Genomic DNA, 56906 nt, shown 5'->3' with positions numbered 1-56906 from the left:
TGCCGTACCGGCGCGATCCTCGGCCGGTGCCGGGGATGGGCGGCGCAACTCCTCTCCGCCGCCGCGAAGTAGGCGTCGCTCTCCTCCTGCGCCCGGCGCGCCTTCTCCCGCTCCACCTCGTCCACTCTGGGACACAGCGACCTCAGCGCCGCCGCCAGCGAGCGGCCGTGTACCTCACCGATCGCCTCCGTCACGGCGGGCGCGTCGACGTCGCCTGCTCCTACGCGTACCACCAGGTCGCACAGCCTGCGGCCGTACCCGAGAAGATCACGGTCGGGCATGTCCGCCAGCTCCGGCACGCCCCAGTTGTAGTCGTCCCTGACCCGGCACAGGAACTCTTTCTCGCTCTCGTCCAGCCCCGAGACGGTGCCGTCGCCGAATCCGGCGCAGTCGAGCGCCGACACGCTGCTCACCTTTCCTCGCGCGGCGTCGGCGCCCACCCCGAGAAGCACCACGATCACGAGCGGCGCCGCGATCGCCGTACGGGCGAGGCCGCCCCTCGGAGGCGGTCCCGGGGTACGGACCGCGAGGAGCACGAGGAGCGCGGGCAGCAGATACCAGAGATCTGCCGTGATGGCCCCGTTCATCATTTCCGGTGGACCCCAGCCCTCCGCGCATCCGGAACCCGCCGACATGTCGAACATGAACAGCAGCGGGGACGGGAGGTGGCGAACGATCATCACTGTGGCGGCGGAGCGACCCAGGATCCGGCCGAGCCGGGGACGTCCGCCCCTCTGACTCAGGATTCCGCCTCCCCATGCGAGAGCGATCAACGGCACGGATCCGAGCCACAGGAGCGGAAAGTCCCACAGCGGGCCGAGCAGCATGCGCAGCTCGAACTCGGCCTCGCGCCCCGCGCAGCGCCCCCATGTCACCCAGGTACCACCGCCGCCGCCCTCCGTACCGGACAGCATCACGGTGATCCAGAAATAAATGTCAGGGGTCGCAGCGGTAAGGATCGCCGCCGCCCAGAGAACCGATGATCGTTTAGGCACGAAACGGAAGACTATATGGCGTTAAAGAGCGACGCTCATTGTTAAATCCCGGTCAGCGCACCGCATGCCTCCCCTGAGGCTGCACTTTCCATATGCGATCGAAGGCGATCATCCGGCGGAGAAGCCGAATTCGCCGTCCTTGACGCCGCCGATGAACGCCTCCCACTCGGCTCGGGTATAGACGATCACCTCATCACCGGGACGGCGACTGTGCAGGACGGCGACCCGCCCACGGCTGTCGGCAAGCGGACCGGCCTCGACACACCGGCCGTTGCCATCAGCGCTTCCAGTGCTGATACGCCAGGCAACACCTGCCAGTTCCCCGGGATTGATCATCATGTGCTCCTGCCTCTCGACCGTTTGACACGACCGATCGCGGCCCGGATGACGGTCACAGAACCATCCGGAGTGAGAGCGATGCTTTGCAGGGAAACGCACGCTCGCGCGAAGAAATCGACAGGCGCCTCTCGGACCACCCGTGTCAGCGACGAAGGACGGGACTACTCCAGGTCATAGTCAGCCGAAAGTTCGCACTCGGGAGCGAGGAAATCCACGGCGTACTCGGTCACGTCACCGTACTGGTCCCAATAGAAGTTGGTCATGGTGAGCACCGGCAGGCCGTTCTCCACGCCGAACACCGAGGCGATGTCCTCTGGGACCGGCTTGATGGCGACGACGTCACGGCGCCGGACGGCCCTTCGGCCGGTTCGGTCCTCGACCAGCCCGAAGGTCATCTGAGGGAGCGGCTCCGCGACCAGCAGTTCGGATGCCGCCTCGCCCAGCTCACCGGGAAGCCACGAGGTGGACACCACGACGGCACCCCTGTCGTCGTGGTACGCACGGCGCCGCCGAACGACGGAGGTCCCTGTCTCGACTCCCAGCGCATCCGCGATCTCCTCGGATGCCGGGACGATTCCGGCGCTCAGGATCTCGGCCCGCTCACCTGAGCGATATCCGTTCCCGGTCGCCCTCAGCATTCGCAGGCGATCGGAACCTGCCGTGACCTTCTTCGGCAGGCAGGCCAGGGTTCCGACTCCCGGCACCGACTCCGCGTAGCCCTCCGCCCTCAGCACGGCCGCGACCCGGGTGGCGGTCGCGGTGGACACTCCCTCGTCGCGCATGATCTCCCGCACCGACGGGATGCGATCGCCCGGCCGGATCTCCCCGCTCTCGATCCTGGCCCTGATCTGAGCGGCGATCCGCTTGTACGGAGCCATTGCCTGCGGCTTGTCAGCCATCGGGAGCCTCCTGTTCTAGTGCACTCTAAATCAGTCGTTGACTTCATTGGTGCTCTAGAACACTATAGAGCTGAAGCGGACCGGAGAACAGAAGGAGCAGCTCACCTCTGACACAGAGAGGCTCCCCAGCGAACCGACACAAAACCGGCCGAAATCGCCCCATCAAACCACCTTCAGCGGCACCAGCAGGAAGAGAGCACCTGTCATGGAACATCGCTCTGACCTCGGTCGACCATCCGCCTGCCATGATCCGGGCTTCGGCGAACGCCTCACCGGCAACGCGGATCTGGCACATGTCCGCGAAGAGACGTACGCCCTGACCGGCGGGTCACCGCGCCTGTTCGCGCTGATCCAGGAGTTCGGAGAGGAGGGCGAAGAGGTCGACGCGGTGGTGGTGGCCTACGGAATGGCGCTGCCGGGCGGCACGGTGACGACCGTCGGCGCGAACGGCCGCGGGTTCGGCCTGTGGACGAGCGCCCGCAGCGCCGCCCGGCGACTCCACTCTGACCTGGTCTGGTTCGGCGACGGCGGCATGCGGGAATCCACCCCGTAGATCTCACGGAAGTGCGCACAGGCATCGGCTCCCGGCACGAGACACCGTGCCGGGAGCCGTCTTAAAGGGCTGGGGCGGATCACGGTGTCCAGGCCGGGTCCCGGCCGATGACGCCGAGCAGGCGGTCGAACCGCGGGGCGTCGTCCGGCACTGCCACCGGCGGCCCGAAGGCACCGCGCTGCCTGCCCGTCTCCGCCATCTGGTCGGCGAAGTGCAGCGCCCGCGAGACGGCCTCGGGGTCCGGCTCGTACTCCTGACCGGTGGCCCTGGCCAGGTCCCAGCCGTGCACGACCATGTCGACGAGGTACATGTGGGCCAGCATGGTCATCGGCAGGCCCATGGCGGGGCTGGCCCCCTCCCATGCCTCGGGCCGCGACCAGGCGGCCAGCATGCGCTCCGCCCGCTCGGGGAAGTCACCCGCGTAAGGTCCCTGCTCGACGTTCGGCCCCTTGCGCCCCAGCGACTCGAACATCTCCGCCACCCACTCGAGGTGGTTGATCAGGTCCTTGACGTCGAACTTCGCGCATGGCGTCGGGGACCCGAGCTGCTCCTGCCGTACCGCGCGCACCAATCCCGCGGTCCGTTCGGTGGCGTGCGTCATCAGCGGCATCATGTCGTCCATGGCAGCCATGGTGCCCCGCCTACCTGAGGCGCGGCTTGTAGAAACGCGACAGCGCGGCTGGGTCGACCCGTACGCAGGGCTCAGCACCTTCGATTTCGCCCGTCAGGCGCCATCGCCCGAAATCTCGGCGTATGTGGATTACTTCTGGGTCGTCACCTGGACCGACCTCGCCGAGCCGTACGAACAGCGCATCGTCTCGCACCCCACCGTGAACATGACGATCACCGCGGACTTCCACCGGATCGCGGGAGTGATCAAGGGCGGGTTCTCCTACACGATGCGGGGCAGCGGCCGCGTGCTCGGCACGCGCTTCCGGCCCGGCGGCTTCCGGCCGTTCCTCGGCGGCCCGGTGTCCCAGCTGACCGGCCGCTTCGTGGAGATCGACGAGATGTACGGCGCAGCGGGCGCGACCCTGGTCGAGCAGGTCCTGGCCGAGCCCGACACCCGGGCCGCCATCGCGCTCACCGAGACGTTCCTGCTGAGTCTGAGGCCGGAACAGGATCCGCTGACGGAAGAGGTCGCGGCGCTGGTGACGATGGTGGCGAACGACGTGTCCGTGACCAGGGTCGACGAGCTGGCCGCCAGATCGGGGCGGTCGGTGCGCTCGCTGCAGCGGCTGTTCCGGGACCATGTCGGCATCGGCCCCAAGTGGGTGATCCGCCGCTTCCGGCTGCACGAGGCCGCGGAGCGGGTCTACCAGGGCCTCGACCTCGCCACGCTGGCCGCCGAGCTTGGCTACACCGACCAGGCCCACCTGACCCGCGACTTCACCGCCGCGGTCGGCATGCCACCCGCCGCCTACGCCCGGCTCAGCGGCCAGGCCTGATCCTGAGGTCCGTCTCCCCTTTGGCGAGGCGACGGTGACAGATGAGAGCGGCGGCCAGCTCGACCGTCAGGGGCCAGCCGTCCATGAACGTTTCCGCGTCTCACTCAGCGGGCGCACCGGTCGACTCGGTGCCGTCATCAGCGAGTTCGGCGGTCAGGCCGGCCGATGCCGTGGCCGGACTACAACTAAAACCCAACTGATTCCCAAGTAGAGACATTGATCATGGAAACCTTTCGCAAAGAAGAAAGGGAACCTGATGAAGAGGACAGCGTTGCTCCTGAGCACGGTGGTGCTCGGCGGGCTGCTGGCCGCCACCCCCTCGTACGCCGCCCCATCGTCCGCCCCGGCGCTCAAGACCGCCGTGGCCCAGGTGAAGGCGAGTCCCGCCAAGCGGTCGGGCGCGTGTCCGACCACGGTGGGATTCTCCGCGGTGGTGGTGGCCAAGGGCAAGGGCATCGTCCGTTATAGGTGGGTACGCGGCGACGGCGGCAAGAGCGTCGTCAAGAGCTTCCGTGTCAACGGCTCGCGCAAGGTGGTCGTGCGAGACCGGCAGACCTTCGACCGCGACACCACCGGCTGGCAGGCCATCGAGATCGTGGGCAAGAAGGGGCTGTCGGGCAAGGCGCGGTTCAGCGTCGCCTGTGACGGTCCCGCACAGGTGTGGGACGTCTCCCACCCGCTGCCCGCCCAGTCCGGACGGCCGCTGGAGTCGGCGGCGGATGTGGACGTCAGCCCGCGCAGCTACAACGGCGTCTGCCCGGCGACGGTACGGTTCACCGCGACCATCCAGGTCTCGCGTACCCCGGCCACCGTCGACTACCGGTGGATCGACAGCATCACCGGGGAAGGGCGGCCGGAGTCGCTGTACTTCGCCGCCGGCGGGTCGCGCATCCGCCAGGTCACGCTGCCGATGAGCGTGGGCAGCTCCGCCGGCGGATGGAAGGCCGTCCACATCCTCACCCCCGGCGGACACGACTCCGGCCGCGCCGACTACGCGGTGACCTGCAAGAGCGGCCCGGCGCCCACCCCGACCTCCACGCCGACGTCCACGCCGACGTCCACGCCGACGTCCACTCCGACGTCCACTCCGACGTCCACGCCCACGCAGCCTCCGGTGACGCCGGGACGGCAGATCGTGGAGCTCACCCCGGGCGACTACGCGGGCACCTGCGCGGAGCCGGTCGCGTACCGGGCCGCCGGGCGGGTCACGCTCCCTGCCGGAGCCGCGCAGCAGGTCACGTACTGGTGGCTCGTGGACGGCGCCGCCTGGCAGAAGCAGGTGCTGGACTTCCCCGCCTCCGCCCAGGCCCGCTCCCAGGACGTCTCCGCCTCCTGGACCCTCGGCACCGCCGGGAACGGCCCGCACAAGGTCGGCCTCATGGTCGAGGGCGGCCCCTCGCAGCCTGACGAGCGCTCGTACACCTTCACCTGCGTCGAAGAGCCCAATGACGCCAATGTGGCCTTCCGCTACGTGCTCGTGCCGCGCTACGCGGGCGACTGCGACCGTTCCTTCGGCCTGCGCGTGGACGGGTTGTTCACGACGGACCGCGAGGCCGAGGTCAAGTACCGTCTGGTGGCCGACGGCAAGCCGGGGCCGGTCAGGAGCGAGGTGCTCAAGCCCGGCGTCACCAACACGATCGGCGATTTCTGGAACAAGTCCGCACAGGGCAGTGGAAGCGGCACCGTACGGCTTGAGGTGCTCAACCACAACAAGCCGTTCACCCAGCAGACCTACTCCTGGACGTGTGTGCCGAAGGACCCGGCGCCGGGCACGGTCCGCATCAGCGGGCTGACCTCGGTGGCCTACTACGGCGACTGCGACGCCGCGCCGTACCCGACCGCGTGGGCGACCTTGCAGGCGGCTCCGGACACGGAGATCAGCTACCGGTGGGTCATCGACGGTAAGCCGGATGACACCCGCACGTACAAGGTCGGGTCCAGCGGATTCCTCAATCTCCAGGCCGCCCACTGGAACCGGAATTCGAAGACCGGCGGAACGGTCGCCATCGAGGTACTGAACCACAACAAGCCGACCAAGCAGGTCGAATATCCGGTGAACTGCACCTGATCAGCATCATCCCGCCCGTGGTTCCTCTGCCCCGGCAGGTGAACCACGGGCTTTCACGTTCTCCAGCGTGCTTTGTCACCCGGCTTGAACCTGCCTCCACATCCGGTTCGATCCTCCCCGGAAGCCGGGCCCTACCGCCGTCCGCAGGCGAAGAGCGCCATGCCCCTGACACCGAGGCGGCGTCAGGGGCGTGGCCAGGAGTATCGATCAGAGCCCTGCCCGGGCGTCTTGAAGGAGGACGACCAGTTGCCGTCCTCATCCGTCCAACCGGCGGCGACCTTCTCCTCCCTGGAGAGAGGGCGGCCCAGCTCGGTGCCGATGAGGCCGGGATGGACCGAGAACGCCCCCCACACCGACCGGGCGACCGTCACCCGCCGAAGATGCTGTCCCCGTCCGCCGGCACGAACCTGGCCTGGAAGAATCGCAGGTGGGAGGGCTCGTGGACGAAACGGAGGCCGCGTTTGATCCGGTCGCGCTCCTCATGGACCCGGATGACGCAGTCCGCCACCATGTCCAGGTGTGCCCGGGTGTAGACACGGCGGGGAATAGCCAGCCGGACCAGTTCCATCGGCGGGTAGCGGTTCTCCCCCGTCACCGGGTCGCGCCCGGCGGACAGGCCGCCGCGCTCGACACCGCGGATGCCCCCCTCCACGTAGAGCGCGGCCGCCAGGGTCTGTCCGGGAAACTCCTCCCTGGGCAGGAGCGGCAGCACCGCCAGCGCGTCGATACAGACGCAGTGCCCGCCGATCGGCCGAACCACCGGCACACCGGCGGCGAGAAGCCGATGCCCGAGATACTCGACCTGGCCGACCCTGGCCCGGATGCTGCTCTCCTCCACCGACTCCTCGATGCCACGGGCCACGGCCTCCATGTCCCGCCCGGCCATGCCGCCGTAGGTGTGCAACCCCTCGTAGAGCAGGGCGAGGCTGCGCGCCCGCTCGGCCAGCTCGCCGTCGCGCAGGCCGATCCAGCCGCCGATGTTGGCGAAGCTGTCCTTCTTCGAAGACATCACCGCGCCGTCGGTGAACGAGCACATGGCAAGCAGAATCTCAGCGATCGACCTGTCACCCCAGCCTGCCTCCCGCTGCTTGACGAACCAGGCGTTCTCCACCGCCCGTGCCGCGTCGAACATGATGGGAATTCCATGCCGCCCGGTCAGCTCACGGACCGCGGCGAGGTTGGCCATGCTGATCGGCTGGCCTCCGGCCATGTTGACAGTCGCGGCCAGGGAGACGTAAGGGATCGCGTCGCCGTACTCACCGATCACCGCCGCCAGCTTGGCAAGGTCGACGTCGCCCTTGAACGGGTGGTCAGAGGACGGGTCGTGCGCCTCGTCGATCACCACGTCGTGGAAGGTCGCGCCGTTGAGCTCCTGGTGAGCGCGGGTGCTGGGGAAGAACATGTTGCCGGGGATGTGACTGCCCGGTCTGATCAGGCACCGGCTCACGATGTTCTCCCCTCCCCGGCCCTGGTGGACGGGGATGACGTGTTCGTAGCCGTAGTAGGTGCGGACGGCCCGCTCCAGCACGTAGAAGCTGCGCGCGCCCGCGTACGCCTCGTCGCCGGTCATGAGCGCGGCCCACTGCCGGTCGGACATCGCGTTCGTCCCCGAGTCGGTGAACAGGTCGATGTAGACGTCCTCGGAGCGGAGCAGGCACGGATTCCAGCCCGCCTGCCTGATCGCCTGCTCCCGGTAGGGCCGACTGGTCTGCCTGATCGGCTCTACCGACTTGATCTTCCACGGCTCCGCCGGGTACTCGATCGCATGGTCGTTCATCTCTCTCCTTCTCAACCCGTCGTCACTCAGACCGCGAGGCCCGGTTCCCTCCAGCGCCTGCCGTCACCGGACGGAACCAGTCCACCGGGGAACATGGGCGGCTCGTCACCCATCGCCTCGCCGAGCATTCCGCGCAACTGGAGCTGTGCGCTCTCGGCCATGACCTCGGAGATGACGCCCACCTCGTGCATCCCGGTGACGTCGCCGATGTCATCGGTCCGGGTGGATGCCTCCGCCATCGCCCTGGCCATGCCGGAGAAGTCACCGGAGACCACGCCGCCGACCAGGTCGACGAACGCCTCCGCGGCCGCTCCCCGGTGCTCGGCCACCTTCCTTGCCTGCCAGAAGTACGACTCCTCATCGGTGTGCGTCTGGTAGAACGCCACCAGGAAGTCGCGGAACAGTGCGAACTCGTGCCGGTAGCGGTCCTCGAACTCGCGGAAGCAACGCTCCTCGTCCAGGGTCCCGGCGAGCACGCTGTTGACGGACCGGGCCGCCAGCATCGCGCTGTACGTCGACAGGTGCACGCCCGAGGAGAAGACGGGGTCGATGAAGCAGGCGGCGTCGCCGACCAGTACCAGCCCCGGCGACCACAACGCGGTCCGGTCGTAGGAGTAGTCCTTACGCACCCGCAGCTCGTCGTACGGCTTCGAGGACGACCGCTTGGCTCCGCTCAGATAGCTCTTGATCAACGGGCATTCGTCGATCAGCGCGGCCAGCGCCGCCTCCGGATCGCCCTGTACCCTGTCCGCCGCCTCTCGCCTCACCACCGCGCCGACGCTGGTCAGCGTTTCGCTGAGCGGGATGTACCAGAACCAGCCGCTGTCGAACGCGACGCAGAGGATGTTGCCGGAGTTGGGCGGTGGCATCCTGCGGCCGTTCTCGAAGTAGCCGAACAGCGCGAGGTTACGGAAGAACGGGGAGTACTCCCGCTTCCCGCCCACCTCGTCGTGAAGCCTGCTACCGGAGCCGGAGGCGTCGACGACGAACCCGGCGGTGGCCTCGCGGGCGGTGCCCTCGGGGTCCACGTAACGGACGCCGCAGACCCTGCCGTCGCCGTCGCGCAGCACGCCGGTCACGCGGTGTTCCTGCCGCACGTCCACGCCGAGCCGTACCGCGTTCTGGAGCAGGATCGTGTCGAACCTCGTCCGCTCGACCTGAAGGGCGTAGGAGGTCGGGCCCGCCATCCGCCGGGACAGCGCGAACGAGAACGTCCAGGGCTCCGGGTTGGCCCCCCACTTGAAGGTGCCGCCGCGTTTTGGTGTGAAACCCGCCCGCAGGATCTCGTCTCGCACGCCCAGCATCGCGCAGATGCCGTGAACCGTGGAGGGCAGCAGGGACTCACCGATCTGGTAGCGGGGGAAAGTCTCCTTCTCCAGAAGCAGGACTCGGTGCCCATCGAGCGCGATCAACGACGCGGCCGTGGATCCACCGGGTCCACCCCCCACGACGATGACGTCAAAGTCGTCGGTCATGAAGCCTCTTCCGGGACGTTGGGCCGGATGCCGGATGTGATGTGGGCAAGGGTGGCGAGCTGGGGGATCGTGGGGAACCGCAGCACGTCGCGGATCGTGCAGTGGATTCCGGCCGCCCGCAGCCGGGCGGCGAGTTCGGCCGCCAGGAGGCTGTCGCCTCCGGCGTCGAAGAAGTTGTCGCGGATGTCGGCCCGCTCCACTGGGAGCACCTCGCACCAGACCGCCGCGATCAGCTCCTCGACCGGCGTGCGCGGCGGTACCGAGGACGTGGTCTCCACTCGCCGGAGGACGGAGCGGTCGACCTTGCCGTTCGCGTTCAACGGCAAGGCGTCCAGCACGGTGATCGTGGCGGGCACCAGGTAGTCGGGCAGCTCCGCCCGCAGCGTCTCGGCCATGGTCCCCCGCGCGTCCGTGTCCGTGAGAACGACGTAGGCGGCGAGGCGGAGGGCGCCTTCGGGCCCCTCGGGGACGACGGCCGCCTGCCGCACTCCCGGCTGGGCCAGCAGGAACCGCTCGACCTCGCCCGGCTCGACCCGGTGTCCACGGATCTTGACCTGATCGTCCAGGCGGCCGAGGAACTCCAGAAGACCACCGGGGAGCAGCCGGCAGAGGTCTCCGGTCCGGTACCACCGTTCGCGGCCCTCCTCTGGGAACCGCTCCGCGGTGAGCCCTGCCTGGTTCAGGTAGCCGGTCGCCACGCAGGCCCCGCTGATCTGGAGCTCGCCCGGCTCTCCCTCCGGGACGGACTCGCCGTCCTCGCCGACGAGGCGGGCCCGGATGTTCGCGATCGGCCGCCCGATGACCGGGGAGTCGTGCTCGTCCAACCGGCAGGCGGTGGCGAACACCGTGCACTCGGTGGGACCGTACAGGTTGACGGCCGTCATCCCGTCCACCCGGGACAGCCGGGACCACAGCGTTCCGCTGATCGCCTCCCCGCCCATCAGCAGCAGCTCCGGCCGTGTCCCGGGGACGAGCAGCCCCGCCTTCACCATGGCCTCGACGAGCGTGGGAACGGCCTCCACCACGGTCAGTCTCCGCTCCCGGATGAACCGGACATAGCCCTCTGGGTCCTTGCGCACGTCGTCCGGGACCAGATGCAGCTCGTGCCCGCCCGCCATCCACAGCAGCGGGTTCCACGACGCGTCGAACACGAGCGGCAGGCCGTACGCGACCCGGTGGCGGTCGCCGCGCCCAAAGTAGCGGGCCTCCAGCTCGTAGTAGAGATTGACCAGGCTGTGGTCGGCGACGACGACGCCCTTCGGCCGTCCCGTGGAGCCGGAGGTGTAGATGACATAGGCGGCCGAGCTCGCGGGCGACGGCGCGGGCGGCGCGGGGTCATGGACACACAGGTCGGCCTGCCACCGGTCCCGGGGCAGGTCCACCCGACGGGTCCCGGGCGGCAGCGAGATCGTGAGCTCCGGCGCGTCAGTCAGGAGCAGCCCCGGGCGAGCGTCCTCCAGGATCGCCCCAAGCCGGGTCGCGGGCGCGTCGACAGCGACCGGGACGTACACGCATCCGGCCTTCGACACAGCCAGCGGCACGATGACGGCGAGCACCGATCTGGTCATCGCGCACGCGACCGCGGTACCGGGCGCGACGCCGAAACCTGGACCGGCACCGGAAGCCGAGGCCGGGCCGGAACCCGTGGCGCCGGGGCCGGGCGCCCGGAGCAGGTGGGCCAGCCGGTTGGCCCAAGTGTCGAGCTCCTGGAAGGTCCAGGAGCGGCCGTCCGCGACCAACGCGGTCAGATCCGGCGTGCGCCGAGCGCACCGCTGGAAGACGTCCGCCCAGGTGATGTCCGGCAGCGGGCGGGTGTCGCCGATCAGATCGCGCCTACTCATGAAGCCGACTCGTACGCACTCGCGAGACCTCGCGTGCGGCCATCTCCGCCGATCTCGACGTGGCGGTCCCCGGCGATGGGTTCCTTGCCCGCCTGGCGCTCCGCTGAGGAACAGCCCGGTCGCCGGTCCTTCATCGCCGGTTCATTCGCTGCTGGGGGGCTATGGGGATCATCCTTGTGAAAGCCGCCCGAACCGGCGTCGACCCCTGACATACCGACATCTACCTGTCTCCCCTTGTACGTTTGCCCGGCAAGTGGTCAGACGAACGTAGGCCCGCGCCCTGCGGGCGGGCGTCACCCAAGAGGTTGATGCTCTGTCAGCTAGGAAGAGGACAAACGGTCCCTCGCGAATCCACCAAACGGCATGGCCGATTTATCTTGATTGCTTACTTCCGCCCGCCTGACAGTCGTCCCTGGAACGAACGATCCAAGATCCGCGGCCTTTCCCGACGGGGCCAGGCTCATGGCCGTCCAGACGCGCCCGGACGCGGCCCGCTCCGTGAGGAAGTGGCCACGACCTGGCGCGCCTTCGCCCCGCCACCAGCGGAAGGCGCCCCGGCCCTTGAAGGCCGGGGCGCCTTAGCATAGACGATCTAGCGCTGGGCCTCGATCATCCAGTGGTGCTTCTCCAGGTCCTGAGTGATCTCGATCAGGAGGTCCTGGGTCACCAGGTCGGGCTTCTCGGTGGTGGCGATCCGCTCGCGCATCCGGCGGATGATGGACCCGAGAATGTCCGTCATGGCGGCGACGACCTTGCCGTCGTTGATGTAACCCGCCTCCAGCTGCGGCACCTCGGTGTGGTTCGCGACCGTGGTGGACCGGCCGTCGGGGTTGCATCCGACGGCCACCGCGCGCTCGGCGACGGTGTCCGCGTGCTTCCTGGCAGACGAGACGATCTTGTCGAGTTGCAGGTGCAGTGTGCGGAAGTTATGGCCGATCACGTTCCAGTGGGCCTGCTTGGTCAGGAGCGACAGGTCGAGCAGGTCGATGAGCGCGCCCTGGAGCGCCTGGCCGACGACCTTCTTGTCTTCTGGCTTGAGTGGACTGGTGATCGAGGACATGGAATTTTCCCCCTGTTTCGAGCTCGGTTTCCCGTTTGCTACGGAATGTCCGTACCCATCTATCCGCATCCCTATCCAGCCTCTTACATTGACAGTGTCATGATGACAGTGTCACTATCGACATATGGAATGGACCATCGGTGAACTGGCTGAGCGGGCGTCCGCGGCGCTGGCCCCCACCGCCCAGCTCAACGGGCGGGTCAGGGACGTGCCCAACGAGCGGCTCATCCGGTGGTACGCCACGATCGGCCTACTCGATCCCCCCCTGGCCCGACGCGGCCGGGTGGCCCTGTACGGCAGGCGCCACCTGCTCCAGCTCATCGCGGTCAAGCGGCGCCAGGCCGACGGCCGGACCATCGCCGAGATCCAGGCCGAGCTGACCGGAGCCACCGACCAGACCCTGGAGTCGATCGCCCGCATCCCCGAGCGGTCGCCGGAGCACGCCATCGAGACGATCTCCCCCAGGACGGCACGCCCGCGCTTCTGGGCCGAGCCGTCCTCGGTCCCGGCGGAGACCGGCCTCACACCACCGCAGAAACCCGCGCCACCACCGAAACCTGCCCCCTCCAGCACCCCGCCCCTTCCGGCCTCGTCCGGCGGGGCCACGCTTCCACCCGGCCAGGCCGCGTCCCACCCGGCACCCTCCGGCCAAGCCTCACCCGATCAGGCCGCGCACGGCTCGGCCCCGTCCCACCGGCCCACGCCCCGGGCGGGCGTACCCGCAGTGGCCCCCCATCCGGCCGTGGAAACCCGGCCACCCGCCGTGATCGTGCACGGCGTACGCCTGACGGACGGCGTGACGCTGCTGCTCGACGGCGGCGGCGGACGCACCCCCTCACCCGACGACCTCGCCGAGATCGCCGCCGCGTCGCGGGAGCTCCTGTCGCTCCTGCGCGAACGCGGCCTCACACCTCCGGAAGGAACGCAACCATGATTACCTCGATCGCAACACTGTCGCCGGAGGAGTGCTCGCCCGTCCCGGACGCCGGGCTGGGGACGCTCACCACCGAGCGCGGCAACCTGCCGCTGGAGAGCGTGGACGTGACCGCCGCCGTGACCGGCCTGCTGGCCGACATCGAGGTGGTCCAGGGCTTCCACAACCCGCACGACGTGGCACTGGAGGCGACGTACGTCTTCCCGCTGCCCGACCGCGCCGCCGTGACCGCCTTCAGGATGGAGGCCGACGGGCGGGTCATCGAGGGCGTGCTCAAGGAGCGCGGCCAGGCCAGGGCCGACTACGACCAGGCGATCGCCCAGGGCAAGCGGGCCGCGATCGCCGAGGAGGACCGCCCCGACGTCTTCACCATCAGGGTCGGCAACATCGTGCCCGGCGAGCGGGTCACCGTCCATCTCACGCTGAACCAGCCGCTCCCGTACGAGGACGGCGCGGCCACCTTCCGCTTCCCGCTGGTCGTCGCCCCCCGCTACATCCCCGGCACCCCGCTGGACGGCGAGCGGGCGGGCGACGGGTGGACCCCGGACACCGACGCGGTCCCCGACGCCTCCCGGATCACCCCGCCGGTGCTGCTGCCCGGCTTCCCCAACCCGGTACGGCTCTCGCTGGCCGTCTCCGTCGACCCGGCGGGGCTGGAGTTGCGCGAGATCCGCTCCAGCCTGCACGTGGTTCTCCAGGAGGGCGGCACGATCCGCCTCCAGCCGGGCGAGCGGCTGGACCGCGACTTCATCCTGCGTCTGGCCACAGGCGCCTCCACCTCCCTGGCGCTGGCCCCCGACGACGAGAACGGCGAGGGCACGTTCACGCTGACCGTCGTCCCCGAGGCGGCACCCGCCGGAGCGAGGGCCAAGGACGTGGTGCTGGTGCTCGACCGCTCGGGCAGCATGACCGGCTGGAAGATGGTGGCCGCCCGGCGCGCCGCCGCCCGCATCGTCGACACGCTCACCTCGCGCGACCGGTTCGCGGTGCTCTCCTTCGACACCGTCGTGGAGCAGCCGGACGGGCTCGGCGAGGGGCTCTGTACGGCGTCCGACCGCAACCGCTACCGGGCCGTGGAGCATCTGGCCAGGCTGGAGGCGCGCGGCGGCACCGAGATGCTGGCCCCGCTTGAGCAGGCCGCCGCGCTGCTCGCCGACTCCGCCAGGGACCGGGTGCTGGTGCTGGTCACCGACGGGCAGGTGGGCAACGAGGACCAGATCCTGAAGCGGACCGGATCCCGGCTGGCCGGTGTGCGGGTGCACACGGTCGGCATCGACAGGGCGGTCAACGCCGGGTTCCTGGGCAGGCTCGCCGGGCTGGGCGGGGGCCGGTGCGAGCTGGTCGAGTCCGAGGACCGGCTTGACGAGGCGATGGAGCACATCCACCGCAGGATCGGCGCCCCGCTGGTCACCGACCTGGCCCTACACTCCGACGGGCTCGACCTGATCACCGAGACGGTCGGCCACGTCGGCTCGATCTACCCCGGCGTCCCGCTCACCGTCCTCGGCCGCTACCGGGGCGCCGCCACCGGGGCGCTGACCGTACGGGGCCTGGACGCCGCGGGCCTGCCGTGGGAGCGGCGGGTCGCCTCGACGACGGTGGACACCCCGGCGCTACGGGCGATCTGGGCGCGGGGGCGGCTGCGGACCCTGGAGGACCGCTACGCGATCGGCGACCGGTCGCTGGAGGCCGAGATCGTGGAGACCTCGCTCAGGTACGGGGTGCTCTGCCGGTTCACCGCCTTCGTCGCGGTCGACACGCAGGTGGTCGCCGAGGGCGGTCCCGGGCACCGGGTGATCCAGCCGGTGGAGCTGCCCAGCGGCTGGGAGAGCCCCGTCGTCGCGGCGGCGCCGATGATGCTGACCTCGATGGCCGCCGACGCGAGCGCGGCCCCGAGCCCGCCCATGGGACCGCCCGGGATAGCCGCTCCCGGCGCCATGCCGAAGTTCGCGGCGAGCGCGATCGGCGGCGGCCTGCCGCAGGAGGCGGCGGCCGGCGGCTTCGACGACCGCGCCCGGATGCTGCCCCGCCCGGCACCGGCCCCCGAGCCGCAGGGCAGCCCGCAGCAGCCGCCGAGGGAGCTGCTCGCCGAGGAGCTGAAGCGGCTGCGCGCCGCGGCGTCCCTGCCCGCCGCCGAACGGCTGCGCGTGCTGGAGGACCTGGGAAGCCGCCTCGCGGCCCTGGTGGTCTACCTCGGCGGCCACCCGGAGCTGGCGGCCCTGGCCGAGGAGCTGCGGGCCGGTGGGGACGTGGACGCCCTGTGGCAGCGGGCCGTGGAGGTGCTGGAGGCCCTGGTGGGCACCGGCGGGCGCCGCCCGTTCTGGAAGCGATGATCTCCTCCGGGCCCGGACGGACCACCGGACGACCGGGCCCGGAGAAGGTGTCCGCCGAGTTCCGTCGCCCGTGGCGTTCTCCGGCGCGGGACACCCGGGTCCGCGACTCCCGGCATTGCGGGCATGGCCCGGCGGGGCCGGTACGGGACAGCGGGCTCCCCGGCCTCGCGGCTCCACATAAAGTAGCGGAATGGTGATTCTGGACGGCGGCCTGGCCACCCATTTGGAGGAGCTGGGCGCGGACCTGCGAGACGACCTCTGGTCGGCGAAGCTCCTGCTGGAGAACCCCTCCGTGATCCGGCAGGCGCATCTCGACTACTTCACCGCCGGTGCCGAGGTGGCGATAACGGCGAGTTATCAGGCGAGCATACCGGCGTTCCTGCGGCGGGGACTGAGCGCCGCCGAGGCCGAGGATCTGATCCTGCTCTCCGTGCACCTCGCCGCCCAGGCCAGGGACACCCACGGCTCCGGCACCGTGGCCGCCAGCGTCGGGCCGTACGGCGCCTACCTGGCCAACGGCGCCGAGTACACCGGAAAGTACGACCTCGACGAGGACGGCCTGACCGACTGGCACCGCGACCGCTGGCACATCCTGGCCGACAGCGAGGCCGACCTGCTGGCCTGCGAGACCATCCCCTCCTACCCCGAGGCGAGGGCACTCCGGCGGCTGCTGGCCGAGACGCCGGGGATGCGGGCGTGGGTGAGCTTCTCCTGCCGCGACGGCGAGCACATCAACGACGGCACCCCGCTGCGGACCGCGGCCCGCCTGTTCGCCGGCAACCCCCAGGTGATCGCGATCGGCGTCAACTGCACGGCACCGCGCCACGTGCTCAACCTGATCTCCCAGATCAAGGGCAAGCCCACCATGGTCTACCCCAACTCCGGCGAGGTCTGGGACTCGGCGAACCACCGCTGGCTCGGGCTGGCCGACCCGGTGGAGTTCGGCGAGGCGGCGGCCGGGTGGAACGCGGCGGGTTCCGCCTTCGTCGGCGGCTGCTGCCGCACCACGCCGGAGCACATCCGCCAGATCCGCGCCCACCTGACCTGACCGGGTGAGGTCCCGCCGTCACCTCGCCGGCGGGACCTCGGCGGCCGGGCCAGGGCCGTAGCGCTCCAGATGCCGGTTCCGCCGGTTCGCGAAGCAGGCTGCTTAAAACGTTTTAGTAGCGATGAGAGGCTGAGTGGCAGGTGCGAGCAGCATCAACGCCACGTCAACGCCACTGGGCGGATCATCGAATTGGTACGTTTTCACCAGCTGGAACCGCGTACTACCTCCGGGCACCGCGACGGCCTACGGTAGTGATCGGCCGGCGCCCAGGGCGTCGGAGCGCGTTCCGCCCCCGGGAGGTCTCTTGTTCGTCGACATGCCCCTCGACCAGCTCAGGCAGTACCGGCCCGAGCGCCGGGAACCCGGCGGGTTCGACGCCTTCTGGGCGAGGACGCTTGCCGAGACCCGCGAGCACGACCTGAACGCCGTCTTCACCGAGGTGGAGACGGACCTGGCCCTGGTCCGCTGCTTCGACGTCGGCTACGCGGGCTTCGGCGGTCAGGAGATCAAGGGCTGGCTGCTGCTGCCCGCCTCGGCCGAGGAGCCGCTGCCGTGTGTGGTGCAGTACATCGGCTACAACGGCGGCCGGGGTCTGCCGCACGACTGGCTCACCTGGCCCGCGGCCGGATGGGCGGTCCTCGTCATGGACTCCCGCGGGCAGGGCGGCGGCTGGCGGCCCGGCGACACACCCGACCCGGTGGGAGGCACCGGGGCGCAGAGCAGCGGCAAGCTCACCCAGGGCGTGTCCGACCCCGACGACTACTACTTCCGGCGCCTCTACACCGACGGGGTCAGGGCGGTCGAGGCCGCCCGCGCGCACCCGCTGGTGGACGCCTCGCGCATCGTCGTCTCCGGCGGCAGCCAGGGCGGCGGCCTCGCGATGGCGGTGAGCGCGCTGGTACCCGGCCTGTTGTTCGCCTTCATCGACGTGCCGTTCATGTCGCACATCCGCCGGGCCGCCGAGATCACCGACGAGGACCCCTACGCCGAACTCGGCCGGTTCCTCAAGTCCAACCGCCACCGGGTCGACCAGGTCTTCGCCACCCTCGACCACTTCGACGGCATGAACTTCGCCGCCCGCAACACCACGCCCGCGCTCTTCTCCGTCGGCCTGCGCGACGGCATCACCCCCGCCTCCACGGTCTTCGCCGCCTACAACCACTACGCTGGCGACAAGGGCATCCGGGTGTGGGCCTTCAACGGCCACGAGGGGGGCGAGTCCGACCAGATCGCCGAGCAGCTCAGGATCGCCAGAAAACTGCTGACCGGCTGACCGCCCGATATGGAGCAAAACGTTTTACTTAAAAGCCGGAGGTAAGCCGTAGATGGTGACTTCACTGGCACTTGCCTGGTTATTACGTTTTAATCAGTGCACATGAGTTCGGTGAGCATCAAGGAAGTGGCCGCGCGGGCCGGAGTCTCCCCGGGAACGGTCTCCAACGTGCTCAACCGCCCGGAGAAGGTCGCCGAGTCCACCCGCTCCCGGGTCGAGGAGGCCATTCGTGAGCTGGGATTCGTCCGGCACGGCTCCGCCTCCAGCCTGCGGGCCGGGCACAGCCGCACCGTCGGCCTCTCGGTCATCGACATCGGCAACCCCTTCTTCACGGATGTGGCCGCCGGGGTCGAGGAGGCGGCCAGCGAGCGCGGGTACGCGGTGATCCTGGGCAACTCCTCGGGCGACAGGCTCAAGGAGGAGCGCAACCTGCTGGTCTTCGCCGAGCAGCGGGTCCGCGGGGTGCTCATCACCCCCGCCGGGGGGAGCCTGGCCAAGCTCGACCAACTCAGGGAGCGCGGCATCAACGTGGTCCTGGTCGATCACCCCGCCGAGCGCGCCGACCAGTGCTCGGTGGCGGTCAACGACATCACCGGCGGCTTCCTCGCGGTCTCCCACCTGCTGGCCGCCGGGGCCGACCGGATCGCCTACGTCACCGGCCCCCTCACCATCCGCCAGTGCTCCGACCGCCTGACCGGCGCCGAGCGGGCGCTGGCCGCGGCGGGCCGCGACCCCGGGCAGACGCTGGAGGAGGTCGCGATGAACGCGATGAACGCCAGGTCCGGGCAGCAGGCCGCGGAGAAGCTCGTCGCCGAGGGGCGGCTGCCGGACGCCGTGTTCTGCGCGAACGATCTGCTGGCCCTCGGCATGCTGCGGGGGCTGCTCCACGCGGGCGTGCGGGTCCCCCGGGACGTCCTGCTCATCGGTTACGACGACATCGACTTCGCCTCGGCGTCGGCGGTCTCGCTCAGCTCGATCCGGCAGCCGACCCACCGGCTCGGCAGGGTGGCCACCGAACTGCTGCTCGACGAGTGCGACAACCCGGAGTCCCACGCCCACCAGCAGGTCATGTTCCAGCCCGAGCTGATCGTCCGCGAGTCGACCCGCTGATCTCCGCCTGGCCGGCCGCCCGGGACGTTCAGGTGCGCTCGCGCGCCTGAACGATGGCCTCCTTGGCGGCGCGGGCGGCCTCGGCCTTGGCGCTCGCGGCGTACCTGTCGACGTACTCCTGGCCGGAGAGCTCCATCAGCGCGTACATGATCTCGTCGGTGACGGCGCGCAGCACGAGGCGGTCCTCCTCCATTCCGTAGTAGCGGGTGAAGTCCAGCGGCTTGCCGAACTTCACACCGGGACGGATGCCCAGCTTGGGCAGGATGCGGCCGGGAGGCATCACCTCGAAGGTGTTGACCATCGCCCACGGGATGACCGGCACGCGCGACTCCAGCGCCAGGCGGGCCACCCCGGTCTTGCCCTTGTAGAGACGGCCGTCGTGGGAGCGGGTGCCCTCGGGATAGATGGCGAGCACATGGCCCTCGTCAAGGATGCGCCTGCCGGTGCGGAGCGCCGCCTCGCTGGCCTTGCCCCCTGAGCGGTCGATCGGGACGGTGCCGACACCACTGAAGAAGGCTCTGCTCAGCATGCCCTTGAGGCCGCGGCCGGTGAAGTAGTCGGACTTGCCGAGAGAGATCACCTTGCGCCGCAGGAAGAGCACACCGAAGAAATGGTCGGCGAACGACAGGTGGTTTCCGGCCAGGATCACCGGCCCCTGCCTCGGCACATTGTCCACGCCCTCCACCCACGGGCGGAAAATCACGCGGAGTAGGGGTCCGAGGATCACCTTCACCACCCAGTAGAACACTCCATGCTCCTTCAGTTGACAGGCGAGGACCTGGAGTTATCCTCCCACTTCCGGCCTCAGTCACCTACACCACCGAACCACCCAAATCGACCTCTCGCAAAACACGCCCCAGTCGTGCGACGATCGGGCGAACCTTACAAGGAGCCGCGATGCCAGTCATGCCCGGTGCGGAGGCGTACCACCATGCGGGAGGACAGATCGGCGTCCTGCTCTGTCATGGATTCACCGGATCGCCGCAGTCCCTGCGTCCGTGGGGCGAGTACCTGGCGGCGGCGGGCATCACCGTGTCGCTGCCACGACTACCCGGCCACGGCACCACCTGGCAGGAGATGAGCCACACCCGCTGGGAGGACTGGTACGCCGAGCTGGACAAGTCCCTGGCGGACCTGCGCGGCAACTGCGCCGAGGTCTTCGTCATGGGCCTGTCGCTCGGCGGCTGCATGGCGCTGCGGCTGGCCGAGGTGCACGGCGACTGGATCAGGGGGCTGGTGATCGTCAACCCGTCGGTGGCCAACGACGTGCCGCTGCTCAGGATGGCCCCCCTGCTCAGGTTCGTGATCGCGTCGGTGCCCGGTGTGGCGGGAGACATCAAGAAGGAGGGGGCGACCGAGCTCGGCTACCCGCGCACACCGGTCAAGGCCGCGGCCACCCTCCCCCGGCTCTGGTCACTGACGCAGTCGGAGCTAAGCAAGATCACCCAGCCTGTACTGGTTTTCCATAGTCCACAGGATCATGTTGTGAAACCGGCGAGTGTGCGTATTCTGCGTGAGAGGCTGACCGGGGGGAATCTGAATGTGGTGGAGCTCGCCAACAGCTACCACGTCGCGACTCTTGACAACGATGCGGATCAGATCTTTGCGGGGAGCCTGGAGTTCATCAAGACGAACGCGTCTGTACCCTTGCAGAGAGACTGATCCCGAGCGGAGGATGCGCGGTCTCCGGGAGAAAGTGATCGGCCGATGAACAATGGGCCCAGCTAAGTGACACCTCAAAGTGACGAGGACGAGGTCTGGCGTCAGATCGTCGCGTCCTTCAACGACCCCGCCGAGCATGACTCGGCACATCAGCCGTGGCCGGACAGCGAGAACCTGCCGGCCGAACCTCCGCGACGGGTGATCAAGCAGTCGGACGAGGAAGACCTCCTGCGTGAGGACGACCTGGCCGACGACGACTCCGACAGCGAACGGAGTGACGGCGAGGAGGAGGAGCACTACGTGCCTCCGCCCCCACCCCCACTGCCCAAGACCGACGCCACCACCAAGATCGCATGGTTGGCCCTGTTCGGCGGGCCCGCCTACCTGTTGCTCAGCGCCGCGCTCAGCTGGAACCTGCAGGGCTGGATGCTGTTCACCGCGGTCGCCGCGTTCATCGGCGGTTTCGTGGCGCTGGTGGTCCGCATGGGCGACGGTCCGCCCAACGACTCCGGCTGGGACGACGGCGCGGTCATCTGAGCGGGGCCCGGCCCTACGGCTTGGCGTGCACCGGGGTGCCGAAACGCTCGATCACGTCCGTGTACTTGCCGGAGGCGTCGACCACGTGGCCGACCGACCACACGGTGCCGGTACCCGGCAGATAGGTAACGGCCTGGAGCCTCACCGTCCGGGAGTCGGTGCTCTCGGGACCGCGCAACGCCTTGACCTTGTGCCCGTCGTAGCGGAGCAGGAACGCCTCGCCGGGCCGGTCCAGATCGACCCCGGAGATCCAGAAGTGGCCCTTGCGGTCACCGGTCACCCCGTACAGGCGGATGTCACCGGCGGGCGGGGACACCCGGGACCACTTCTTGCCGTTCCACGACAGAATCAACGGGACGGTCTCGCCGGCCCCCCGGTAGAGGCCGCCCACGGCGAGTGCCCGCTTCGGCCCGTCGAGGTGGACGTCACGCAGGTAGCCGCCGGGAATCTCGGGGGTCTTGAAAGGCTTCCAGCGCCCGCCGGACTGCCTCATGATCAACGGCTTGCCCGCGGCGTCGCCCACCGCCCACCCGTCGCTCTTGCCCGACAGCGCCACGCCGTACAGCATGCCCCTGCCGGAAAGCTGGGTGAGCTTCCACTTCGAACCGGTGCCGGTCACGAGCAGCGGCTGCTTGTCACGGCGGCCGACGGCGACCACCCTGCCGGGGACGGCCGCCACCCCGCCCAGCCAGTCACCCGCGTGCAGCTTGTCGACGACGACCCTGTCGAAGGCCGCCCCGTCTCCCTTCGCCAGGTAGGGAAGACCGTCATGTCCCTCACCGACGGCCCACAGCTCCGACGCCGAGGCCGCCGCGACGGAACGCAGGGGCCCCGCGCCCGTCGGGTCGTTGCGGATGCCGACCTCTTTCCAGGAGGAACCGTTCCAGTGGGTGATCGCGCCACGGCTCTGCCAGACGTCCCAGACGCTCTGCTGGCCCACCGCCCACACACTCGTGGCCGAGATGCCCACCACGTCGGAGAGTGATCCGTCACTGCTCAGGCCCGCGCTGGCCGGAGCCTGCCAGGCCTCGGCCACGGGCGGGCTGACTGGATCGGCATGTGCTGGAAAGGTGTGCGAGGACAGCAGGACTAGGCCTCCCGCGCAGAGAGCCAGCGCACGCCGCGGAAGGCGACGGGTCATGTTTCAAATGGTACGGGGCTCGTCCCCTCCCCGCGTCCTGGTCTCTCCAGTTGACGGGCGCGATCCGGAAAGGCGCCCTACCGTTCGTCACGAAAACCCTGATCCCACCGGTTTTCTCAGCTCCCCGGGAAAGCGGGCTCTTCAGAGGTGAAGTCCGGGGTGCCGATGATCCAGTTCAGCGACCACCGGCAGGTGGTCGGTGGCGGCCACCAGGTCTGCCGGGTCGGCCTCGACACCCCCGCAGGAGAGCACGGGGAGGCCGGCCACCGCGAAGATCGCGTCAATCCGCTTGTGCGGCCCCCTGGCCGGGAAGGTGAAGCCGTCACCGCGCGGTGAGACCGGGTAGCAGTCGGTCAGCCGCTCGGCGAGGTGCTGCCAGCTCGGCTGCCCGGACTGCTCGTTGATGTCTCCGGCCAGCACCGGCAACGCGCCGAACCGGCCGGCCGCCTCTCCCAGGAGCCTCACCGCCTCGCCCGCGTGCCGGCGCCTGGCCGTCTCGTCGAGGTCCAGGTGGATGGAGCCGACGGCGACCCGCCGCCCCTCCGCCTCCACCACGGCGATCGCGATGGCCCGCCGCTCCAGGGGGAAGAAGGGCTCCAGTAGGTGCCCCTCCCCGTGCAGCAGCCGCACGCCGGGACCGGTCAGCACGGCGACACCGCCCCTGCGGCGGCCGGCCGCCACGGACAGTCCGCCGAAGGCGGCCAGCCGTCTGCGCCTGCGGCGCCAGCAGAGGAACCGGGGCGCCTCCTGCACGCAGAGCACGTCCGCGCGGAGCGCGGCGACCACCCGCTTCAGCGCCGGGATGTCGTCCCTCATCGAACGCACGTTGTAGCTGGCGATCCTGAGCACCACGGCTGCCTCACTTCGCGACGCGTGACGCGAGGGTAACCGCGCACCGCCGGACACACCAGCCATCCGTCCCTAATCGGTATACGGGCCGTCGGCGGGCGGGCGGTGCGTGCCGACCGCCCAAGCTCTCCGGCGGAGGTCTACGGCAGAGGTCTACGGCAGGCGCGGCCCGAAGCCGGGCAGGGCCGAGCGGTGCTCCTGCCGGACGCGCTGAGGGCGGCCCGGCGGGGCCTTCCTCAGCGCGTCTTTTCGAGGAGGACCCCGGTCAGCGCCTGCGGGCGAGATCCGCGGCCCCCACCAGGCCCGCAGAGGCACCCAACTCGGCCGGCCGGATGTCGGCCAGCGGGCGGTGCCCCCGGCCACTCAGGTGCGCGGCGAAGAACTCGCGGGTCTCGTCGATCCACAGATCCGCGGCGCGCGAGACACCGCCGCCGAGCACGAAGCAGCCGGGGTCGAGGACGGCGACGAGGTCGGCCAGCCCCTGACCGATCCAGCGGGCCATCGAGGAGAACGCGGCCAGCGCGGCCGGGTCGCCCTGCCTGGCGGCCTCGGTGACCTCGTGGCCCTCGATCTGTTCCGGCGTACCGCCGGCGATCTTCAAGAGCGTGACGGCCCTGTCCGGCTCGGCCTCGGCGATCTTCCTGGCCTCGTGGACCAGGGCACTGCCGCTGGCGTACTGCTCCCAGCAGCCGAGGTTGCCGCACCCGCACTGACGCCCCTGGGGGACCGCCTGCATGTGGCCGAACTCGGCGCCCATGCCCCAGCGCCCCCGGTAGAGGGAGCCGTCGAGCACGATGCCGCCGCCGATGCCGGTGCCGACGGTCACGCACACCAGGTGGCTCTCCCCTCGGCCGGCGCCGAACCTGGCCTCACCCCACGCCATCGCGTTGGCGTCGTTCTCCACCACGACGGGCAGGCCGACCAGGTCGGAGACCTTCTTCCGCAGGGGCTCCTCGCGCCAGGCGAGGTTGGGGGCGAACCGGACGATGGACCGGGTCTCGTCCACGAACCCGGCGGCGCCGAGACCGACGGCCTCGATCTCGCGGTCCCTGGCGAGCTCCAGGATCGCGTCACCGATGGTGTGGGCGACCTGCTCGGGATTCTCGGCCGGGGTGGGCCGCAGCAGGTGCGCGACGATCTGGCCGTCCTCGTCGACGACTCCCGCCGCGACCTTCGTACCGCCGATGTCCACGCCGATGGTCAGCGCCATTGTCCGTTTCTTCCTCTCCCCCTGGGCTCACCCCAGGTCGATGTGCTCCACGGGGGTGTCCTCGCGCTCCCGTGTCCGCTGGCCGGGCGCGGGTTTGCCGAGCCCCTCGACCGCCGACTTGAAGGCGGCGAACAACTCGGTACCGGCCTGCATGAGGTGGTCGGTGACGGCGGCTCCCGACTCACGCTGCGCGGCCATCGCGCGGCAGACGGGGCAGGCCCGGCAGATGTACTCCTCGGGCTCGGAGACCGCCTCCTCCCACACGTCCCGCTCTCTTCCTCGACCGCCACCGGAGAACGCGCTGCCGAAACCGGTCATCGTGCCCTTGATCAGATTCTTGCCCAGTTCCCTGGCCGCCTTCTGCTGCAGCGTGTCGAAGAGTTTGAACGCCTCCTCGGCGGCGGTGCCCAGTGGGTCCCTACCTGCTTCGGCCCGCTCCTCACGCACCCGCTCGTCTCGCCCGGCGCGCTCGTCTCGCCCGCGCTCCTCGTTCCCGCCCGGCTCCTCGCGCTCGCCGGGGCGGCCCCACGGGGTCCAGCCGGTCCGCTCCTCGCGCCGGGCCCGATCGGCGCGCTCGAACCACTCGGCGCGCGCGTCGCGCTCGGCCTGCTCCGAGGTCGGGGGCCGCCCGGAATCCGAAGCCTCGGCCACGACCTCGATCCGCTCGACGGACTCGGTCCTCACCTCAGCCGACTCGACCGGCTTGACAGGCTCGGCCGATCCGGTACGCCCGGACTTCGCGGCTCCCCCGGCAGGCTTCGCGCGGCGGCTCTTCTGGACCTTCTCGGCGCCTCCGGTGTCGACGGCCTCGGCGGCGACCTCCGGCGTCACGACGTCAGCGACCTTACGCGGCCTTCTGGGCGCACGCGGCTTCGAGGCCTTCCCGGCGCCTCCGGTATCGGCGACCTCCGGGGTCACAACGTCAGCGGCCTTACGCGGCTTTCTCGGCGCACGCGGCTTCGGGGTCTTCTCTGCGTCATTCGTGTTATCAGTCATCAGGCCCTCCCGCTTCGAACCGTACCCGGAGAAATCCATCTCGGAGCGCGGCTTCCCGCACCGACCTGCGAGCCAGCGCGGCGGGCAGGGCCAGGACCCGGCGGTAGGAACCGGCGTTGACGATCAGTTCGTCGCCCTTGCGCGCCAGATCCACCTCGTTCTTGTCCGCGAGCGGCAGGGCCAGGATCAGCTCGCCCTCGGCGGTGATCCGCAGCGGCGGGTCGACGGAGGGCGGGGCGAAGGGGTCGCTCCCGCGGTACATGGCCTCGGCGACACCGGCGAGGGCGTCGAGGCCGACGGGCTCGGCCTCGAGGTAGGGCACGGTGTGCACGGGCAGCGGCGCGAAGGACTCCTCGACCTCGGCCAGGTGCAGGGCCTGGGCCCGCACCCACCGCTGCCGCCACTCGTCGGCGCCCTCCGAGGGGAAGACCCGGTTGGCGATCACCGCGTCGACGCGGTAGCCGTACAGGCTGAGGGAGGTGAGCGTGCGGCGGGCCTCGGCCAGCACGACGGCCTCCGGGGTGAGCACCAGCCGGACACTCGCGCCGGGCCCGGTGAGCAGCTCGCGCACCTCCAGCAGCCCCCGGTGGAGCCGCTCCCCCGCGCCCACCACGTGGTCTTCCGGCACGCTGACCTGCGCCAGGCGGCGGATCAGCGGGGAGAGGGTGCGCAGCAGCCGCCTGCCTACGGGCAGCAGCCGGTTCACGTGCCAGTCGAGGGCCTCGGGCAGGGCCAGCAGCCTGAGCGTCTCGGCGGTCGGGGCGCAGTCGATGACGATGACGTCCCACAGCCCGGTGCGTGCCTGCTCGCGCAGTTCCAGCAGCGCGATGACCTCCTCGGCGCCGGGCAGCACCGTGATCTCCTCGGCGGTCACCTCGTCGAGGCCGAGCTCGGCGAAGACGCCCCTGGCATAGTCGCGCAGCTCGCCCCACTGGCGCTCCAGCGCCCGTTGGGTGTCGACCTGATGCAGGGAGAGGCCGGGGGCGATCTCGGTGGGCTCCGTCGCGGCGGGCACGCCGAGGGCGTCGGCCAGCGAGTGGGCGGTGTCCGTGGAGACCACCAGGGTCTTGAGGCCGGACCGGGCGGCGAGGGTGGCGGTGGCCGCGGCGGCGGTCGTCTTGCCGACGCCGCCCTTGCCGGTGAAGAGCAGAACCCGGCTCACGTCATCCTCCCGAGGGACGGTTCCGCGACCTCATCGGGTCTCGACGCGCTTCTTCAGCCCCTTCAGGGCGGTGTCGACGATGACCTTCTCCGCCTTCCGCTTGATCATGCCGATCATCGGCACCTTGAGGTCGACGGCGAGTTCGTACGTCACCTCGGTGCCGCCGCCCGCGTCGGTGAGACGGTAGCTCCCGGTGAGCCCGGAGAGCATCTTCCCCGCCTCGGCAATGCTCCAGTCGACGGACTCGTCGCCGTTCCAGGTGTAGCGGAGGGTGTACTCGTCGCTGATCACACCCGCGTCGAGGACGAACCTGACCGTGGCCGGGCGGCCGTCCTCCCCGGTGGAGAGGATCCGCGCGGACTTCACCTGGCCCGCCCACTGGGGGTAGGAGGGGAAGTCGGCGATGACCGCCATGATGGTCGACCGGTCCGCGCCGATCGTGATGCTGGAGGTGGTGCGATCAGCCATGGGCCAACCGTACTGCTTCACGATCGTCCGCGTACGCCCGGCGGGGCCGGTGGTGGCTACCACTCCAACGCGAAGGGAACGCCCCTGTTCCTGAAGTGCCCCACGTTGAGGCACTCGGTCCTGCCGACCCGGGTGCGGGCGGCGAGGGGCTGGTGCACGTGACCGAAGAGGGCGTAGCGCGGCTGGGTCCGCCGGATCGCCTCCAGAGTGGCCTCGCTGCCCCGCTCGAACCGCCGGGCCACCACGTCGTAGAGCAGCTCGGGGATCGCCGGCGGGATGTGGCAGCAGAGCACGTCGACCTCGCCGACGGCCTCCACCTTGCGGGCGAACTCCTCCTCGTCGATCTCGTACGGGGTCCGGTACGGGGTGCGCAGCCCGCCCCCGACGAAGCCGAAGCGCAGGCCGCCGATCTCCACGGTCTCGCCGTCGAGCACCCGGTGGCCCTCGCGCACGTACTCGGGCCAGTAGTGCGGCAGGTCCACGTTGCCGTAGGTGAGGTAGGCGGGGGTCGGCATCGCGGCGAAGATCTCACCGTACTGCCGCCTGACGGAGCGCTCGATGTGCTCGCGCGGGCCGCCCTCCAGCGACGCCCAGAGCGCCGAGGACATCGCCCGCGCCTCCTCGAACCGCTTGGCCGTCCGCAACGCGATGAACTCCGCCGCCCGCTCCGCCCCGAAGAGCTCGGCGAAGATGCCCTGGGAGTGGTCGTCGTAGTCGACGAACAGGATCAGGTCCCCCAGGCAGATCAGGGCGTCGGCGCCGTCCCCCGCGCGGGCCAGCGCGTCGGCTCTCCCGTGTACGTCGCTGACGACATGAACCCGCATGCCGGACATCCTAACCACCCACAAATACCGGCCTAAGTAACAAACCTCACACGGCGGCGCGGCCAATGACTCCAGGCGAGAGCAGTTGGTACGGTGAAATCGCCTTTCATAACGCCTGGGTGACGAATTTACTCATGCGTAACTTATCGCGATAGCTTCCAGGCAGCCCATCGATCCGTGCGTCTCCAGGAGTGATCCGTGCGCGAGTACAGCGTCCCCGTGCTGGTGGATGTCCCCGCCTCCGCCAACCTGACCGACACGGTGTTCCGGCGTGCCGAAGAGGAGCCGGGCGCCGTCGCCCTGCGCCGCAAGGTCGGCGACGACTGGGCCGCCGTCACCGCCCGCGAGTTCCGCGACCAGGTCGCGGGAGTGGCCAAGGGCCTGATCTCGGCCGGCGTCGAACCCGGCGACCGGGTGGCACTGATGTCGCGCACCCGCTACGAGTGGACCGTGATCGACTACGCGATCTGGTCCGCCGGCGCGGTCAGCGTGCCGATCTACGAGTCCTCCTCGGCCGACCAGGCCTCCTGGATCATCTCCGACAGCGGCGCGAAGGCCGTCTTCGTCGAGCTGGACTCGAACGAGGAGACGGTCCGCGAGGGCATCTCGGAGCTGCCCGGCCTCAAGGACGTCTGGCGCATCGAGGGTGGCGCCCTGGACGAGCTGACCGCGCTCGGCGCCGAGGTCGGCGACGACACGCTCGCCGAGCGCAGGTCCAGCCGCGGTATCGCCGACCTGGCCACCATCGTCTACACCTCGGGCACCACCGGCAGGCCCAAGGGCTGCCGGCTGACCCATGACAACCTGCTGTTCACCGCCAGGAACGTCGCGCACGGCCCGCTGGAGCGCCTCTTCACCGTGGACGACAGGGCGGCGCTGCTCTTCCTGCCGCTCGCGCACGTCTTCGCCCGCATCATCGAGATCGTGCTGATCGAGACGGGCACGGTCCTCGCGCACACCCCCAACATGAAGAACGTCGGCCCCGACCTGCAGGCTTTCAAGCCCACGTTCCTGCTGGGCGTGCCCCGCGTGTTCGAGAAGGTCTACAACACCGCCGAGCAGAAGGCCACCGCCGACGGCAAGGGGAAGATCTTCCACGCCGCGGCGGAGACCGCCGTCGCCTGGAGCAGGGCGGAGTCCACCGGCGGCGCGGGGCTGGGCCTGAGGCTCAAGCACGCCCTGTTTGACAGGCTCGTCTACGGCAAGCTGCGCGCCGCGACCGGCGGCAGGCTGACGGCGGCCGTGTCCGGCGGCTCCGCCCTGGGCGAGCGGCTCGGCCACTTCTTCCGCGGCGTGGGCATCGAGGTGCTTGAGGGCTGGGGCCTCACCGAGACCTCGGCGCCCTCCTCGGTCAACCTGCCGGGGGCCAACAAGATCGGCACCGTCGGCAAGCCGTTCCCCGGCGTCACCATCGGCATCGGCGAGCACGGCGAGGTGCTCGTCAAGGGCCGCCATGTCTTCGAGGGCTACTGGAACAACGACGAGGCCACCGCCGCGGCGATCGACAAGGACGGCTGGTTCCACACCGGCGACATCGGCGAGCTGGACGGGGACGGCTACCTGCGCATCACCGGCCGCCAGAAGGAGATCATCGTCACCGCCGCGGGCAAGAACGTCGCCCCGGCCCCGATGGAGGACCACATCCGCGCCCACCCGCTGATCAGCCAGGCGATGGTGGTCGGCGACGACAGGCCGTTCGTCGCGGCGCTCATCACGCTCGACGCCGAGGCCCTGGAGCAGTGGAAGGCCGCCAACGGCAGGACGGACGCGGACCTCGCCACCCTCAGCTCCGACCCGGCCATCGTCGCCGAGGTGCAGAAGGCCGTGGACAACGCCAACAAGTTCGTCTCCAGAGCCGAGCAGATCAAGAAGTTCACCGTGCTCGACGTCGACATCAGCGAGGAGAGCGGACACCTCACCCCGACCCTCAAGGTCAAGCGCGCCGTCGTGATGCGCGACTTCGCCAAGCAGGTCGAGTCCCTCTACGGCTAGTCGGGGGCCTCCACGGACTCCAGAACGCGGGCGAAGCGGGAGGCGGCGAGCTCCCAGCTCCACTCGCGCGCGACCCACTCGCGCCCGCGTTCACCCATGGCACGTGCCCCGGCCGGATCCTTGAGCAGGTCGACCAAGGTCGCCGTGACCTCGTCCGGACGGGTGCCGTCGACGACCAGGCCGGTCTGCCCGCGTAGCACGGCGTCGGGGGCGCCGCCCGAGGAGCCCGCCACCACGGGCAGCCCGCTGGCGGACGCCTCCAGATAGACGATGCCGAGCCCCTCCACGTCGATACCGCCCAGGCGGGTACGGCACGGCATGGCGAACACGTCGCCCGCTGCCAGGTAACCGGGCAGCGCGGCCTCCGGCACGGGGCCGGTGATCTGGGCCGAGCCGCCCATCGGCCTGGCCAGCCGCTCCAGGGTCCTGCGGTACGGGCCACCGCCGACGATCAGGAGCATCGCGTCGGGAACGTCCCGCAGCACGCCGGGCCAGGCTCGCAGCAGCGTGTCCTGGCCCTTGCGCGGCACCAGCCTGGACAGGCAGAGCACCACCGGCCGCTCTCCCAGTCCGAGCGCCGCGCGCGCCTGCTCTCTCCCGGCCTCGGGCGCGAACACCTCGGTGTCGACGCCGGGCGCGAGCCGCACCAGCTTGTCCTCGGGTATCACCCTGGCCAGCCGCTGCCGGGTGTACTCCCCCAGGTAGGTGACCACGTCGGCGTGCGCGCCGATCCTGGCGAGCACCCGGCGGCCGATCGGGAGCGCCGTCCAGCCCGCCTCGTGGCCGTGGGTGACCATGACGACGCGGCGGACCCCGGCCTCGCGCATCCTGGGCGCGAGCAGCCCGAGCGGTGCCGCCGCCCCGAAGACCACGGTCTCGCAGCCGAACTCGGCGATCAGTGCGGCCGCCCGGCGGGCGACGGCGGGGGTGGGCAGCATCAGCGAGGTGGGGTGCCGCACCACGGGGTAGGGCTGCCGCAGGTCGAAGTCCTCGCTGCCGGGCCACTGGGGGGCGTAGACGACGACCGAGCCGGGCGGGCGGCGGGCGATGAGACCGTACACGAACGACTGGATCCCCCCGGCGCGGGGCGGGAAGTCGTTCGTGACCACCAGCGTGCGCCTCATGGCTCGGAGAGACCGTTCAGCCGGGCCCAGGAGCGCGCCAGCGCGATGCGCTGCGGCGCGCTGGGATGCGAGGCGTAGAGCACGTACTCCACGAGGTCGGGCGACAGATCCGAGATGTTGGTGACCGCCAGCCGTTTCTGCATGGCGACGAACGTCGCCGGATCCCTGGTCAGGTCCAGCGCGTGAACGTCCGCACGGGCCTCGATGTGCCGGCTCACCAGGTTCTGTGCCGGTCCTGACAGCACCGTGGCCAGACTGAGCAACCCCATGACCAGGCCCACCGCCCTCGGGTCGCCGATGGAGGAGATCCCCGCGCGGCGCCGCACGACCCCCGCCGAGGTCACCACGTAGAGCAGGCACGCCCCGAACGCCGCGCCCAGAGCTCCGACGAGCGTACCGGAGAGCACGTCGCCCGCCTTGGCGTGACCGAGCTCGTGCGCGACCACCAGCTCGACCTCGTCGGCGGGCGCCCGGAGCAGCGTGTCGTAGACGACGATCCTGCGGGTCGCGCCGAACCCGGAGACGTAGGCGTTGAGCGCGGTGGTCCGCCGGGAGGCGTCGGCGACGAGCACGTCCTCCACCGGCACGCCGTCCCTGGCGGCCATGGCGAGCAGGTCGTCGCGGAGTTGTCCGGCCTCCATCGGCCTGAAGTCGTTGAAGATCGGCTCGATGAGCACCGGATAGGCGAAGGAGGCCGCCACCGTCAGCGCGAACGCGCCGGCCGCCGCCGGGATCCACCAGCGCCGGTAGCGCCGCGCCAGCGCGACCACCGCCAGAACCATGATCGCGGTCAGCGCGGTGCCGACACCGATGCTCTTGATCCGGTCAGTGGTCCAGGTCGGCCAGGTCTGGGTGGACAGCCCGAAGTCGCGCAGGTAGGTCTCCGACCACATCCCCAGCGGCCAGCGCAGCATCGCGACGGCCACCGACAGCGCCAGCACGCCGAGCAGCGCCCGCAACCACCACGGCCCCCGCAGCCGGCCGACGAGCCGCGCGCCCAGCGGGGTGCCCACCAGCACCCCCGCCACCACCAGCGTCAGGCCGAGGGAGAGGTAACCCGGTACGCTGACCAGCTTGTCGAACGCCTCGGACCTGGCGATCTGCTCGGCCGTGAAGTCGCGGGCCGGATCGGGGACGACCGCCGGGGCCCCCTCGGGCAGCTCCTGCCAGGGCGTGGTGAACGCCACGACCGCCAGCGTGACCACCCCCAGCGCGGCCAGCGCCCACCCTGCCGGCCGCACGCCCGAGGGCGCGTCCGTCGTGCTCAGCGTCATCAAACACCTCCAGCGTGGAGCCCGAACCCGGGGCCCCGTCCTTTGGATCTTCTGCCTGCCGCGGTCGGCCGGACGGCGCCTCGCCGAGTCGTCACCGGTCACCGCGGCACGCCGCGGCTCCCTCCCGTGCCTCGCGAGGCACCCGCCGACCACTCCTCGCCACGGCGAGATCCGCCAGGTGAGCCCTGGACCGGGAAAGGACACAAGGATGTCAGGCGAGTTCCTTTTCGAGGTAGTCACGCCACGCCACGGTGAGTTGGGCAGGCGACAGGCCGAGCGTGCCGGTGACATCGCCACCGTAGAGCCTCACCAGAGCCTTCTCGCCGAAGCGCTCCGCGATGAACCGGCAGGCGAGCCAGGCCTCCTCGTACGCCTGCGCGAGCCGCGGGGCGCCGGGGGCGAAGTCGGCGGGACCGGGGAGACGGGCGGGCAGGACTCCGGCGCGCACCTCGGCGGCCAGCTCGGCGGCGGCCGTCCGCACCGGGATCCCGGCATCGCGGTAGCCCACGTAGTCGGCGAAGCCCTCCGACAGCCACATCGGCACCCGGCCGCCACGGGTCGCGCCGGTGGCCACGTGCACGAGTTCGTGCGTGATCACCACGTCCCTGCCGGTCGTGCTGAGCCTCGCGTAGCCCGAGGGCAGGACGATCACCCGGTCCGCGGTCGCCATCGCGGCCAGGCCCCGGGTGCTCTCCGCTCCGGCGAGTGCCGCGGCCTCGGCGTCGGTGGCGGGGAACAGGATCATCGCTCGGACCGGCCCCCAGATCGCCGCGACCGCGCGGCGGGCCCGGTCGGCCCTGGCGGCCAGGTCCCGCAGGACGGCGGGCGCGACGTCGTGGCCGATCACGAGGGAGTGCTCGCCCCGGACGACGACGGCGGCACCGGGCCACAGGTCGCGAAGGTCGACGGGGAGTTCTCCGGCGCGGTGGAGAGGGTCGTGAGGAAGCGGGCCGGCTCCGGCCAGGAGAGGACCCGTCCCGGCCAACGGGCCCACGCTCATCAGCGCCAGCATCCCGGCGAGCACGGTGCGGCGCCCCTTCGGGACGGACATAACGATGTGATGCTAGCGGAACGTGGACCGGCGCTCCGGCCCTCGGGCCGGAGGTGAAGGCCCGCACGGGAGTGCCCGCCGGGGCGCGAGCGTGCCCTGACCTGCCGCGTTCTGCCGCCGGAGCGGAACGTGATCCGGTAGCGCGGATCCGCGCCGGCCCAGGCCGCCGGCCACGCGCTCGCGGCCTTCGCCGGAAACGGAGCGGCCCCGTCCCCGCACATGTGAGGAACGGGGCCGACGCCCCTGCTCAGGCTCCGGGCCGGACCGCTCCGGCGAAGGAGGACCGGTAGTACCCCTCCAGCTTCACGATCCGGACCGTCTTGCCGCTGCTCGGCGAGTGGACCATCCTGCCCTTGCCGACGTACATGCCGACGTGGCCCTTTCCGCTGAAGAACATCAGGTCACCGGGGCGCAGGTGGCTCCACGAGACCTTCTTCCTGATCGCCCGGTACTGGCTGTGCGTGATCCGGGGAATGGACACGCCCGCCTTGCGCCAGGCGTATTTGACGAGCCCCGAGCAGTCGAACGCGCCGGGACCGGAGGCGCCCCACCGGTACGGATCGCCGACCTGCTTCTTGGCCGTCGAGACGGCCTTGCGAGCCCGAACCTTCTGCAGGGCCGCCCTGCTCATCTTGGTCTTGACCTTGGTACCGGCCTTGGCCTTGGGCACGGTTCTCTTCGTGCTCTCGGCCTGCTCGGAGACTCCGGCCGCGGTGTTGACCAGGATCTCAGGGGTGCTGTCCGTCGTCGCCCTGGCCGCCGTCGGCCCCAGGGTGACCGCTCCGGCTGAGGCGGTCAGGGTGAGGGCGATGCCGCCGAGGGAAAGGCGGAAAAGGCGCGACAGACGGGTGTTACACGGGGTGGTAGACAGGATTTCTCCTTGGTGCTTCCACTGATGCCTACCGGGTTAGCTGACGGGTTCGGGCTTGGAAGATGCCCTACGGCGCAAATGCGCTGATTCACCCCTGGCCACGCTGTGTCGGGCCTTTTGGGTCCCCGGTTCCATGCCTCCTGGCTGCATAGATTCGGCGGGCCGCCGTGATGAGGTCCGTCCCCGGCAGGGGAACGGCGGCCGGTTGGATTTCTATAGGGACACCGGCCCGAAGACCGACATTCACCGCGACGGCATGGCTTGCACGTCGCGAGGCCAGAAGTTACCCCGATCTCCAACCTTCGGCAAAGCATTCGCCAAACAAGAAGATCAATAAGCCTTCGTGATCTTCCTGTTACCCCTGCTTAATGGCCATTTATGCTATTGAGATATGACTCTCGTCACACCCCCGGAATCACGCCCGACAAATCGCGATTTCTGTAATGTTCATCACATTTGCCATAATTCACGGTTGAAGCCGCGAGGGCGCCCTCTCCCGCCGCGGAGCATGGGTCAGCGCCGGACGCACGTGTAGGCGCCGTAGATCGATTCCCTGAAGTCCGCCTCGACGATCTCGAACCCGGCGGCGTCGAACATCGGCTCGAGAAGCCACCGGAAGGTGCTGTACTCGGTGCGCAGATGCTCGGCGTAGTCCTCGCGGGTATAACCCAGCGCGGGATCGTCGGCCGCGCCGTCGAGCCAGCGGCCGAGCACGGCGTCGGCCTCGGCCGGCCGGAAATCGAAGATCAGATCGCGCAGGCGCAGGACGCCCCCCGGTCGTACGATCCGCGCGATGCGGTCGAGTGCGACCGCCTTCCAGAAGTCGGGGAGCTGATGGAGGGCGTGACGGGTGTAGACCGCGTCCGCGGGTGGCCCGGCGTGCTCGTAGGAGAGAAAGCCCGCCCGCACGCATTCGAGGTTGGCCAGGCCGTCCTCGGCGGCCCGGACGGTCAGGAAGTCGTGCATCGCCGGGGAGACGTCGACCGCCACCACGCGCCGGAACCGCCGCGCCGCGGCCAGCGCGAACTGCCCCGTCCCCGCGCCGAGTTCCACGACCGTCGCCGTCTCCCCCAGGCCGCGCCCGGCGAGCGCGGCGAGGTCCTCCCCCGGATCGGGCCTGCCCTGCTTGCGGTCGAACCCGGCGACGAACGCGGCGTCGAGGTGCTCGGGACCGGCATGGGCGAGTTCGTCGAGCATCCATGAAGTGATCATGTTCCGATGCTGGCAGCGCCACCGCGCGCGACGCACCCGGTTTTCCGGCCGCCGGGACCCGCGCACCGCGCGTCAGGGGCGGACGGCTCCGACGAGGCGACGGCCGTAGGCCGAGAGCGGGACGACCTTGACGACGTCGCCGGTCTGCGGGGCGTGCACGATCTGCCCGTTGCCCGCGTACATGCTGACGTGGCCCAGGCCCTCACTGAAGATGAGGTCGCCCGGCTGGAGGTCGTTCAGCGAGACCTTGCGGCTGGTGCCCCAGCTCCACTGCTCCCAGGTGGTACGGGGGAGGCTGACCCCCCCGCTGCGCCAGGAGGCCTGGACCAGGCCCGAGCAGTCCCAGCCGCCAGGCCCCGTGCCGCCGTACTGGTAGGGCTTGCCGACCTGCGCGAAGGCGAACTGCAGGGCGGCGCGGGCGTTGCCCGAGGCAGGGCCGCTGTACTGGATCCCGGTGCTCTCGGGATTGCCCGTCTTGAAAACGTTGAGTTCGCGCAGGAGCTTCGTCTGAGCCCTGACCATCTTGTCGGCCTTGGCCTTCTCCTTGGCCAGTTCGCCGCGCGTCTCGTCGGCCTCGCTCAGCGCGCCCTTGGCCAGGTTCCTGTTGAGCCGCAGCGCCTTGGTGGCCTCGTCGAAGGCGCTCAGCGACTGGGCCCGGGAGGCCGACATCTGGTCGACCGAGGCCAGGCCGCTCAGCAGCGCGCCGGGGTCGGCCTGGTAGATCATGCCTTCCCAGCTGTTGACCGCGCCGAACTGGTAGGTGCTGACCGCCATCGCGACGAGCTCCTTGCGCAGCCCGGCGACCTGCTCGCTCTGCCGGGCGAGCTCGCTGTTCAGCGTCACGTACTTCTTCTTGGCCCGCTTCCACTTCTCCGAGGCCTGGTTGTACTTCTCGACGATCTGGTCGGCCTGCTCGTTGAGCTTCTCCAGCTTCTTCTTGGCCTGGGCGAGTGTCGGCTTCGGCTCCGCGGAGGCCCCGCTCACCGGCACCATCAGCAGCGCGAGGGCGAGCCCGGCCGCCACCGGTATCCGAATGAGTCCAACCGGCATACCCGCCACGGCCACGTCAACGCCTCCAGACTGCACAGACCTGCGGCGAATAGTACAGAACAAGTAAGGTTTAGATCACCTTTTCCCGTGTTTAGCCCTATAGCTGCAGGTAGCAGTCCCGGTCTCCCTGGGGCCCCGGATCGCCCGGTCAGCAGGCGGCGATGTCGCAGATCTTCGCGGTCATCTTCCTGGCGTCGCTCAGCTGCCTGGCCCAGTCGCTCTTCGCCGGCTTGGAGTACTCACCGCCCCAGAGGTAGACCAGGACCGCGTTGCCCTTCCTGACCAGCACGCTGCGGTCACCGCCCACGCCGGCCTTCTTGCCGTAGTAGACCTGCCCGGAGACCTTCAGCGCCTCGTCCCCGAGCCCGGTCAGGCGTGAGGAGACGTAACGGTAGGTGGAGCCCGCGTTGGTGTTGGAACCACAGGTGGTCAGGGCGGAACGCAGCTGGGCCACGGCTCCGGCGGCGGCGGCCTTCGAGCGGTACAGGATCACCTGCTCGACCTTCAGGAAGTCCGGGACGCCGGTGAAGGTCACCGTCCGCGCGGCGGTCCTGCCGGTCGCGGCCAGCGCGGCCCTGTCACACGGGTTGACGGCCAGCCGGGCCTTCGCCGAGTTGCTGACCGTCCAGTTGGTCTCGGGGTTGTCGTCCTTCTTCGCGGCGTCCTTCTCGTACAGCAGGAAACCCTTGGGAATGCCGGCCGCCGCAGCCGCGGCGGCGGGCGTGGCAACGGTCGCCCCGATGGCCAGAACGGCGACGGCGAGCGTTATGATCTTCTTCATCGAGTGCCCCTGGGGAGATCGAAATACCTTCCGGTGGTTCGATGCGCCGTCACCGGGAAAGGTTCACGCCCGCCCCAGACGTCTGAGAAGAAGCAGCGAGGGAACCGGCCGGGCGCCCATCCTGCGGACCGACTCGGCCACCTCCCGATCCGAGGAGACCACCGCGACCGCGCGTCCCGTGGGCTCGGCGCGGACCAGCTGGCGGATCAGGTCGTCGGCGATCTGCCCGGGGGCGCTGAACATCACCCGTACCCCCCTGGGTGCCGACACCGGGACCGGCCCGTTCAACTCGGCGCCGTCGAAAACGCAGGTCAGCTCGGTGCGGGTCTGCGCGTAGAGCGCGCCGAGGCCGGTGAGAAGGCGATTGCGCTGGTCGGCGAGGGTGAACGTACCGTAACCGGTCTTGGTCACGTTGTAGCCGTCGACGATCAGGTGGATCTGCGGCAGCGCGAGCAGCTGGTCGAGCAGGGCGGGGTCGTCGTCGGCGAGCGCTCGCGCGGGAACCGCCTGGACCCCCTGCCTGCCCGGCGCCACCGAGGCCACCGAGTCGGCGGGACGGTGGATGCCGGAGGGCAGGGCGAGCTCCCTGCGGAGCCCCGCGGCGGCGTCCTGCAGGGCGTCGAGCAGCATGCGGACCTTGGTGTCCTCCACGCTGCGGCCCTCACGGGCCGCCCTGCGCGTCGACTCCAGCTGACGCTCGGCGTCGGCCAGCCGCTCGCGCAGACGGCGCAGCTCGCTCTCCACGCTGCTCCCCGCCGAGACCGCGGCGGCCTTCGCCTCCTCCGCCGCCTCCCAGGCGTCGGCGGCACGCGCCTCCGCCGCCCTGGCCCGCTCCCGGGCCTCGTGCAGCCTGCGGCGCAGGTCGGAGACCTCCGAGCGCGAGGCCTTGAGCTGCTCGCGCAGCCGTTCGGACTCCTCCTTGGCCGCGCTCTTCTGGCCGGCCAACTGCTCACGCAGCCGGGAGAGCGTCTGCTCCTGCGCGGAGCCCTCGGCGACGGCGGCCGACCGCTCCAGGTCCGCGCGGGCCGCCTCCACCATGGCCGCCCAGCCGGGCGGCCGGGTCAGGTAGGCGGCGGCGGCCACCATGACGGGCTCGGCGGCCGGCGGGACCGCACCCTCGGCGAGACTCGCGACCAGCTCCGGCCAGCCCGCGGTCAGCGTCTCCGCGACCAGCTCGCGGAACTTCTTGTCGGTCTCCAGTTGCGCGGCGATGGGCGCGCCACCCAGCCTGGCGCGTTTGCGGGGGTCGAATTTGGCGATCCCCTTCAGCGGCGGCGGCACCGAGGCGGCGGGCATGGAGCCGAGGATCTGGGACGCCAGTTCCACGACGTGTAAGCGAACCTGCTCGGGTAACGGACGAGACAGGCCCTCTCCGGCTGAACTCATCACGGCCCCTACTCGGATCGGTCTTCACGTCAAGGGTACGGCTAGCGCACCCTGACCCCGACCTGACCGTAAGGCGGACGGCGGCCGACCCGGCCGTGAACTCTTTATGGACAAGCGCTTGCTCTTAGGTTACGACTGTGCGGATCGCCTTGTGACGCACGCCACCCGGGAGAGCGCGATGGATCAGCAGCGCCGGCAAGCCGAGGATATGCGGACATCCACCCGCGACCTCGATGAGTTACACGAACGGATGCGCTCGTGGCTCTCCGGCAGGGTGGGATCCCCCGTCACGCTCTCCCGGCTGTCGGCGCCCTCGGGCAACGGCATGTCCAGCGAGACCCTGCTCTTCGACGCCTCCTGGACGGCGGCGGAGGGCCGGCGGGAGGTCGGCTGCGTCGCCCGGATGGCCCCGGCGAGCGAGGCCGTGCCGGTCTTCCCGAGCTACGACCTCGGCAGGCAGTTCGAGGTCATGCGGATGGCCAGGGAGCGCGCCGGCGTCCTCGCGCCCCGGACCCTGTGGTACGAGCCCGACCCCGCACCGATGGGCACCCCGTTCTTCGTGATGGAGCGGCTCACCGGCGACGTGCCGCCGGACGTCCTGCCCTACACCTTCGAGGGCTGGCTGCTGGACGCCTCCCCCGCCGACCGGACGCGGCTGCAGCGGCAGAGCGTCGAGATCCTGGCCAGACTGCACGACGCCCCGTTCACCGCGGCGGAGCTGCGCCCGCTGGAGATCGCGGGGACGGGCGAGTCCGCGCTGCGCAGGCACGTCGACGACCAGCGGTCCTACTACGAGTGGGCACACGGCTCGATGCGCATCCCGCTGCTGGAGCGGGCGTTCGACTGGCTGCGGGAGCACTGGCCGAACGATCCGGGACCCGACGTGCTGAGCTGGGGCGACGCCCGCATCGGGAACGTGATGTACCGCGACTTCACCCCGGTGGCGGTGCTGGACTGGGAGATGGCCGCGATCGCCCCCCGCGAGCTGGACATCGCCTGGATGATATTCCTGCACCGGTTCTTCCAGGAGATCGCCGAGGTCATGGAACTGCCCGGCCTACCCGACTTCATGCGACGCGAGGACGTATGCGAGACGTATCACGAAATAACGGGATACAAGCCACGCGACATGGAGTTCTACGAGATGTACGCCGCGCTCAGGCACGGCGTCATCATGGCCCGCGTCTGGCACCGCCGCATCCACTTCGGCGAGCAGCCCATGCCGGACGACCCCGACGACCTGGTGCTGCACCGGGCCGCCCTCGAACGGATGCTGGACGGGAGCTAGCGGACCACGGGTGTTCCGGGCGTCCGGCGCCGAAAGAACCCGGTGCGGTGAATGTCGGTCGGGGCTTCTATGGTCGTGAATCGTGAACTACGCCGTGCAGGGAACACTCGACGAGCTGGGCACCCCGCTCAGCCAGATCACCTTCGTCGTGTTCGACCTGGAGACCACCGGCGTCTCGGCGGGCGAGCACGCGATCACCGAGATCGGCGCGGTCAAGGTCAGGGGCGGTGAGGTGCTCGGTGAGTTCGGCACCCTGGTCGACCCCGGTTCACCGATCCCGCCGTTCATCTCGGTGCTGACCGGCATCACCGACGGCATGGTCGTGGCGGCGCCGCGGATCGAGTCGGTGCTGCCGTCCTTCCTGGAGTTCGCCGCGGGCTCCACCTTGGTGGCGCACAACGCCGGGTTCGACCTGGGGTTCATCAGGGCGGCCTGCGCGGCGCACGGGTATCCGCCGCCCGCCCACCAGGTGGTCGACACCGTCGACCTGGCCCGCAAGCTGCTGACCCGCGACGAGGCTCCCAACTGCAAGCTGTCCACGCTGGCCGCGATCTTCAGCCACACCGAGCCCTGCCACCGGGCGCTCGCCGACGCGCGGGCCACGGTCGACGTGCTGCACGCCCTGCTGGAGCGGGCGGGCTCCTTCGGGGTGCAGACGCTGGAGGAGCTCAAGGGCTTCGTCCGCGCGCCCACCCCCGAGCAGCGCCGCAAGCGGCACCTGGCCGACTCGGTGCCGACCGGACCTGGCGTCTACGTCTTCGAGGACTCCGGCGGCGACCCGCTCTACGTCGGTAAGAGCACCAACCTGCGCAACCGCGTGCGCGGTTACTTCACCGCGAGCGAGACCCGGCCCCGCGTCCGCGAGATGATCGGCATCGCCGCGCGGGTCAGATCCATCGCCTGCGCGACCCCGCTGGAGGCGGAGGTCAGGGAACTCAGGCTGATCGGCTCGGCCAAGCCTCGCTACAACCGCAGGTCGCGCCATCCGGAGAAGATGTTCTGGCTCAAGCTGACCGACGAGCTCTTCCCCCGCCTGTCGGTGGTCCGCGAGGTCAAGGACGACGAGGCGTCCTACCTGGGCCCGTTCACCAGCACCCGCGCCGCCGAGGACGCCCGCACCGTGTTGCACGAGACCATCCCGCTGCGGCAGTGCACCGAGCGGATCACTCCGCGTACCAGGCGCTCCGCCTGCGCGCTCGCCGAGATCGGCAGGTGCGGCGCACCGTGCGAGGGGCGTGAGACCCCCGACGAGTACGCGGTGCACGTCGTGGCGGCGCGCCGGGCGCTGGAGCTGGACGCGGCCGGGGTCTTCTCCGCCATGGAGGCCAGGATGGAGCGCCTGGCCCTCGACCAGCGCTACGAGGAGGCCGCGGCCGACCGCGACCGGCTCGCCTCCTACGTCCGCACCTCGGCCCGCATGCAGCGGCTGCGGTCGCTGACCGCCATCTCCCAGATGGTCGCGGCCGCCCCCGTGGCGGGCGGCCGTTGGGAGATCCATGTCATCCGGTACGGACGGCTCGCCTCGGCGGGGGTGATGCCGAGGGGCGCCCACCCCACCCCGTTCGTCGAGGCGCTGACGGCCACCGCCGAGACGGTGCCGCCCGGCCCCGGGCCGGTCCACGCCGCCAGCGCCGAGGAGACCGAGTGTGTCCTGCGCTGGCTGGAGTCCCCGGGGGTGCGGCTGGTGCAGGTGGAGGGCACCTGGAGCCTGCCCGTCTCGGGTGCCGGCCGGCTCAAGGCCCGCATCGACCGCGCCTACCAGGCGGCCGAGCCACGCCGGGCGCGCGAGGGCCGTCCGCTGCGCTGATAGCGTCAAAGACGGCAGGCAATACTCAACGAGGAGGAAGCTCGTGGTCACCGCGATCGTTCACATCAACGCCGAGGTGGACCGGATCCCCGAGGTCGCCCAGACGATCGCCGAGATCGACGGGGTGAGCGAGGTCTACTCCATAACCGGGGAGTACGACCTGATGGCCATGGTCCGCGTCACCGCCTACGAGGAGATCGCCGAGGTCATCCCCGGCCGGATCAACAAGGTGGCGGGGGTGCTGCACACCGAGACCAACATCGCCTTCCGCGCCTACTCCCGGCACGATCTGGACGCCGCCTTCTCGATCGGCCTCGGCGAGTCCGACTGACCCGCGCCGGCGGGGCGGAGACGAGGGCGGGTCGGTTCGAGGTCGGTGACGTCCCCCATACCCTTGCGGGCGGCCTCCGGGACCGCCTCGCCCGAGATGGGCAGCCGCGCCCGCACCTCGAACCCCCCTCCGGGCAGGATCCCGGCCGCCAGCGTCCCGCCGAACAGGGCGGCCCGCTCCCGCATGCCGAACAGGCCGTGCCCCGCGGTCGCCGCGGGGTCGGCCTGGCCGTCGTCCCGTACCAGCACGTCGAGGAAGCCCGGCCGCCAGCGCAGCGTGACGCGGGCCGAGCGGGCGCCGGCGTGTCGCAGGGTGTTGGCGAGCGCCTCCTGGACGATGCGGTAGGCCACCAGTTCGAGGGTGAGCGCGACCTCGGCGGGCCTGCCGTCCTCGACCATGTCCACGCCCAGGCCCGCCGCACGGACCTCGGTGAACAGGTCCCGCAGGTCGGACAGCCTGGGCTGGGGCGTCCTGCCCGCCGAGGAGCCGTCGAGATCGAGTAGCGACAGGGTGCGCTGGAGTTCGACGAGCGCCTGACGCCCCGACTCCTCGGCCACCCGCAAGGTCCGCCTGGCCCGCTCGGGATCCTTGTCCATGATCATCCGTCCGGCGCCCACGCCGAGCGTCATCATGCTGATTCCGTGCGCGACCACGTCGTTCAGCTCACGGGCGATGCGCACCCGCCTCTCGGCGAACTGGGCGCGGACCACTTCCTCCTGCTGACCGGCGAACCTGTCCTCTGCGGACTTGAGCCGCAGCAGCAGGAGCCTGCGACCCCACACCAGGCTCACGACGGCCACGCACAGTCCGAGCACCAGGCACGCCAGCAGGATGGGGAACACCTGATCGGTCAGGGGGTCAGCACGCCACATGGTCGCAACCTAGAACGGCACACCGAGGTGACACATCCGCTCTCGGGTGGATCTTCCATCCACCCGAGAGCTGAGACGTTCCGGCCGATAACGAAACAGTCACGGCCCGGCTACGGTCCGGCGACGGTCCGGAAGGTGCCGGGACCGCTCCTCTCCCAGGGAGATTCGCCGGCACCGCCGGGAGGGTTCGCGACGGCCTGTAGCCCCGCGCCGCGGGCGGGTACGGCTCAGGACGGCTTCGACGACCGGCTGACCGCGATCCAGCGATCGAGGGTCTCCCCGGCGGCACCGGAGTCGACGGCCCGTATGGCGCGCTCGTAGCCCGCGGCCATCGCGGCGTTCAGGTCGTCGCCGGCACCGTCGAGGGCGACCAGCGCGGCCGCGGCGTTCAGCAGCACCGCGTCGCGGACCGGGCCGGTCTTGCCGCCGACCAGGTCGTGCACGGCCCTGGCGTTGAAGGCCACGTCCCCGCCGCGCAACGCGTCGGGCGCCGCCCTGGGGATGTCGAGGACCGCCGGATCGAAGACGGTCTGCTCGGCGCCGCCCTCGCGCACCACCCAGACCGAGGAGGTCGTGGCGATGGTGAGCTCGTCCAGCCCGTCGTCGCCCCGGAAGACCAGGGCTGAGACCCCGCGCTCGGCGAAAACGCCCGCGACGACGGGGAGCATGCCCGCGTCGAAGATGCCGATCGCCTGGGCGGCGGGCCTGGCCGGGTTGGTCAGCGGGCCCAGGAAGTTGAAGACCGTGGGGACGCCGAGTTCCTTGCGCGGCGGGCCCGCGAAGCGGAACGCCGGATGGTAGACCGGCGCGAAGCAGAAGGCGATGCCGGCCTCCACCGCGACCCTGGCGGTGTCGGCCGGGGGCAGGTCGAGCACGACTCCCAGGTGTTCCAGGACGTCGGCGGCGCCGCACGAGGAGGAGGCGGCCCGGTTGCCGTGCTTGACGACCCTGGCCCCCGCCGCGGCGGCCACGATCGCGGCCATGGTGGAGACGTTGACGGTGTGCGCCCGGTCACCGCCGGTGCCTACGACGTCGACGACGGGGCCCTCGACCGTCAGCGGGGTGGCCAGTTCCAGCATCGTGCGCGCCAGTCCGGTCACCTCCGCGACCGTCTCGCCCTTCGCCCGCAGCGCCACCGCGAAGCCCGCGAACTGGGCGGGCGTGGCGGAGCCGGACATGATCTGCTTCATCGCCCAGGCGGTCTCGTCCGCCGTCAGGTGCTCGCCCGCGAGCAGGGCGGACAACAGCGCCGGCCAGGTGGTGCGCGCGTCCATGCAGTTCTCCAGAAGGTTTTACCGGGCGGTCAGACGAGTGGACAGGCGGCGGCGCATCAGGTCGGCGACGGTCTCCGCGAGGACGACCGGGTCGATCGGCTGCGGCACGACGGCCTCGGCGCGCGACCACTCGGCCAGCCAGCGGTCGTCGCGACGGGCGATCAGCAGGCAGATCGGCGGGCAGTCGTGGACCTCGTCCTTGGCCTGACGGGCCACCCCCATGCCCCCTGCGGGCTTGGCCTCGGCGTCGAGCACGGCGACGTCGATCTCACCGGAGTCGAAGTGCTGGACGACCTTGGCGTGGGTGGCGCACTCCACGATCTCCACGAGGGGCACGTCGGCGGCGGGGCGGCGGCCGAGTGCCTGCCGCACCTTCTCGCGGGTGCTCGCGTCGTCGCTGTAGACGAGGACCCTCATCTTGTCGTCGGTGCTCACGGTCGCGCTCACTATCCCTCGTCGATGTATGGTCACCTGGGATGCTACCGGTCAGCCGGCCTGGAGACCCAGGCCGGAGCCGCACCTGAGCAAATTGCCCCATACGTCCCCTTTTTGGGGGCGTATGCACCCCCTATCGGGGGGTCGTGCGGCGACCCGAGCAGGAGAGCCGCAATAATGCTGCCCGTGGCGACAGCATCCGCAATTTCAACGACGACGACAGCACACTCGTCCCGCAGACCCGATCTGGTCAGCGTCGGGACGATCGTCTGGCTGTCCTCCGAGCTCATGTTCTTCGCGGCGCTGTTCGCGATGTACTTCACCATCCGGTCTGTGAGCCTCAGCCAGGGACTGCCCTGGCCGGAGGCCCACCTGAACGTCCCCTTCGCCCTGGGTAACACGATCATCCTGGTCCTGTCGAGTGTGACCTGCCAGCTGGGCGTGTGGGCGGCTGAGAAGGGCCAGGTCGCCAAGCTGCGTTTCTGGTACATCGTCAGCTTCCTGATGGGCTCCGTGTTCGTGGCCGGCCAGCTGTACGAGTACAACGAGCTGGTCCACGAAGGACACACCCTGTCGCACAGCGCGTACGACTCGGTGTTCTACCTGACCACGGGCTTTCACGGCCTCCACGTGACCGGTGGACTGATCGCGTTCCTCTTCATGCTGGGACGCACGTACGCCGCGAAGCGCTTCACCCGTGAGCAGGCGACCAGCGCGATCGTCGTGTCCTACTACTGGCACTTCGTCGACGTGGTCTGGATCGGCCTTTTCGTGACCATCTATGGAATTCAATAAGGAATCGGGGATCTCTGTGAATAGGATCACCGCTGGGCGGCGGCATCCCCTCGCGAGATACGCCGTCCTGCTCCTGGCCCTGGCCCTGATCGGCGGGGTCTACACCGTTGCCCTGACGGTCTCCTCCAGCCGGCAGGCCGACGCCGCCATCGCGTCCGGCAGGGCCGACGACGTGGCCGAGGGCAAGAAGCTCTTCGAGCAGAGCTGCTCCAGCTGCCACGGGCTCAACGCCGAGGGCACCGCCTCGGGTCCGACCCTGATCGGCGTCGGCGCCGCCTCGGTGGACTTCCAGGTCAGCAGCGGCCGCATGCCCCTGGCCAACCCCGGCGCGCAGGCACCGCGCAAGCCCCCGCCGCCGTGGGTCGCCAAGACCAAGCGCCCCGACGGCACCTACGAGGCCGTCGACCAGCTCGCCGCCTACATCCAGTCGCTCGGCGGCGGTCCGGCCATCCCGGGCAAGGATCAGGTCGACCCCGCCATGGGAGACAAGGCCAAGGGCGGCGAGCTTTTCCGCGCCAACTGCATCCAGTGCCACAACTTCGTCGGCTCGGGCGGCGCCCTGACCCAGGGCAAGTACGCTCCGCCGCTCCACGAGGCCACCCCGACGCAGATCTACGAGGCCATGGTCACCGGCCCCCAGGCGATGCCGGTGTTCAACGACAGCATCATCACCCCTCAGCAGAAGAAGGACATGATCGCCTACATCGTGGGCGTGCGGAACGAGCCCAACCCGGGCGGCGCCGGTCTGGGCCGCATCGGCCCGGTCACCGAGGGCCTGGTGGCCTGGGTCGTCGGACTCAGCCTCCTCTCCCTGGCCGCCATCTGGATCACCGCGAAGAGGCGACAGGCCAAATGACTGAGAACAATCACGGCATCGAACAGCCGGAGGAACGCGCGCCAAGGCGCGTCATCGGCACCCCCCCACCCGCGGCGAGCACCTCCCTGCTCGGCACCGAGGAGCGCCCGTCGACCGAGGTCGTCCAGGTTCCCGGCGTGACCCCGCAGGACGAGACGACCGCGAAGAAGGGCGAGAAGTACGCCGCCCTCTGCTTCCTCGTCGCCTTCCTGGCCGGCATCGGCTTCGTGGTGTCGTACGTCGTCTTCCAGGTCGGCGACATCGAGAAGACGCAGGTCTCCAACCTCGCGCTGGGCGGCACGCTCACGCTGGCCCTGCTCGGGCTGGCCGCGGGCATGGTGACCTGGGTCCGCCTGGTCATGCCCAAGTACAACCTGGTCCAGGAGCGCCACCCGATGGCCTCCGACACCGAGACCCGGTCCTACGTCGGTGAGACCTTCATGCAGGGCGCGGCCGAGAGCGGCATCACCAAGCGCCCGCTGCTGCGCCGCACCCTGCTGATGGCCGCCGCCCCGCTCGGCCTGGCCCCGCTGGTCCTGCTGCGCGACCTCGGCCCGAGCTACAAGGACTTCCCCGCCAAGCTGCGGCACACCGTCTGGGGAGAGAAGACCAAGGACGGCAAGAACCGCAAGCTCCTCGTCGAGGGAAGCGGCTCGCCCATCCGGGCGGCCGACTTCAACTCCCCCGGCGGCATCCTCTCCGTGGTGCCCGAGGGATACGAGCACGACCTGAACGCGCTGGCCAAGGCCACCCTGATCCTGATCAAGTTCCGCCCGGAAGAGCTCAAGTCCGGGACGAACCTGAACTGGACCCACAACGGAATCGTGGCGTACTCCAAGATCTGCACGCACGTCGGCTGCCCCGCGGCCCTGTACGAGCAGACCACGCACCACATCCTGTGCCCGTGTCACCAGTCGACCTTCGACGCCGCCGACGGCGCCAAGGTCATCTTCGGTCCGGCGGCCCGGCCTCTTCCCCAGCTGCCGATCGCCGTGGACGAAGAGGGATACCTGGTGGCGACGGCGGACTTCCCCGTCCCCGTCGGGCCCAGCTTCTGGGAACGTGGCGACGCCGAGGCCGAGTTCCGTGAGGCCGAGGCCCAGAAGGGAGCCCAATCATGAGCACCCCCGTTCCCCAGCCCATCGCGGGCGCGAGCGGCTTCATCGACGACCGCATCGGGGCGGGCAACTTCCTGCGGCGGAACCTGCGGAAGATCTTCCCCGACCACTGGTCGTTCCTGCTCGGTGAGATCGCGCTCTACTCGTTCATCATCCTGCTGCTGACCGGCACGTTCCTGACGTTCTTCTTCAAGCCCAGCATGGGCCACGTGGAGTACACCGGCTCGTACGGCCCGCTGCAGGGCGTCATGATGTCCGAGGCGTACGCGTCGTCGCTGGCGATCAGCTTCGACGTGCGCGGCGGCCTGCTGATGCGCCAGATGCACCACTGGGCCGCCCTACTGTTCATCGGCGGCATGATGGTGCACGCGCTGCGGGTGTTCTTCACCGGCGCCTACCGCAAGCCGCGCGAGCTGAACTGGCTGATCGGCGTGCTGCTGCTGACGCTGGCCCTGGCCGCGGGACTGACCGGCTACTCCCTCCCCGACGACCTGCTCTCCGGCGCCGGTCTGCGGATCACCGAGGGTGTGGCGATCTCGCTGCCGCTGGTCGGCACCTGGATCACCTTCTTCCTCTTCGGTGGCGAGTACCCCGGCGTGGACATCGTCTCCCGGTTCTACTCGCTGCACATCCTGCTCATCCCGGGCATCCTGCTGGCGCTCATCTCGGCTCACATGATCCTGATGTGGGTCCAGAAGCACACGCAGATGCCGGGCAAGGGCCGCACCAACGAGAACGTGGTGGGCGCGCCGTTCTACCCGGCCTTCATGGTCAAGGCCGGCGCCTACTTCATGTTCACCTTCGGCGTCATCGCGCTGCTGGGCACCTTCGCCCAGATCAACCCGATCTGGCTGTACGGTCCCTACACCCCGGCCGACATCTCGGCGGGCTCGCAGCCCGACTTCTACATGGGCTTCCTTGAGGGTTCGCTCCGTCTGATGCCCGCCTGGGAGATCAACGTCCTGGGCTTCACGCTGCCGATGAGCGTGCTGATCCCGGCGCTGGTGCCGATGGGCATCATCATGACGGGACTGGCGCTGTATCCGTTCATCGAGCAGTGGGTCACCGGAGACCGCCGCGAGCACCACGTCGCGGACCGTCCCCGCAACAACCCGCACCGCACCTCGATCGGCATCTCCGCGATGACCTTCTACGGGGTCCTGTGGCTGCTCGGCGCCAACGACGAGATCGCCGCGTTCTTCCAGGTGTCGCTGAACTGGACGACCTACGTCGGCCGGGTTCTGATCTTCGCCGGTCCCGCGCTCGCCTACTACGTCACCTACCGGGTCTGCCTGGGCCTGCAGCGCGCCGACGCGGCCATCATCGGCCACGGCGTGGAGTCCGGCGTGATCAAGCGGCTGCCGCACGGCGAGTACATCGAGGTCCACGTCCCGCCCAACGAGGCCATCGAGGCCCATATGCGGGGCAAGGAGCCGGTCCCGGTCCTCACCGGGGGCGGCGGTGGAGACGACGACGGCATCCCGTCCAAGGCGATGCGCGGCCCGCTCGGCAAGCTCCGCACCAAGATGAGCGCGGCCTACGGCGGCGAGAAGATCCCGCTCGACGACGGCCACGGCCACGGTGAGGGCCACGAGGAGCACACCGCGGTCGGCCAGGGTGGAGACGACAAGTCCCTGACCCACTGATCCGCCACGGCTGACGCCACACGAGAGGCCCGGACACCGCACGGTGTCCGGGCCTCGACGTCTTTCCACACCCTTTTCCCGACGTCCCCCGCCCGAGGACCTCAGACCCCCGGAAGGCCACCCTGAGCCCCCTTCAGGGGCCTCCGCGGGCACCTCCGGTCAGGCGGGGGCGCGGCTTCAGACGTCGTCGGTGGTGAAGTGCTTGAGACTGCTCCACTTGAGCCATTCCCGCCAGCTCTCCTGCCAGTGCCCCCAGCCGTTGGTGGGCTCCAGGACGCGGGGCGAGCCGGTGATGATGATCGGGTCCCCGATCAGGGTGTTGTCGAGGAACCACTTGGCGTTGCTCGGGCTGACGTTGACGCAGCCGTGGCTGACGTTGGAGTAGCCCTGGGAGCCGACCGACCACGGGGCGCTGTGGATGTACTCGCCGCTGTTGGAGATGCGGACCGTGTCGTAGACGGTCAGCTGGTAGTAGCCGGCCGAGCCGGGCCCGATGCCCGGAGAGGTCATCACCGTGACGTTCTCCCTGGACATCGCCAGGTGCACGCCGCTGGTCGTGTGGTACTTCCAGACGCCGCCCTGGCCCGCGCTCATCGGGATCTCCCTGACGACTTTGCCGTTGCGCCGCACCGTGAGGTGGTGGGAGGGAATGCTGCCCCGGGTGATCTGCGCGCGGCCGACCTTGAAGTTGACCGTCCGGTTCGCCGCGCCGTACAGGCCGGCGCCGCCACGCACCCCGGCCAGCCGGGCCTCGACCCTGACCTTGGTGCCCGAGGGCCAGAAGTTCTTCGGGCGGAAGTGCACGTTGCGGTCGTCGAACCAGTGCCACGCCCCCAGGACCGGCCTGGAGGTACGGACGAACAGGTTGCGCTCGACGGAGACGCGGTCGGTGACGGGATGGTCGAAGGTGATCATCACCGGCATGCCGACGCCGACGGTCAGCCCGGTCATGTCCCGGTCCGGCATGAAGCTCTCGATCGCGAAGGTCTCGCGGCCCTTCACCGTGGAGAAGGACGAGGTCGTCTGGGTGACGGCGCCCGCCGGATTGACCGCCGTCACCGAGACCTCGTAGGAGGCTCCTGGAGCCGCCGTACCACGACTGCGCCACTGTGTGCCGTCGGCGCTGAGAACGCCCGGCAGAGAGCCTTTGGCGCCCTTCACGGCCCTGACGGTGACCGACTTCAAGGTGCCGCCCTGCGCCGCGACCAGGACCGGAGTGTCCGTCGGCACTCCCCTGGCCCCCTTGAACGGTGCCACGGTGACCACGGCGGCGGCGGACTCCGCCTGCTGGGACGCCTGCGGCGTCTGGTCCTGGCGTACGGCGGTGCTTGTCGAGCAGGAGGTCGTCACCAGCACGAGGGCCAGCAGTCCCGCTCCCTGGCTCGAACCACGGATCGCGTGCCCCACATGAACTCCCCTGTCCCGGACTGAACCACTGATTCAGTTATTACCCGGAGTAAGCGGTCCACCACATAAGACATCCACCCTGAGCCCCAAATAAACGCCAAAAAGCGGGCCACGGAAGTTTTTCCGTGGCCCGCTTTTCGCGGTGGGACGCGGGGTCAGTGCGAGAAGTTGCCCCGGTAGTACTCGAAAACGAAACCGATCATGCTCATGATGATCGCGAACACGCCGATCAGGAACAGCCACCAGCCGATGACCAGGCCGACCCCGGCGAGCGAGACGGCCAGGCAGACGAAGAGCGGCCACCAGCTGTGCGGGCTGAAGAAGCCGAGCTCTCCGGCACCGTCGCTGATCTCGCCCTGCTTGTCGTCCTCCGGCTGATCGCCGATGCGGCGGGCCGTGTACATCAGGTAGTAGCCGATCATGAGCGCGAAGCCCACCGAGATGGCCATCGCCGTCGTGCCGACCGGCTCCCTCGACCAGTACCAGTAGACGACGTCCACGGCGGCGAAGAAGACGCCGCAGAGGATGAACAACCAGCCCTGGACCTTCATTCGTTCTCCTCCAGCTCACGGGGGGCCGGTGCGTGCGGGTACTTGAGGTCGAACGCCGGGCGCTCGGACCGGATGCGGGGCAGCGAGGTGAAGTTGTGCCTCGGCGGCGGGCAGGACGTCGCCCATTCGAGGGAGTTGCCGTAGCCCCACGGGTCGTCCACGGTGACCTGCGGCGCGGTCTTGTGGGTCTTCCACACGTTGTAGAGGAACGGCAGCGTGGAGGCACCCAGCAGGAACGCACCCACCGAGGAGACCATGTTGAGGTCGGTGAACCCGTCGATCGGGCTGTAGTCGGCGTAGCGGCGCGGGAAGCCCTGCGCGCCCAGCCAGTGCTGGACCAGGAAGGTCGCGTGGAAGCCGACGAACAGCGTCCAGAAGTGGATCTTGCCCAGCCTGTCGTTCAGCATCTTGCCGGTGAACTTGGGCCACCAGAAGTAGAAGCCGGCGAACATCGCGAACACCACGGTGCCGAACACCACGTAGTGGAAGTGCGCCACCACGAAGTAGGAGTCGGACACCTGGAAGTCCAGCGGCGGGGAGGCCAGGATGACACCGGTCAGACCGCCGAACAGGAAGGTCACCAGGAAGCCGATCGAGAACAGCATCGGCGACTCGAACGACAGGTGGCCGCGCCACATGGTGCCGATCCAGTTGAAGAACTTCACCCCGGTGGGCACCGCGATGAGGAACGTCATGAAGGAGAAGAACGGCAGCAGCACCTGGCCGGTGGCGAACATGTGGTGCGCCCACACCGTGATCGACAGACCCGCGATGGCGATGGTCGCGCCCACCAGGCCGATGTAGCCGAACAGCGGCTTGCGGCTGAAGACGGGCAGGATCTCGGTCACGATGCCGAAGAACGGCAGCGCGATGATGTAGACCTCGGGATGGCCGAAGAACCAGAACAGGTGCTGCCAGAGCAGCGCCCCGCCGGTGGCGGGGTCGAAGATGTGCGTGCCGAGCTTGCGGTCGGACTCCAGCGCCAGCAGCGCGGCGGCCAGCACCGGGAAGGCCATCAGCACCAGGATCGAGGTGAGCAGCACGTTCCAGGTGAACATCGGCAGGCGGAACATGGTCATGCCGGGCGCGCGCATGCACACGATCGTGGTGATGAAGTTCACAGAGCCGAGGATCGTGCCCAGACCGCTGATGGTCAGGCCGACGATCCACAGGTCGCCGCCGATGCCCGGGGAACTGATCGCGTTCGACAGCGGGGTGTAGGCGAACCAGCCGAAGCTGGCCGCGCCGCCCGGGGTGAGGAAGCCCGACAGGGCGATGGTGCTGCCGAAGGTGAAGAGCCAGTAGCTGACCATGTTCAGCCGCGGGAAGGCGACGTCGGGCGCGCCGATCTGCAGCGGCATCAGCTCGTTGGCGAACCCGGCGAACAGCGGGGTCGCGAACATCAGCAGCATGACGGTGCCGTGCATGGTGAACAGCTGGTTGAACTGCTCGTTCGTGGTCAGCTGGAGACCCGGCTGGGCCAGCTCCGCCCGCATGATCAGCGCCATGACGCCGCCGATCAGGAAGAAGACGAACGAGGTGATCAGGTAGAGATGTCCGATGATCTTGTGATCGGTGGACGTCGCCCACTTGACGACGACCGAGCCCTTGCGGGTCGGCGCCGGGGAGAGGGCGAGAGGCTCGTTAAGTGCGGTCACTGGGCACCCGCCTGGCTAGCGATGTACTGGTCGAACTCGGCCTGGGGCACGAGCTTCACCGAGAAGAGCATCCGGCTGTGGTCCACACCGCAGAGCTCGGCGCAGCGGCCGGCGTAGACGCCTGCCTTGTTCAGCGTCTGCACCTCGAACTTGTTGTTCACACCCGGGATCACGTCGCGCTTGAAGTGGAACGCCGGGACCCAGAAGGAGTGGATGACGTCCGGCGAGTGGAGGTCGAACTCGACGTTCTTCTCGACCGGCAGCACCAGCTCGGGGCCCTTGGTGTAGTCCGCCGCGGGCAGGCCCACGACCTGGACGGTCTTGCCGTTGTACTCCGTCGTGAAGCGCCAGCTCCACTGGAAGCCCTCGACCTTGACCGTCACGTCGGGCTTGCCGGACAGGGTGTTGATGTAGTTCTGGTCCCGCGCGGTGAAGAAGAAGAACACGCCGACCATGATGATCGGCACCACCGTGTAAAGGATCTCGATCGGCAGGTTGTACCGCACCTGAGGCGGCAGTTCCTCCTTGGAGTTCTTCTTCTTACGGTGGAAGGCGACGGACCAGAGGATCAGACCCCACACGACCACACCGGTGGCGAGGGCGGCGATCCACGATCCGTTCCACAGGCTCTGGACGGATTCGGACTGCTTGGTGACGCCCTCGGGCAGGCCGCCTCGGGACCATTCTTCGGCACTGCACGCCGTCAGGGAAACCAGCAGCAGCGCCAGAGCGGCAGCGCGTGGCACCCGGCGGCGGGCCAACGGACGCCGTGCGGAACGGCGGGTCGGACTCACGGATCGCCTACCCCACAGATGAAGCCCAGGAGTCGCTCCTGGGCGGTCGTTTGTTCACGTTCAAGATTTGTAGTTCACAGCTTCACGCTGGGGGACACATTAGCGCGGACAACCGTCGCCCCCCCGCGCAGCCCCCGCCCGCACCGCGCGTGGTGCGACGATTGGAGCGTGGCGTACTTCGACGCGGCCTCCACTGAGCCGCTGCACCCCCAGGCTCGGGAGGCTCTCATCGCGGCCCTCGACGTCGGCTGGGCCGACCCCGCGAGGCTGTACGGTTCCGCTCGCCGGGCAAGGATGTTACTGGAACAGGCGAGGACCGAGGTCGCCGAGGCCCTGGGCGCCAGAGCCGACGAGGTCTCGTTCACCTCGTCGGGCACCCAGGCGGTGCACCTGGGCGTGCTCGGCACCCTGCACGGGCGCCGCAGGAGCGGCCGCCGCCTGGTGACCTCGGCCGTGGAGCACTCCAGCGTGCTGCACGCGGCCGGCATCCACGAGCGCGACGGCGGCTCGGTCGAGACGGTCGGCGTCGGGATCACCGGCGCCGTCGAGATCGGCGCCTTCCGCGAGGCGGTGCTCGCCGAGGGCACCGCCCTGGCCTGTCTGCAGAGCGCCAACCACGAGGTCGGGACCGTCCAGCCGGTCGCCGAGGTGGCGGCGGCGTGCGCCGAGGCGGGGGTGCCGCTGCTGGTGGACGCCGCCCAGACCGCGGGCCGGATGCCGCTGCCCGGCGGCTGGTCGGTGCTGGCCGCGAGCGCGCACAAGTGGGGCGGCCCGGCGGGGGTCGGCGTGCTGGTGGTCCGCAAGGGCACCCGGTGGCGCAGCCCGCTGCCCGAGGACGACCGCGAGCGCCGCCGGGTGCCCGGTTTCGAGAACGTGCCGGCGATCGTCGCGGCGGCCGCCGCGCTGCGTGCCACGGTGGCCGAGTCGGCCGTGGAGTCGGCCAGGCTCTCCGCGCTCGTGGACCGCGTCAGGAGCGAGGTGCCCCGGCTGGTCCCCGATGTCGAGGTCATCGGTGATCCGGTCGTGCGGGCGCCGCACATCGTCACCTTTTCGTGTCTTTACGTGGAAGGTGAGGCACTGCTCACCGAACTCGACAAGGCCGGATTCTCGGTATCGTCCGGCAGTTCCTGCACGGCGAGTACGCTTCGTCCATCACATGTTCTGGAGGCCATGGGCGTGCTCACCCACGGGAACGTGCGGGTGTCGCTGCCCAGGGGCACCTCGGCGGCGGATGTCGACCGTTTCCTCGCCGTCCTGCCCGGCACGGTACGCAGGATCCGCGAGGAGGCGGGGGTTAAACTGTGATCAACATTTGGGAAGTGAAGACTCCATGACGTCCAGCCAGGCCAACCCGGCGGGATCGGCCCAGAGCCCGGCACTGACCATCGACGCGCTGGGCAAGAAGTGCCCGATTCCCATCATCATGCTGGCCGAGCAGATCAACCACGTGCCGCTCAACGCGATCGTCGCGGTCCTGGCCGACGATCCCGCCGCCTTCACCGACATCCCGGCCTGGTGTCGGCTGAAGTCGCACCACCACGTGGCCAGCTACGAGCTCCCCGAGCGCGGCTGGTCCATCCACGTGCGCCGCAACTACTGACTTGTCCTGAAACTGGGTATGACCCTCCCCGAAAATCCATCAAACGGTTCGGGGGGACAATATGAGCGGCGAGACCGCCAGGAGTCTGATGAATGCCGGGGTCCGGTGCGTGGAGGCACACGAGACGCTCGACCGGGCCGCACAGATGATGCGCGACATGAACGTGGGCGCGCTACCCATCTGCGGCAGCGACGACCGGCTGAAGGGGATCATCACCGACCGCGACATCGTGGTCAAGTGCGTGGCCCATGGCATGGACCCGTCCAAGGTCACCGCCGGTGAGCTGGCGACCGGCCTGGTCTGGGTGTCGTCGGACGCCAGCGTCGACGAGACGCTGGCCAAGATGGAACAGAACCAGATACGGCGGCTGCCGGTGATCGAGGACGGCCGCATCATCGGCATGATCAGCGAGGCCGACCTGGCCAAGCACCTGCCCGACGACAAGCTCGCCGAGTTCGTGCACCGCGTCTACGCGAGCGCCTGACACCTTCCGGGACGGCATCCCGCCCGGCTGAGTGCCCGATGTCGGGTGATCTCAGCCGGGCGTGGCTCAGCCGCCGGTCCAGCGGTGGTCCGGGCCGCCGGTGATCCCGGCGGTGCCCGGCGCCGGCCGGCCGCTGTCCGAGCGGCGGCTCAGGCGTGGTGGCACTTCACGAAGCCGGCCACCTCGGCCGCGGCGTCGGTGCCGTAGGCGTCGGCGAAGCGCTCCAGGAAGATCCGCTGGCCGAGTTCGTACTCCTGGCCGCCGACGCGCTCCAGCACGTGGGTGGCGGTGAGGTTGCCGACCTGGCCGCAGCGCTCCAGGGACAGGCCCCAGGCCAGCGCCGCCAGGAAACCGGACCTGAAGGCGTCTCCCACGCCTGTGGGGTCCGCCTTGCCGAGCTCGGGCGCCGGGGGGACGTGCAGCGGCGGCTCGTCCTTGCGGTCGATGACGACGCCCTTGGGGCCGAGCGTGGTGACCCGGACGCCGACCCGGTCGAGGATCTCCTCGTCGGCCCAGCCGGTCTTCTGCTCGATCATGCCCTTCTCGTAGTCGTTGCCGAACAGATAGGCGGCGCCGTCGACCAGTTCGCGGATCTCCTCGCCGGGCATCCGCGCGAGCTGCTGGGAGGGGTCGGCGGCGAACGGGATCGCGCGCTGGCGCGCCTCGGCGGTGTGCCTGAGCATCGCCTCGGGGTCGTTGGGGCTGATCAGCACCAGGTCCAGGCCACCGAGCCGCTGGCTGATCGGGCCCAGCTCGATGAGACGGGCCTCGGCCATCGCACCGGTGTAGAACGACGCGATCTGGTTGTGGTCGTCGTCGGTCGTGCACAGGAAGCGGGCGGTGTGGTGCAGCTCCGAGACGTGGACGGAGTCGCAGTCGACGCCGTGGCGCTCCAGCCAGGAGCGGTAGTCGGCGAAGTCCGCGCCGACCGCGCCGACCAGGACGGGCCGAAGACCCAGGCAACCCATGCCGAAGGCGATGTTGGCCGCGCAGCCGCCGCGGCGGATCTGCAGGTCGTCCACGAGAAACGACAGGGAAATCCGGTGGAGCTGATCGGCGATGAGCTGGTCGCCGAAGCGGCCCGGGAAGGTCATCAGGTGATCTGTCGCGATTGAGCCGGTGACGGCGATGCGCACGGGGTTCTTCTCCTCGTTGTCAGCATCTCTGGGAACGTGGGCGATCGAGCCACGCAAGAATACGCGACCTTGTGGGCGCACGAAGGCCCCGCGCGGTGACATCCGTCACCG

54 protein-coding genes and 1 riboswitch (1 of these 55 running past the window's edge) are annotated in these 56906 nt (G+C 69.8%); of the genes, 21 read left to right on the top strand and 33 right to left on the bottom strand.

Features of this window, described 5'->3' with window-relative positions; genetic code table 11:
• From ABZU75_RS05230 to ABZU75_RS05220, 3 genes are all read right to left on the bottom strand, one after another.
• A protein-coding gene (locus tag ABZU75_RS05230) for a hypothetical protein (protein ID WP_355549715.1) crosses the window boundary here: on the bottom strand, positions 1-995 show its 5' portion. The gene continues 454 nt to the left of window position 1, outside the view; 995 of the gene's 1449 nt are visible here — the first part of the coding sequence; the start codon lies at positions 993-995; its stop codon lies off the left edge, out of view.
• A 108-nt stretch (positions 996-1103) separates the two neighbouring features.
• The gene (locus ABZU75_RS05225) at positions 1104-1334 is read right to left on the bottom strand and encodes a DUF397 domain-containing protein (RefSeq protein WP_355549713.1); all 231 of its coding nucleotides are present in this window, start codon (positions 1332-1334) and stop codon (positions 1104-1106) included.
• Positions 1335-1495: 161 nt separating this feature from the next.
• A complete protein-coding gene (locus tag ABZU75_RS05220) occupies positions 1496-2233 on the bottom strand; it encodes a GntR family transcriptional regulator (RefSeq protein ID WP_355549711.1) in 738 nt (245 codons plus the stop codon).
• A 205-nt stretch (positions 2234-2438) separates the two neighbouring features.
• Here ABZU75_RS05220 and ABZU75_RS05215 point away from each other — a divergent pair, with 205 nt between their 5' ends.
• Complete coding sequence (locus ABZU75_RS05215) at positions 2439-2786, top strand: hypothetical protein (protein ID WP_355549709.1); 348 nt, start codon at positions 2439-2441, stop codon at positions 2784-2786.
• Between the two features lie 79 nt (positions 2787-2865).
• On the opposite strand, the gene ABZU75_RS05210 is transcribed toward ABZU75_RS05215, so the two are convergent.
• Positions 2866-3408 (bottom strand): TIGR03086 family metal-binding protein, encoded by a 543-nt coding sequence (locus tag ABZU75_RS05210; RefSeq protein ID WP_355549707.1) that lies wholly within the window; start codon positions 3406-3408, stop codon positions 2866-2868.
• Between ABZU75_RS05210 and ABZU75_RS05205 the strand changes: the two genes are divergently transcribed.
• Together ABZU75_RS05205 and ABZU75_RS05200 are read left to right on the top strand one after the other, a co-directional pair.
• Complete coding sequence (locus ABZU75_RS05205) at positions 3407-4234, top strand: helix-turn-helix domain-containing protein (protein ID WP_355549705.1); 828 nt, start codon at positions 3407-3409, stop codon at positions 4232-4234. The genes ABZU75_RS05210 and ABZU75_RS05205 overlap by 2 nt on opposite strands.
• Before the next feature lie 256 nt (positions 4235-4490).
• Entirely contained in the window at positions 4491-6302 is a 1812-nt protein-coding gene (locus tag ABZU75_RS05200; RefSeq protein WP_355549703.1) for a hypothetical protein, read from the top strand.
• A gap of 182 nt (positions 6303-6484) precedes the next feature.
• Here the strand turns inward: ABZU75_RS05200 and ABZU75_RS05195 are convergent, their stop codons facing one another.
• The 5 genes from ABZU75_RS05195 to ABZU75_RS05175 all read right to left on the bottom strand — a co-directional run bounded on the left by ABZU75_RS05195 (position 6485) and on the right by ABZU75_RS05175 (position 12455).
• Entirely contained in the window at positions 6485-6673 is a 189-nt protein-coding gene (locus ABZU75_RS05195; protein WP_355549701.1) for a hypothetical protein, read from the bottom strand.
• Positions 6670-8079, bottom strand: coding sequence for a tryptophanase (locus ABZU75_RS05190; RefSeq protein ID WP_355549699.1), 1410 nt, complete (start codon positions 8077-8079; stop codon positions 6670-6672). The genes ABZU75_RS05195 and ABZU75_RS05190 overlap by 4 nt, the downstream gene beginning before the upstream one ends.
• Positions 8080-8105: 26 nt before the next feature.
• Entirely contained in the window at positions 8106-9554 is a 1449-nt protein-coding gene (locus ABZU75_RS05185) for a tryptophan 7-halogenase (protein ID WP_355549697.1), read from the bottom strand.
• Positions 9551-11395 carry an amino acid adenylation domain-containing protein gene (locus ABZU75_RS05180; RefSeq protein ID WP_355549695.1) on the bottom strand — a complete coding sequence of 615 codons (1845 nt, stop codon included), beginning with the start codon at positions 11393-11395 and terminating at the stop codon, positions 9551-9553. The genes ABZU75_RS05185 and ABZU75_RS05180 overlap by 4 nt, the downstream gene beginning before the upstream one ends.
• 592 nt (positions 11396-11987) lie before the next feature.
• Positions 11988-12455 (bottom strand): DNA starvation/stationary phase protection protein, encoded by a 468-nt coding sequence (locus ABZU75_RS05175; protein WP_355549693.1) that lies wholly within the window; start codon positions 12453-12455, stop codon positions 11988-11990.
• A gap of 124 nt (positions 12456-12579) precedes the next feature.
• Between ABZU75_RS05175 and ABZU75_RS05170 the strand changes: the two genes are divergently transcribed.
• From ABZU75_RS05170 to ABZU75_RS05150, 5 genes are all read left to right on the top strand, one after another.
• The gene (locus tag ABZU75_RS05170; protein WP_355549691.1) at positions 12580-13389 is read left to right on the top strand and encodes a MerR family transcriptional regulator; all 810 of its coding nucleotides are present in this window, start codon (positions 12580-12582) and stop codon (positions 13387-13389) included.
• On the top strand, positions 13386-15722 hold the full coding sequence (locus ABZU75_RS05165; protein WP_355549689.1) for a VIT domain-containing protein: 2337 nt from the start codon (positions 13386-13388) through the stop codon (positions 15720-15722). Before ABZU75_RS05170 ends, ABZU75_RS05165 begins: the two co-directional genes overlap by 4 nt.
• 190 nt (positions 15723-15912) lie before the next feature.
• Entirely contained in the window at positions 15913-16770 is an 858-nt protein-coding gene (mmuM, locus tag ABZU75_RS05160; protein ID WP_350924324.1) for a homocysteine S-methyltransferase, read from the top strand.
• Between the two features lie 304 nt (positions 16771-17074).
• Positions 17075-18043, top strand: coding sequence for an acetylxylan esterase (locus tag ABZU75_RS05155; protein WP_355549686.1), 969 nt, complete (start codon positions 17075-17077; stop codon positions 18041-18043).
• A gap of 102 nt (positions 18044-18145) precedes the next feature.
• Positions 18146-19153 carry a substrate-binding domain-containing protein gene (locus ABZU75_RS05150; protein ID WP_355549684.1) on the top strand — a complete coding sequence of 336 codons (1008 nt, stop codon included), beginning with the start codon at positions 18146-18148 and terminating at the stop codon, positions 19151-19153.
• Between the two features lie 28 nt (positions 19154-19181).
• Here the strand turns inward: ABZU75_RS05150 and ABZU75_RS05145 are convergent, their stop codons facing one another.
• Positions 19182-19901, bottom strand: coding sequence for a lysophospholipid acyltransferase family protein (locus tag ABZU75_RS05145; RefSeq protein WP_355549682.1), 720 nt, complete (start codon positions 19899-19901; stop codon positions 19182-19184).
• Positions 19902-20050: 149 nt separating this feature from the next.
• Here ABZU75_RS05145 and ABZU75_RS05140 point away from each other — a divergent pair, with 149 nt between their 5' ends.
• On the top strand, positions 20051-20815 hold the full coding sequence (locus ABZU75_RS05140; protein ID WP_355549680.1) for an alpha/beta fold hydrolase: 765 nt from the start codon (positions 20051-20053) through the stop codon (positions 20813-20815).
• A gap of 66 nt (positions 20816-20881) precedes the next feature.
• Positions 20882-21352 carry a hypothetical protein gene (locus ABZU75_RS05135; protein ID WP_355549678.1) on the top strand — a complete coding sequence of 157 codons (471 nt, stop codon included), beginning with the start codon at positions 20882-20884 and terminating at the stop codon, positions 21350-21352.
• 13 nt (positions 21353-21365) lie between these two features.
• Here ABZU75_RS05135 and ABZU75_RS05130 read toward each other — a convergent pair whose 3' ends face one another.
• The 7 genes from ABZU75_RS05130 to ABZU75_RS05100 form a co-directional block, all read right to left on the bottom strand.
• Positions 21366-22493, bottom strand: a complete 1128-nt coding sequence (locus ABZU75_RS05130; protein ID WP_355549676.1) for a hypothetical protein — start codon at positions 22491-22493, stop codon at positions 21366-21368.
• Between the two features lie 141 nt (positions 22494-22634).
• Positions 22635-23345 carry an endonuclease/exonuclease/phosphatase family protein gene (locus ABZU75_RS05125; RefSeq protein WP_355549673.1) on the bottom strand — a complete coding sequence of 237 codons (711 nt, stop codon included), beginning with the start codon at positions 23343-23345 and terminating at the stop codon, positions 22635-22637.
• A gap of 262 nt (positions 23346-23607) precedes the next feature.
• The gene (locus ABZU75_RS05120; protein ID WP_355549671.1) at positions 23608-24552 is read right to left on the bottom strand and encodes an ROK family glucokinase; all 945 of its coding nucleotides are present in this window, start codon (positions 24550-24552) and stop codon (positions 23608-23610) included.
• Positions 24553-24579: 27 nt separating this feature from the next.
• Positions 24580-25383 (bottom strand): hypothetical protein, encoded by an 804-nt coding sequence (locus tag ABZU75_RS05115; RefSeq protein WP_355549669.1) that lies wholly within the window; start codon positions 25381-25383, stop codon positions 24580-24582.
• A 157-nt stretch (positions 25384-25540) separates the two neighbouring features.
• On the bottom strand, positions 25541-26710 hold the full coding sequence (locus ABZU75_RS05110; protein ID WP_355549667.1) for an ArsA family ATPase: 1170 nt from the start codon (positions 26708-26710) through the stop codon (positions 25541-25543).
• Between the two features lie 30 nt (positions 26711-26740).
• Positions 26741-27178, bottom strand: coding sequence for an SRPBCC family protein (locus ABZU75_RS05105; RefSeq protein WP_355549665.1), 438 nt, complete (start codon positions 27176-27178; stop codon positions 26741-26743).
• 56 nt (positions 27179-27234) lie between these two features.
• On the bottom strand, positions 27235-28002 hold the full coding sequence (locus ABZU75_RS05100; protein ID WP_355549663.1) for a metallophosphoesterase: 768 nt from the start codon (positions 28000-28002) through the stop codon (positions 27235-27237).
• Positions 28003-28200: 198 nt separating this feature from the next.
• On the opposite strand from ABZU75_RS05100, the gene ABZU75_RS05095 reads away from it, so the two are divergent.
• Positions 28201-29994, top strand: coding sequence for an AMP-dependent synthetase/ligase (locus ABZU75_RS05095; protein ID WP_355549661.1), 1794 nt, complete (start codon positions 28201-28203; stop codon positions 29992-29994).
• On the opposite strand, the gene ABZU75_RS05090 is transcribed toward ABZU75_RS05095, so the two are convergent.
• The 8 genes from ABZU75_RS05090 to ABZU75_RS05055 all read right to left on the bottom strand — a co-directional run bounded on the left by ABZU75_RS05090 (position 29991) and on the right by ABZU75_RS05055 (position 38683).
• Complete coding sequence (locus tag ABZU75_RS05090; RefSeq protein WP_355549658.1) at positions 29991-31118, bottom strand: glycosyltransferase family 4 protein; 1128 nt, start codon at positions 31116-31118, stop codon at positions 29991-29993. The two genes, ABZU75_RS05095 and ABZU75_RS05090, sit on opposite strands and share 4 nt — an antisense overlap.
• Entirely contained in the window at positions 31115-32392 is a 1278-nt protein-coding gene (locus tag ABZU75_RS05085; RefSeq protein WP_355549656.1) for a M48 family metallopeptidase, read from the bottom strand. The genes ABZU75_RS05090 and ABZU75_RS05085 overlap by 4 nt, the downstream gene beginning before the upstream one ends.
• Positions 32393-32603: 211 nt before the next feature.
• The gene (locus tag ABZU75_RS05080; RefSeq protein ID WP_355549654.1) at positions 32604-33443 is read right to left on the bottom strand and encodes a hypothetical protein; all 840 of its coding nucleotides are present in this window, start codon (positions 33441-33443) and stop codon (positions 32604-32606) included.
• A 247-nt stretch (positions 33444-33690) separates the two neighbouring features.
• The gene (locus tag ABZU75_RS05075; RefSeq protein WP_355549652.1) at positions 33691-34113 is read right to left on the bottom strand and encodes a C40 family peptidase; all 423 of its coding nucleotides are present in this window, start codon (positions 34111-34113) and stop codon (positions 33691-33693) included.
• A gap of 211 nt (positions 34114-34324) precedes the next feature.
• Positions 34325-34484, bottom strand: a riboswitch (cyclic di-AMP (ydaO/yuaA leader).
• A gap of 343 nt (positions 34485-34827) precedes the next feature.
• Positions 34828-35526 (bottom strand): class I SAM-dependent methyltransferase, encoded by a 699-nt coding sequence (locus ABZU75_RS05070; protein WP_355549649.1) that lies wholly within the window; start codon positions 35524-35526, stop codon positions 34828-34830.
• A 72-nt stretch (positions 35527-35598) separates the two neighbouring features.
• A complete protein-coding gene (locus tag ABZU75_RS05065; RefSeq protein ID WP_355549647.1) occupies positions 35599-36576 on the bottom strand; it encodes an NlpC/P60 family protein in 978 nt (325 codons plus the stop codon).
• 148 nt (positions 36577-36724) lie between these two features.
• The gene (locus ABZU75_RS05060) at positions 36725-37357 is read right to left on the bottom strand and encodes a hypothetical protein (RefSeq protein ID WP_355549645.1); all 633 of its coding nucleotides are present in this window, start codon (positions 37355-37357) and stop codon (positions 36725-36727) included.
• A gap of 63 nt (positions 37358-37420) precedes the next feature.
• Positions 37421-38683 (bottom strand): NYN domain-containing protein, encoded by a 1263-nt coding sequence (locus ABZU75_RS05055; RefSeq protein ID WP_355549643.1) that lies wholly within the window; start codon positions 38681-38683, stop codon positions 37421-37423.
• Positions 38684-38951: 268 nt separating this feature from the next.
• Here ABZU75_RS05055 and ABZU75_RS05050 point away from each other — a divergent pair, with 268 nt between their 5' ends.
• From ABZU75_RS05050 to ABZU75_RS05040, 3 genes are all read left to right on the top strand, one after another.
• Positions 38952-40031 carry a phosphotransferase family protein gene (locus tag ABZU75_RS05050; protein WP_355549641.1) on the top strand — a complete coding sequence of 360 codons (1080 nt, stop codon included), beginning with the start codon at positions 38952-38954 and terminating at the stop codon, positions 40029-40031.
• A gap of 82 nt (positions 40032-40113) precedes the next feature.
• A complete protein-coding gene (locus ABZU75_RS05045; RefSeq protein WP_355549639.1) occupies positions 40114-41838 on the top strand; it encodes a DEDD exonuclease domain-containing protein in 1725 nt (574 codons plus the stop codon).
• Between the two features lie 43 nt (positions 41839-41881).
• A complete protein-coding gene (locus tag ABZU75_RS05040) occupies positions 41882-42169 on the top strand; it encodes an Lrp/AsnC ligand binding domain-containing protein (protein WP_030910213.1) in 288 nt (95 codons plus the stop codon).
• Here the strand turns inward: ABZU75_RS05040 and ABZU75_RS05035 are convergent.
• The 3 genes from ABZU75_RS05035 to ABZU75_RS05025 form a co-directional block, all read right to left on the bottom strand.
• Positions 42112-43041, bottom strand: coding sequence for a histidine kinase (locus ABZU75_RS05035; RefSeq protein WP_355549636.1), 930 nt, complete (start codon positions 43039-43041; stop codon positions 42112-42114). The genes ABZU75_RS05040 and ABZU75_RS05035 overlap by 58 nt on opposite strands.
• Before the next feature lie 227 nt (positions 43042-43268).
• Complete coding sequence (gene trpD / locus ABZU75_RS05030) at positions 43269-44315, bottom strand: anthranilate phosphoribosyltransferase (RefSeq protein ID WP_355549634.1); 1047 nt, start codon at positions 44313-44315, stop codon at positions 43269-43271.
• Between the two features lie 18 nt (positions 44316-44333).
• On the bottom strand, positions 44334-44732 hold the full coding sequence (locus ABZU75_RS05025) for a hypothetical protein (RefSeq protein WP_350930325.1): 399 nt from the start codon (positions 44730-44732) through the stop codon (positions 44334-44336).
• Positions 44733-44927: 195 nt separating this feature from the next.
• On the opposite strand from ABZU75_RS05025, the gene ABZU75_RS05020 reads away from it, so the two are divergent.
• Genes ABZU75_RS05020 through ABZU75_RS05005 form a run of 4 tightly spaced genes read left to right on the top strand, consistent with a single transcriptional unit; the run spans position 44928 to position 49165 of the window.
• Positions 44928-45545 (top strand): heme-copper oxidase subunit III, encoded by a 618-nt coding sequence (locus tag ABZU75_RS05020; protein ID WP_350930311.1) that lies wholly within the window; start codon positions 44928-44930, stop codon positions 45543-45545.
• A 16-nt stretch (positions 45546-45561) separates the two neighbouring features.
• Complete coding sequence (locus ABZU75_RS05015; RefSeq protein ID WP_355549631.1) at positions 45562-46401, top strand: c-type cytochrome; 840 nt, start codon at positions 45562-45564, stop codon at positions 46399-46401.
• A complete protein-coding gene (locus ABZU75_RS05010; RefSeq protein WP_355549629.1) occupies positions 46398-47522 on the top strand; it encodes a Rieske 2Fe-2S domain-containing protein in 1125 nt (374 codons plus the stop codon). The genes ABZU75_RS05015 and ABZU75_RS05010 overlap by 4 nt, the downstream gene beginning before the upstream one ends.
• A complete protein-coding gene (locus ABZU75_RS05005) occupies positions 47519-49165 on the top strand; it encodes a ubiquinol-cytochrome c reductase cytochrome b subunit (RefSeq protein WP_355549627.1) in 1647 nt (548 codons plus the stop codon). Before ABZU75_RS05010 ends, ABZU75_RS05005 begins: the two co-directional genes overlap by 4 nt.
• Positions 49166-49342: 177 nt before the next feature.
• Here the strand turns inward: ABZU75_RS05005 and ABZU75_RS05000 are convergent, their stop codons facing one another.
• From ABZU75_RS05000 to coxB, 4 genes are all read right to left on the bottom strand, one after another.
• Positions 49343-50572 carry an Ig-like domain-containing protein gene (locus ABZU75_RS05000; RefSeq protein ID WP_355549625.1) on the bottom strand — a complete coding sequence of 410 codons (1230 nt, stop codon included), beginning with the start codon at positions 50570-50572 and terminating at the stop codon, positions 49343-49345.
• A gap of 155 nt (positions 50573-50727) precedes the next feature.
• Positions 50728-51123 (bottom strand): cytochrome c oxidase subunit 4, encoded by a 396-nt coding sequence (locus tag ABZU75_RS04995; protein WP_350930306.1) that lies wholly within the window; start codon positions 51121-51123, stop codon positions 50728-50730.
• Complete coding sequence (ctaD, locus tag ABZU75_RS04990) at positions 51120-52781, bottom strand: cytochrome c oxidase subunit I (protein WP_355549622.1); 1662 nt, start codon at positions 52779-52781, stop codon at positions 51120-51122. Before ctaD ends, ABZU75_RS04995 begins: the two co-directional genes overlap by 4 nt.
• A complete protein-coding gene (coxB, locus tag ABZU75_RS04985; RefSeq protein WP_355549620.1) occupies positions 52778-53527 on the bottom strand; it encodes a cytochrome c oxidase subunit II in 750 nt (249 codons plus the stop codon). Before coxB ends, ctaD begins: the two co-directional genes overlap by 4 nt.
• Before the next feature lie 216 nt (positions 53528-53743).
• Here coxB and ABZU75_RS04980 point away from each other — a divergent pair, with 216 nt between their 5' ends.
• The 3 genes from ABZU75_RS04980 (at position 53744) to ABZU75_RS04970 (ending at position 55659) form a co-directional block, all read left to right on the top strand.
• The gene (locus ABZU75_RS04980) at positions 53744-54880 is read left to right on the top strand and encodes an aminotransferase class V-fold PLP-dependent enzyme (protein ID WP_350930303.1); all 1137 of its coding nucleotides are present in this window, start codon (positions 53744-53746) and stop codon (positions 54878-54880) included.
• A gap of 25 nt (positions 54881-54905) precedes the next feature.
• Entirely contained in the window at positions 54906-55175 is a 270-nt protein-coding gene (locus ABZU75_RS04975) for a sulfurtransferase TusA family protein (protein WP_343970174.1), read from the top strand.
• An 88-nt stretch (positions 55176-55263) separates the two neighbouring features.
• On the top strand, positions 55264-55659 hold the full coding sequence (locus ABZU75_RS04970; protein WP_350930302.1) for a CBS domain-containing protein: 396 nt from the start codon (positions 55264-55266) through the stop codon (positions 55657-55659).
• A gap of 149 nt (positions 55660-55808) precedes the next feature.
• Here the strand turns inward: ABZU75_RS04970 and ABZU75_RS04965 are convergent, their stop codons facing one another.
• Positions 55809-56795 carry a carbohydrate kinase family protein gene (locus ABZU75_RS04965; RefSeq protein ID WP_355549617.1) on the bottom strand — a complete coding sequence of 329 codons (987 nt, stop codon included), beginning with the start codon at positions 56793-56795 and terminating at the stop codon, positions 55809-55811.
• Positions 56796-56906 lie beyond the last annotated feature (111 nt).

Source organism: Streptosporangium sp. NPDC005286, assembly GCF_040607515.1.
Taxonomy (GTDB): domain Bacteria; phylum Actinomycetota; class Actinomycetes; order Streptosporangiales; family Streptosporangiaceae; genus Streptosporangium.
The sequence above is the reverse complement of the archived record's forward strand: the minus strand, read 5'-3'. Positions and strand labels throughout refer to the sequence as shown.

Coding starts and splice junctions, on each gene's coding strand:
- ABZU75_RS04995 (WP_350930306.1), bottom strand. CDS start 51,123: ATGAAGGTCCAGGGCTGGTTGTTCATCCTCTGCGGCGTCTTCTTCGCC.
- ABZU75_RS05200 (WP_355549703.1), top strand. CDS start 4,491: ATGAAGAGGACAGCGTTGCTCCTGAGCACGGTGGTGCTCGGCGGGCTG.
- ABZU75_RS05005 (WP_355549627.1), top strand. CDS start 47,519: ATGAGCACCCCCGTTCCCCAGCCCATCGCGGGCGCGAGCGGCTTCATC.
- ABZU75_RS05120 (WP_355549671.1), bottom strand. CDS start 24,552: ATGGCGCTGACCATCGGCGTGGACATCGGCGGTACGAAGGTCGCGGCG.
- ABZU75_RS05080 (WP_355549654.1), bottom strand. CDS start 33,443: ATGTCCGTCCCGAAGGGGCGCCGCACCGTGCTCGCCGGGATGCTGGCG.
- trpD (WP_355549634.1), bottom strand. CDS start 44,315: ATGGACGCGCGCACCACCTGGCCGGCGCTGTTGTCCGCCCTGCTCGCG.
- ABZU75_RS05050 (WP_355549641.1), top strand. CDS start 38,952: ATGCGGACATCCACCCGCGACCTCGATGAGTTACACGAACGGATGCGC.
- ABZU75_RS05220 (WP_355549711.1), bottom strand. CDS start 2,233: ATGGCTGACAAGCCGCAGGCAATGGCTCCGTACAAGCGGATCGCCGCT.
- ABZU75_RS05180 (WP_355549695.1), bottom strand. CDS start 11,395: ATGAGTAGGCGCGATCTGATCGGCGACACCCGCCCGCTGCCGGACATC.
- ABZU75_RS05210 (WP_355549707.1), bottom strand. CDS start 3,408: ATGGACGACATGATGCCGCTGATGACGCACGCCACCGAACGGACCGCG.
- mmuM (WP_350924324.1), top strand. CDS start 15,913: ATGGTGATTCTGGACGGCGGCCTGGCCACCCATTTGGAGGAGCTGGGC.
- ABZU75_RS04975 (WP_343970174.1), top strand. CDS start 54,906: ATGACGTCCAGCCAGGCCAACCCGGCGGGATCGGCCCAGAGCCCGGCA.
- ABZU75_RS05070 (WP_355549649.1), bottom strand. CDS start 35,526: ATGATCACTTCATGGATGCTCGACGAACTCGCCCATGCCGGTCCCGAG.
- ABZU75_RS05185 (WP_355549697.1), bottom strand. CDS start 9,554: ATGACCGACGACTTTGACGTCATCGTCGTGGGGGGTGGACCCGGTGGA.
- ABZU75_RS04970 (WP_350930302.1), top strand. CDS start 55,264: ATGAATGCCGGGGTCCGGTGCGTGGAGGCACACGAGACGCTCGACCGG.
- ABZU75_RS05130 (WP_355549676.1), bottom strand. CDS start 22,493: ATGACCCGTCGCCTTCCGCGGCGTGCGCTGGCTCTCTGCGCGGGAGGC.
- ABZU75_RS05035 (WP_355549636.1), bottom strand. CDS start 43,041: ATGTGGCGTGCTGACCCCCTGACCGATCAGGTGTTCCCCATCCTGCTG.
- ABZU75_RS05010 (WP_355549629.1), top strand. CDS start 46,398: ATGACTGAGAACAATCACGGCATCGAACAGCCGGAGGAACGCGCGCCA.
- ABZU75_RS05025 (WP_350930325.1), bottom strand. CDS start 44,732: ATGAGGGTCCTCGTCTACAGCGACGACGCGAGCACCCGCGAGAAGGTG.
- ABZU75_RS05175 (WP_355549693.1), bottom strand. CDS start 12,455: ATGTCCTCGATCACCAGTCCACTCAAGCCAGAAGACAAGAAGGTCGTC.
- ABZU75_RS05105 (WP_355549665.1), bottom strand. CDS start 27,178: ATGGCTGATCGCACCACCTCCAGCATCACGATCGGCGCGGACCGGTCG.
- ABZU75_RS05150 (WP_355549684.1), top strand. CDS start 18,146: ATGAGTTCGGTGAGCATCAAGGAAGTGGCCGCGCGGGCCGGAGTCTCC.
- ABZU75_RS05170 (WP_355549691.1), top strand. CDS start 12,580: ATGGAATGGACCATCGGTGAACTGGCTGAGCGGGCGTCCGCGGCGCTG.
- ABZU75_RS05215 (WP_355549709.1), top strand. CDS start 2,439: ATGGAACATCGCTCTGACCTCGGTCGACCATCCGCCTGCCATGATCCG.
- ABZU75_RS05205 (WP_355549705.1), top strand. CDS start 3,407: ATGGCAGCCATGGTGCCCCGCCTACCTGAGGCGCGGCTTGTAGAAACG.
- ABZU75_RS05020 (WP_350930311.1), top strand. CDS start 44,928: ATGCTGCCCGTGGCGACAGCATCCGCAATTTCAACGACGACGACAGCA.
- ABZU75_RS05190 (WP_355549699.1), bottom strand. CDS start 8,079: ATGAACGACCATGCGATCGAGTACCCGGCGGAGCCGTGGAAGATCAAG.
- ABZU75_RS05060 (WP_355549645.1), bottom strand. CDS start 37,357: ATGAAGAAGATCATAACGCTCGCCGTCGCCGTTCTGGCCATCGGGGCG.
- ABZU75_RS05090 (WP_355549658.1), bottom strand. CDS start 31,118: ATGAGGCGCACGCTGGTGGTCACGAACGACTTCCCGCCCCGCGCCGGG.
- ABZU75_RS05140 (WP_355549680.1), top strand. CDS start 20,051: ATGCCAGTCATGCCCGGTGCGGAGGCGTACCACCATGCGGGAGGACAG.
- ABZU75_RS05085 (WP_355549656.1), bottom strand. CDS start 32,392: ATGACGCTGAGCACGACGGACGCGCCCTCGGGCGTGCGGCCGGCAGGG.
- ABZU75_RS05165 (WP_355549689.1), top strand. CDS start 13,386: ATGATTACCTCGATCGCAACACTGTCGCCGGAGGAGTGCTCGCCCGTC.
- ABZU75_RS05065 (WP_355549647.1), bottom strand. CDS start 36,576: ATGCCGGTTGGACTCATTCGGATACCGGTGGCGGCCGGGCTCGCCCTC.
- ABZU75_RS05100 (WP_355549663.1), bottom strand. CDS start 28,002: ATGCGGGTTCATGTCGTCAGCGACGTACACGGGAGAGCCGACGCGCTG.
- ABZU75_RS05225 (WP_355549713.1), bottom strand. CDS start 1,334: ATGATGATCAATCCCGGGGAACTGGCAGGTGTTGCCTGGCGTATCAGC.